Origin of the sequence: Burkholderia orbicola, assembly GCF_900100915.1 — a bacterium.
GTDB lineage: Bacteria > Pseudomonadota > Gammaproteobacteria > Burkholderiales > Burkholderiaceae > Burkholderia > Burkholderia orbicola.
The window spans coordinates 1-57,671 of sequence record NZ_FNKW01000001.1 but is presented as its reverse complement, the minus strand read 5'-3'; the positions used below and the strand labels follow the sequence as shown (position 1 = coordinate 57,671).

General features: G+C 69.6%; 36 protein-coding genes, 1 pseudogene and 2 riboswitches (1 of these 39 running past the window's edge). Of the genes and pseudogenes, 28 read left to right on the top strand and 9 right to left on the bottom strand.

Annotated features, from left to right (window positions below):
- The 8 genes from BLS50_RS00180 to BLS50_RS00145 all read left to right on the top strand — a co-directional run.
- Positions 1-90, top strand: partial view of a MexX/AxyX family multidrug efflux RND transporter periplasmic adaptor subunit gene (locus BLS50_RS00180; protein WP_074799897.1) — the final stretch only. The gene continues 1,095 nt to the left of window position 1, outside the view; 90 of the gene's 1,185 nt are visible here — the last part of the coding sequence; the start codon falls outside the window, past its left edge; it ends in the stop codon at positions 88-90.
- A 15-nt stretch (positions 91-105) separates the two neighbouring features.
- A complete protein-coding gene (locus tag BLS50_RS00175; protein WP_074799895.1) occupies positions 106-3,246 on the top strand; it encodes a multidrug efflux RND transporter permease subunit in 3,141 nt (1,046 codons plus the stop codon).
- Complete coding sequence (locus tag BLS50_RS00170) at positions 3,246-4,712, top strand: efflux transporter outer membrane subunit (protein WP_074802732.1); 1,467 nt, start codon at positions 3,246-3,248, stop codon at positions 4,710-4,712. The genes BLS50_RS00175 and BLS50_RS00170 overlap by 1 nt, the downstream gene beginning before the upstream one ends.
- A gap of 88 nt (positions 4,713-4,800) precedes the next feature.
- On the top strand, positions 4,801-5,052 hold the full coding sequence (locus BLS50_RS00165) for a hypothetical protein (protein WP_249191830.1): 252 nt from the start codon (positions 4,801-4,803) through the stop codon (positions 5,050-5,052).
- A gap of 514 nt (positions 5,053-5,566) precedes the next feature.
- Complete coding sequence (locus BLS50_RS00160; RefSeq protein ID WP_011545365.1) at positions 5,567-6,079, top strand: fimbrial protein; 513 nt, start codon at positions 5,567-5,569, stop codon at positions 6,077-6,079.
- An 89-nt stretch (positions 6,080-6,168) separates the two neighbouring features.
- Positions 6,169-8,655: a fimbria/pilus outer membrane usher protein gene (locus tag BLS50_RS00155; RefSeq protein ID WP_459543568.1), complete on the top strand. Its 2,487-nt coding sequence runs from the start codon at positions 6,169-6,171 to the stop codon at positions 8,653-8,655.
- A gap of 16 nt (positions 8,656-8,671) precedes the next feature.
- Positions 8,672-9,418, top strand: coding sequence for a fimbrial biogenesis chaperone (locus tag BLS50_RS00150; protein WP_074802731.1), 747 nt, complete (start codon positions 8,672-8,674; stop codon positions 9,416-9,418).
- A complete protein-coding gene (locus BLS50_RS00145) occupies positions 9,415-10,440 on the top strand; it encodes a fimbrial protein (protein ID WP_074799893.1) in 1,026 nt (341 codons plus the stop codon). The genes BLS50_RS00150 and BLS50_RS00145 overlap by 4 nt, the downstream gene beginning before the upstream one ends.
- A 224-nt stretch (positions 10,441-10,664) precedes the next feature.
- Here BLS50_RS00145 and BLS50_RS35805 read toward each other — a convergent pair whose 3' ends face one another.
- Positions 10,665-10,802 (bottom strand): HHHH-motif protein, encoded by a 138-nt coding sequence (locus tag BLS50_RS35805; RefSeq protein ID WP_011545368.1) that lies wholly within the window; start codon positions 10,800-10,802, stop codon positions 10,665-10,667.
- Positions 10,803-10,850: 48 nt separating this feature from the next.
- Entirely contained in the window at positions 10,851-11,102 is a 252-nt protein-coding gene (locus BLS50_RS00140; RefSeq protein WP_074799890.1) for a hypothetical protein, read from the bottom strand.
- 293 nt (positions 11,103-11,395) lie between these two features.
- Here BLS50_RS00140 and BLS50_RS00135 point away from each other — a divergent pair, with 293 nt between their 5' ends.
- From BLS50_RS00135 to BLS50_RS00105, 7 genes are all read left to right on the top strand, one after another.
- Entirely contained in the window at positions 11,396-12,064 is a 669-nt protein-coding gene (locus BLS50_RS00135; RefSeq protein WP_006476053.1) for an RNA polymerase factor sigma-70, read from the top strand.
- An 85-nt stretch (positions 12,065-12,149) separates the two neighbouring features.
- Positions 12,150-12,392 carry an MbtH family protein gene (locus BLS50_RS00130; protein ID WP_074799887.1) on the top strand — a complete coding sequence of 81 codons (243 nt, stop codon included), beginning with the start codon at positions 12,150-12,152 and terminating at the stop codon, positions 12,390-12,392.
- Between the two features lie 45 nt (positions 12,393-12,437).
- A complete protein-coding gene (locus tag BLS50_RS00125; RefSeq protein ID WP_054927803.1) occupies positions 12,438-13,445 on the top strand; it encodes a TauD/TfdA family dioxygenase in 1,008 nt (335 codons plus the stop codon).
- Positions 13,445-14,293, top strand: coding sequence for an ABC transporter ATP-binding protein (locus tag BLS50_RS00120; RefSeq protein ID WP_027807407.1), 849 nt, complete (start codon positions 13,445-13,447; stop codon positions 14,291-14,293). Before BLS50_RS00125 ends, BLS50_RS00120 begins: the two co-directional genes overlap by 1 nt.
- Positions 14,290-16,380: a Fe(3+)-hydroxamate ABC transporter permease FhuB gene (fhuB, locus tag BLS50_RS00115; protein WP_074799884.1), complete on the top strand. Its 2,091-nt coding sequence runs from the start codon at positions 14,290-14,292 to the stop codon at positions 16,378-16,380. The genes BLS50_RS00120 and fhuB overlap by 4 nt, the downstream gene beginning before the upstream one ends.
- Positions 16,377-17,177 carry a siderophore-iron reductase FhuF gene (gene fhuF / locus BLS50_RS00110; protein WP_074799882.1) on the top strand — a complete coding sequence of 267 codons (801 nt, stop codon included), beginning with the start codon at positions 16,377-16,379 and terminating at the stop codon, positions 17,175-17,177. Before fhuB ends, fhuF begins: the two co-directional genes overlap by 4 nt.
- Positions 17,174-18,202 carry an ABC transporter substrate-binding protein gene (locus BLS50_RS00105; RefSeq protein ID WP_074799879.1) on the top strand — a complete coding sequence of 343 codons (1,029 nt, stop codon included), beginning with the start codon at positions 17,174-17,176 and terminating at the stop codon, positions 18,200-18,202. The genes fhuF and BLS50_RS00105 overlap by 4 nt, the downstream gene beginning before the upstream one ends.
- Before the next feature lie 183 nt (positions 18,203-18,385).
- On the opposite strand, the gene BLS50_RS00100 is transcribed toward BLS50_RS00105, so the two are convergent.
- A complete protein-coding gene (locus BLS50_RS00100; RefSeq protein WP_074799876.1) occupies positions 18,386-20,131 on the bottom strand; it encodes a cyclic peptide export ABC transporter in 1,746 nt (581 codons plus the stop codon).
- Between the two features lie 267 nt (positions 20,132-20,398).
- Here BLS50_RS00100 and BLS50_RS00095 point away from each other — a divergent pair, with 267 nt between their 5' ends.
- From BLS50_RS00095 to BLS50_RS00065, 7 genes are all read left to right on the top strand, one after another.
- A complete protein-coding gene (locus BLS50_RS00095) occupies positions 20,399-30,058 on the top strand; it encodes a non-ribosomal peptide synthetase (protein ID WP_074802730.1) in 9,660 nt (3,219 codons plus the stop codon).
- A 9-nt stretch (positions 30,059-30,067) separates the two neighbouring features.
- Positions 30,068-35,053 carry a non-ribosomal peptide synthetase gene (locus BLS50_RS00090; protein ID WP_074799874.1) on the top strand — a complete coding sequence of 1,662 codons (4,986 nt, stop codon included), beginning with the start codon at positions 30,068-30,070 and terminating at the stop codon, positions 35,051-35,053.
- Entirely contained in the window at positions 35,043-36,074 is a 1,032-nt protein-coding gene (locus tag BLS50_RS00085; RefSeq protein ID WP_074799871.1) for a GNAT family N-acetyltransferase, read from the top strand. The genes BLS50_RS00090 and BLS50_RS00085 overlap by 11 nt, the downstream gene beginning before the upstream one ends.
- A 32-nt stretch (positions 36,075-36,106) precedes the next feature.
- Positions 36,107-37,483, top strand: coding sequence for a lysine N(6)-hydroxylase/L-ornithine N(5)-oxygenase family protein (locus BLS50_RS00080; RefSeq protein ID WP_074799868.1), 1,377 nt, complete (start codon positions 36,107-36,109; stop codon positions 37,481-37,483).
- 46 nt (positions 37,484-37,529) lie between these two features.
- On the top strand, positions 37,530-39,770 hold the full coding sequence (locus tag BLS50_RS00075; RefSeq protein ID WP_459543569.1) for a TonB-dependent siderophore receptor: 2,241 nt from the start codon (positions 37,530-37,532) through the stop codon (positions 39,768-39,770).
- An 87-nt stretch (positions 39,771-39,857) separates the two neighbouring features.
- Positions 39,858-40,697, top strand: coding sequence for a formyltransferase family protein (locus BLS50_RS00070; RefSeq protein WP_011545380.1), 840 nt, complete (start codon positions 39,858-39,860; stop codon positions 40,695-40,697).
- Complete coding sequence (locus BLS50_RS00065) at positions 40,697-41,713, top strand: GNAT family N-acetyltransferase (protein WP_074799862.1); 1,017 nt, start codon at positions 40,697-40,699, stop codon at positions 41,711-41,713. Before BLS50_RS00070 ends, BLS50_RS00065 begins: the two co-directional genes overlap by 1 nt.
- A 171-nt stretch (positions 41,714-41,884) precedes the next feature.
- Here BLS50_RS00065 and BLS50_RS00060 read toward each other — a convergent pair whose 3' ends face one another.
- Positions 41,885-42,784 carry a LysR family transcriptional regulator gene (locus tag BLS50_RS00060; RefSeq protein WP_051647818.1) on the bottom strand — a complete coding sequence of 300 codons (900 nt, stop codon included), beginning with the start codon at positions 42,782-42,784 and terminating at the stop codon, positions 41,885-41,887.
- A 302-nt stretch (positions 42,785-43,086) separates the two neighbouring features.
- On the opposite strand from BLS50_RS00060, the gene BLS50_RS00055 reads away from it, so the two are divergent.
- The 3 genes from BLS50_RS00055 (at position 43,087) to BLS50_RS00045 (ending at position 45,686) form a co-directional block, all read left to right on the top strand.
- Entirely contained in the window at positions 43,087-43,836 is a 750-nt protein-coding gene (locus BLS50_RS00055) for an SDR family NAD(P)-dependent oxidoreductase (RefSeq protein ID WP_053526131.1), read from the top strand.
- A gap of 274 nt (positions 43,837-44,110) precedes the next feature.
- Positions 44,111-45,274 (top strand): M20 aminoacylase family protein, encoded by a 1,164-nt coding sequence (locus BLS50_RS00050; protein ID WP_027811152.1) that lies wholly within the window; start codon positions 44,111-44,113, stop codon positions 45,272-45,274.
- Between the two features lie 124 nt (positions 45,275-45,398).
- Complete coding sequence (locus BLS50_RS00045; RefSeq protein WP_074799860.1) at positions 45,399-45,686, top strand: type II toxin-antitoxin system ParD family antitoxin; 288 nt, start codon at positions 45,399-45,401, stop codon at positions 45,684-45,686.
- 51 nt (positions 45,687-45,737) lie between these two features.
- On the opposite strand, the gene BLS50_RS00040 is transcribed toward BLS50_RS00045, so the two are convergent.
- The 5 genes and pseudogenes from BLS50_RS00040 to BLS50_RS00020 form a co-directional block, all read right to left on the bottom strand.
- A complete protein-coding gene (locus BLS50_RS00040; RefSeq protein ID WP_074799857.1) occupies positions 45,738-47,048 on the bottom strand; it encodes a cobyrinate a,c-diamide synthase in 1,311 nt (436 codons plus the stop codon).
- Between the two features lie 2 nt (positions 47,049-47,050).
- Positions 47,051-47,653, bottom strand: coding sequence for a cob(I)yrinic acid a,c-diamide adenosyltransferase (gene cobO / locus BLS50_RS00035; RefSeq protein ID WP_074799854.1), 603 nt, complete (start codon positions 47,651-47,653; stop codon positions 47,051-47,053).
- A 34-nt stretch (positions 47,654-47,687) separates the two neighbouring features.
- Positions 47,688-48,065, bottom strand: a complete 378-nt coding sequence (locus BLS50_RS00030) for a cobalamin biosynthesis protein (protein WP_074799852.1) — start codon at positions 48,063-48,065, stop codon at positions 47,688-47,690.
- Positions 48,062-48,871 carry a uroporphyrinogen-III C-methyltransferase gene (cobA, locus tag BLS50_RS00025; RefSeq protein ID WP_176934160.1) on the bottom strand — a complete coding sequence of 270 codons (810 nt, stop codon included), beginning with the start codon at positions 48,869-48,871 and terminating at the stop codon, positions 48,062-48,064. The genes BLS50_RS00030 and cobA overlap by 4 nt, the downstream gene beginning before the upstream one ends.
- A 110-nt stretch (positions 48,872-48,981) precedes the next feature.
- Positions 48,982-49,218: riboswitch (cobalamin riboswitch) on the bottom strand.
- A 68-nt stretch (positions 49,219-49,286) separates the two neighbouring features.
- Positions 49,287-51,424: pseudogene (locus BLS50_RS00020) on the bottom strand (TonB-dependent receptor).
- 149 nt (positions 51,425-51,573) lie between these two features.
- Positions 51,574-51,839, top strand: a riboswitch (cobalamin riboswitch).
- A gap of 327 nt (positions 51,840-52,166) precedes the next feature.
- Between BLS50_RS00020 and cobW the strand changes: the two are divergent.
- The 3 genes from cobW to BLS50_RS00005 form a co-directional block, all read left to right on the top strand.
- Positions 52,167-53,255 (top strand): cobalamin biosynthesis protein CobW, encoded by a 1,089-nt coding sequence (cobW, locus tag BLS50_RS00015; RefSeq protein WP_074799847.1) that lies wholly within the window; start codon positions 52,167-52,169, stop codon positions 53,253-53,255.
- Between the two features lie 6 nt (positions 53,256-53,261).
- Positions 53,262-57,071 carry a cobaltochelatase subunit CobN gene (cobN, locus tag BLS50_RS00010; RefSeq protein ID WP_074799844.1) on the top strand — a complete coding sequence of 1,270 codons (3,810 nt, stop codon included), beginning with the start codon at positions 53,262-53,264 and terminating at the stop codon, positions 57,069-57,071.
- Positions 57,068-57,671 (top strand): ATP-binding protein (locus BLS50_RS00005; protein WP_143028315.1); only part of this gene is annotated, 604 nt, incomplete at its 3' end. The genes cobN and BLS50_RS00005, both read left to right, overlap by 4 nt.

Genomic DNA, 57,671 nt, shown 5'->3' with positions numbered 1-57,671 from the left:
GCCGCGCAGTTCGCGCCCGATACGGCCGTCAAGCCCGTCGAGAAGGCGCCGGTAGCGGCCGCTTCGCAGGCGGCCGCCCGTCAAACCTGACCGGTTCAAACCAACATGGCACGTTTCTTCATCGATCGCCCCGTCTTCGCGTGGGTGATCGCCATCTTCATCGTGCTGGGCGGCCTGTTCGCGATTCGCGCGCTGCCCGTCGCGCAGTACCCGGACATCGCGCCGCCCGTCGTCAGCATCTATGCGACGTATCCGGGCGCGTCCGCGCAGGTCGTCGAGGAATCGGTGACCGCGCTGATCGAGCGCGAGATGAACGGCGCGCCGGGGCTGCTGTATACGTCCGCGACGAGCAGCGCGGGGGCGGCATCGCTGTACCTGACGTTCAAGCAGGGCGTGAACGCCGATCTCGCGGCCGTCGAAGTGCAGAACCGGCTGAAGACGGTCGATGCGCGCCTGCCCGAGCCGGTGCGCCGCGACGGCATCCAGGTCGAGAAGGCCGCCGACAACATCCAGCTCGTCGTGTCGCTGACCTCCGACGACGGCCGGATGACCGACGTGCAGCTCGGCGAATACGCGTCGGCGAACGTGGTGCAGGCGCTGCGCCGCGTCGAGGGTGTCGGCAAGGTGCAGTTCTGGGGCGCCGAATATGCGATGCGGATCTGGCCCGACCCGGTGAAGCTGGCCGGGCATGGCCTCACCGCGTCGGACATCGCATCGGCCGTGCGTGCGCACAACGCGCGCGTGACGATCGGCGACATCGGCCGCAGCGCGGTGCCGGACAGTGCGCCGATCGCGGCGACGGTGTTCGCGGACGCGCCGCTGAAGACGCCGGCCGATTTCGGCGCGATCGCGCTGCGTGCGCAACCCGACGGCTCCGCGCTGTTCCTGCGCGACGTCGCGCGCATCGAGTTCGGCGGCAACGACTACAACTATCCGTCGTACGTGAACGGCAAGGTCGCGACCGGGATGGGCATCAAGCTCGCGCCGGGCTCGAACGCCGTGTCCACCGAGAAGCGCGTGCGCGCGACGATGGACGAGCTGTCCAGGTACTTCCCGCCGGGCGTGAAGTACCAGATCCCGTACGAGACGTCGTCGTTCGTGCGCGTATCGATGAACAAGGTCGTCACGACGCTGATCGAGGCCGGCGTGCTGGTGTTCCTCGTGATGTTCCTGTTCATGCAGAACCTGCGCGCGACGCTGATTCCGACGCTCGTCGTGCCGGTCGCGCTCGCGGGCACGTTCGGCGTGATGTACGCGGCCGGCTTCTCGATCAACGTGTTGACGATGTTCGGGATGGTGCTCGCGATCGGCATCCTCGTCGACGACGCGATCGTCGTCGTCGAGAACGTCGAGCGGCTGATGGTCGAGGAAGGGCTCGCGCCGTACGACGCGACCGTCAAGGCGATGACGCAGATCAGCGGCGCGATCGTCGGGATCACCGTGGTGCTGACGTCGGTGTTCGTGCCGATGGCGTTCTTCGGCGGCGCGGTGGGCAACATCTACCGGCAGTTCGCGCTGTCGCTTGCGGTGTCGATCGGCTTCTCGGCGTTCCTCGCGCTGTCGCTGACGCCCGCGCTGTGCGCGACACTGCTCAAGCCGGTGTCGGGCGACCATCACGAGAAGCGTGGCTTCTTCGGCGGGTTCAACCGCTTCGTCGCGCGGGCGACGCAGCGCTACGCGACGCGGGTCGGCACGATGCTGAAGAAGCCGGTGCGCTGGCTCGTCGTGTACGGCGCGCTGACCGCGGCGGCCGCGCTGATGCTCACGCAGCTGCCGACCGCGTTCCTGCCGGACGAGGACCAGGGCAACTTCATGGTGATGGTGATCCGCCCGCAAGGCACGCCGCTCGCGGAGACGATGCAGAGCGTGCGCGCGGTCGAGTCGGCCATCCGCCGCGACGAGCCGACCGCCTATACGTATGCGCTCGGCGGCTTCAACCTGTACGGCGAAGGGCCGAACGGCGGGATGATCTTCGTCACGCTGAAGAACTGGAAGGAACGCAAGGCCGAGCGCGATCACGTGCAGTCGATCGTCGCGCGCATCAACGAGCGCTTCGCGGGCACGCCGAACACGACGGTGTTCGCGATGAACTCGCCGGCGCTGCCCGATCTCGGTTCGTCGAGCGGCTTCGACTTCCGGCTGCAGAACCGCGGCGGGCTCGACTACGCGACGTTCAGCGCCGCGCGCGAGCAACTGCTCGCGGCGGGCGGCAAGGATCGCGCGCTCACCGACCTGATGTTCGCGGGCACGCAGGACGCGCCGCAACTGAAGCTCGACATCGATCGCGCGAAGGCGTCCGCGCTCGGTGTGTCGATGGACGAGATCAATACGACGCTCGCGGTGATGTTCGGCTCCGACTATATCGGCGACTTCATGCACGGCACGCAGGTGCGGCGCGTGATGGTGCAGGCCGACGGGCGGCACCGGCTCGATCCGGACGACGTGAAGAAGCTGCGCGTGCGCAACGCACGCGGCGAGATGGTGCCGCTCGCGGCGTTCACGACGCTGCACTGGACGCTCGGGCCGCCGCAGCTCACGCGCTACAACGGTTATCCGTCGTTCACGATCAACGGCTCGGCCGCGGCCGGCCACAGCAGCGGCGAGGCGATGAGCGCGATCGAGCGGATCGCCGCGAAGCTGCCGGCCGGCATCGGCTATGCGTGGTCGGGGCAGTCGTTCGAGGAGCGGCTGTCGGGCGCGCAGGCGCCGATGCTGTTCGCGCTGTCGGTGCTCGTCGTGTTCCTCGCACTCGCGGCGCTCTACGAGAGCTGGTCGATTCCGTTCGCGGTGATGCTGGTCGTCCCGCTCGGCGTGATCGGCGCGGTGCTCGGCGTGACGCTGCGGATGATGCCGAACGACATCTATTTCAAGGTGGGGCTGATCGCGACGATCGGGCTGTCCGCGAAGAACGCGATCCTGATCGTCGAGGTCGCGAAGGACCTCGTCGCGCAGCGCATGTCGCTCGTCGACGCCGCGCTCGAGGCCGCGCGCCTGCGGCTGCGGCCGATCGTGATGACGTCGCTCGCGTTCGGCGTCGGCGTGCTGCCGCTCGCGTTCGCGTCGGGCGCCGCGTCCGGCGCGCAGATGGCGATCGGCACCGGCGTGCTCGGCGGCGTGATTACGGCGACCGTGCTCGCGGTGTTTCTCGTCCCGCTGTTTTTCGTGATCGTCGGCCGCCTGTTCGACGTCGGCCCACGCCGGCGCGGCGGGGCGCAGCCGACGACGATGGAGGGTTCGCAACCATGATGTTTGCGCTGAATGCACGCGGCGCGCTGCGGGCACCGCTCGCGCTGGCCGCCGCGCTCGCGCTCGCCGGGTGTTCGCTCGCGCCGCGGTACGAGCGCCCGGCCGCGCCGGTCCCGGCGACCTATACGCCGGTCGACGGCGGCACGACGCCGGCCGCCGAACCGGCCACCGCGCAGGATGCCGCGCTGCTCGACGACTGGCATGCGTATTTCACCGATCCGGCGCTGCAGGCGTGGATCGACGCGGCGCTCGCGAACAACCGCGACCTGCGGATCGCCGCCGGCCGGCTCGAGGAGGCACGTGCGCTGTACGGCGTGCAGCGCGCGGACCGGATGCCGTCGGTCGATGCGAATCTCGGCTATGAACGCGCGCGCCAGTACGACCCGGTCGTGCGCGAAAGCGCGATCAGCGGGCTGTATCGCGCGGGCGTCGGCGTCAGCGCGTACGAGCTCGACCTGTTCGGCCGCGTGCGCAGCCTGTCCGATGCGGCGCTCGCCGACTATTTCGCGACGGCCGACGCGCAACGCACGGTTCGCATCGGCGTGATCGCCGAAGTGGCGGGCGCGTACGTTTCCGAACGATCGTTGCACGAGCAACTGGCGCTCGCCCAGCGCACGCTCGATGCGCGCGAGCGGATGGCCGCGCTCACGCAACGCCGCTATGCCGCCGGCACGAGCGACGCGATCGAGCTGCACTCGGCCGAGATGCTGGTGGCGTCCGCGCGCGCGTCGCAGGCCGGGCTGCAGCGCGAGCATGCGCAGGCCGTCCGCGCGCTGCAACTGCTGGCGGGCGATTTCGCGCGCAACGTGCCGGACGACGCGACCGCGCTCGACTCGCTGTCGATCGCGCCCGTGGCGCCGGGTGCGCCGAGTCAATTGCTCGAACGGCGGCCGGACATCCGGCAGGCCGAGGGGCGGCTGAAGGCCGCGAACGCGAACATCGGCGCGGCGCGCGCGGCGTTTTTCCCGCGCATCGCGCTGACGACCGACTACGGCTCGGTGAGCGACGCGTTCTCGAACCTGTTCGCGGCCGGCACGAGCGTATGGACGTTCGCGCCGCGCATCACGCTGCCGATCTTCGCGGGCGGACGCAATCGCGCGAACCTCGACGTCGCGCATGCGCGCAAGGACATCGCGGTCGCCGAATACGAGAAGGCGGTGCAGACCGCGTTTCGCGAAGTGGCCGATGCATTCGCTGCGCGCGACTGGATCGACCGGCAGCTTGCCGCGCAGCAGGACGTGTATGCGGCGGACGGCGCGCGGCTGAAGCTCGCGGAGCGTCGCTATGCGGGTGGTGTCGCGACCTATCTCGAACTGCTCGACGCGCAGCGCAGCACGTACGAGTCGGGGCAGGAGCTGATCCGGCTCAGGCAGCTCAGGCTGGCGAACGCGATCGCGCTGTATCGCGCGCTCGGCGGCGGCTGGGCGCCGGCCACGGCAACGGCGGAGGCCGCGGCTTCCGCGTGATGGGGGCTTCGTCGCCCGACGCCGTGGCGTGTCGGGTGGCATGACAGCGGTCGCGCGCTTCAACGTGCGGCCGCCGCTTCGATAGGGCATGCTGCCCGCCGTACCGCCGATCGTCATCGGCGCTTTCTTTCGCTGTTCAGCGCATCTGCTCGTCGCGTTCCCATCCAGCAGCACCGCGAAAGAGTGGCTTTCGCCGCACCCGTATCCACATCCGCAAACCGATCGTGCCGCACGTCGGCGCAAACTGTGCCGCACCTCTTCCGCTTTTTCATCTCGCCCGATCCGTCATGTCAGCCACGTTCCAGATGCCGCGTCTGCATATCTGCAATTGACGATCTAATTAATCAATGTATTGGAATTAATGACGGCGGCAAAATGTCGCGGTAAAACGTTTGTATGCTTTTCGCAATCGTTTGCGCGATAAATCCGTATCGAATGAATGGCGTCGTTCATTTCCTGTCAGTTGAAAATGAATCGATATCCACGTTGTAATCGGACAACGATGGCGGCGTTGGACAATGTTTTGTCCTTTGAGCGACGTTCCTTCGTAAGTCAATGCCGACAAGGGGGGGCGGGGTGGTTGCGATTATCGGCAAGAAATTCCCTTAATCTTCAATTGGTTCCAGAAAATAAAAAAGGACTGCGGATAAAAATTCCGCGATTGAAAATTAAAAGGAAGGAATGAGGTTTTAGAGGGCTGAATCGAACATTGTCAGAACCATTTGACAATGATTTACAGAAATCTTTCACGGTTATCTCGATAATGCCGCCTCGTGTCGGACGGGAGCCACCATGCGCTGCCGTTTGTGTCCGCCACGTCGTCCATTCCAATCGCACTCCTTACGGGAAACGTCATGAAAAAATCCATCCTGTCCGCCGTCGCACTCGCGGCCCTGTCCACCTCGGCCTTCGCAGCGGGCACCGGCACGATCAACTTCACGGGCGAGATCGTCGCGGGCGCATGCGGCATCGACTCGAACTCGGTCAACCAGACCGTGCAGCTCGGCAAGGTGCCGACCAACAAGTTCAAGCAAGCCGGCGACAAGTCGGACCCGGTGTCGTTCGACATCAAGCTGACCGACTGCGACACCAGCATCGCGCAGAACGCGTACTTCACGTTCACGGGCACGTCGAGCGCCGGCCAGCCGAAGCTGCTCGCCACGATCGGTTCGGCCACCAACGTCGGCATCCGCCTGCAAGCCGCGTCGGGCGAATACCTCGACAACGGCGCCGAGCAGAAGGCCCCGACGCTGCTGCAGAACGGCACGAACACCGCGCGCTTCGCCGCGATGTACGAAGCGACGGCAGCCGGCGTGACGCCGGGTACCGCCGACGGCGTCGCGAACTTCACGGTCCGCTACCAGTAAGCGTCCGTACCGGAGGAGGGATGCGTGCATCCCTTCCTCCTGCCTCTTTCCTCCCGTTTTCCTTCTCCCTGGACTCCCGGTAGCGCCGCGTGCGAATCAGACATTCCTTCCTTTGCGTCTCCGTGCTGGTCGTCGGCAGCCAGAGCCAGGCGACGGAATTCAATTCGTCGTTCCTCGACATCGACGGAACGAGCAACGTCGATCTGTCGCAGTTCTCGCAGCCGGACTTCACGTTGCCCGGCGAGTACATGCTCGACGTGCAGGTCAACGACCTGTTCTACGGGCTGCAAGCGATCGAATTCATCGCGCTCGATGCATCGGGCGCGGGCAAGCCGTGCCTGCGGCCGGAGCTCGTCGCGCAGTTCGGGCTGAAGCCGTCGCTCGCGAAGGACCTGCCGCGCTTCCAGGGCGGGCGGTGCGTCGATCTCGGCGCGATCGAGGGCGCGACCGTGCGTTACCTGAAAAGCGACGGGCGGCTCAAGATCACGATTCCGCAGGCCGCGCTCGAGTTCACCGATTCGACCTACCTGCCGCCGTCGCGCTGGTCCGAAGGCATTCCGGGCGCGATGCTCGACTATCGCGTGATCGCGAACACGAACCGCAACTTCGGGGCGGGCGGCGGGCAGACGAATTCGATCCAGGCCTACGGGACGATCGGCGCGAACTGGGATGCGTGGCGCTTTCGCGGCGACTACCAGGCGCAATCGAACGTGGGCAATACGGCGTACGCGGATCGCACGTTCCGCTTCAGCCGGCTTTATGCGTTTCGCGCGCTGCCGTCGATCCAGTCGACGGTGACGTTCGGCGACGACTACCTGACCTCCGACATCTTCGACACGTTCGCGCTGACGGGCGCGTCGATCCGCAGCGATGACCGCATGCTGCCGCCGTCGCTGCGCGGCTATGCGCCGCTGATCTCGGGCGTCGCGCGCACCAACGCGACCGTGACCGTGTCGCAGGCCGGCCGCGTGCTGTACGTGACGCGCGTGTCGCCGGGCGCGTTCGCGCTGCAGAACATCAACACGAGCGTGCAGGGCACGCTCGACGTGGCGGTCGAGGAAGAAGACGGCAGCGTGCAGCGCTTCCAGGTGACGACGGCCGCCGTGCCGTTCCTCGCGCGTACCGGCCAGTTGCGCTACAAGGCGGCGGTCGGCAAGCCGCGCCTGTTCGGTGGCGGCGGCATCACGCCGTTCTTCGGCTTCGGCGAAATCGCGTACGGCCTGCCGTTCGACATCACCGCCTATGGCGGCTTCATCGCCGCGTCGGGCTACACGTCGGTCGCGCTCGGCGTCGGCCGCGATTTCGGCGCGTTCGGCGCGGTGTCGGCCGACGTCACGCACGCGCGGGCGAAGCTGTGGTGGAGCGGCGCGACACGCAACGGCAACTCGTACCGCATCAACTATTCGAAGCACTTCGACGGGCTCGACGCCGACGTGCGCTTCTTCGGCTACCGCTTCTCCGAGCGCGAGTACACCAACTTCGCGCAATTCTCCGGCGACCCGACGTCATACGGCCTCGCCAACAGCAAGCAGCGCTATTCGGCGACGATGTCGAAGCGCTTCGGCGACACGTCGACCTATTTCTCGTACGACCAGACGACCTACTGGGCGCGTTCGTCCGAGCAGCGGGTCGGCCTGACACTCACGCGTGCGTTCTCGATCGGCACGCTGCGCAACCTGAACGTGAGCGTGTCGGCATTCCGAACGCAGAGCGCGGGCGCGAGCGGCAACCAGTTCTCGGTCACCGCGACGCTGCCGATCGGCGGCCGTCACACCGTCACGTCGAACCTGACGACGGGCAGCGGCAGCACCAGCGCGAACGCAGGTTACATCTACGACGATTCGGCCGGCCGCACCTACCAGGTCAACGCGGGCGCGACCGACGGCCGCGCGTCGGCGAACGCGAGCTTCCGCCAGCGCACGTCGGCGTACCAGCTCAACGCGCAGGCGTCGACGCTCGCCAATGCGTATGCGGCCGCGTCGCTCGAAGTCGACGGCTCGTTCGTCGCGACGCAGTACGGCGTGTCCGCGCACGCGAACGGCAATGCGGGCGATACGCGGCTGCTGGTGTCGACCGACGGCGTGCCCGACGTGCCGCTGTCCGGCACGCTCACGCATACCGATTCGCGCGGCTACGCGGTGCTCGACGGCATCTCGCCGTACAACGTGTACGACGCGACCGTCAACGTCGAGAAGCTGCCGCTCGAAGTGCAGGTGACGAACCCGATCCAGCGCATGGTGCTGACCGACGGCGCGATCGGTTTCGTGAAGTTCTCCGCCGCGCGCGGCAGCAACCTGTACCTGACGCTGACCGACGCGGCCGGCAAGCCGCTGCCGTTCGGCGCGTCGGTGCAGGACGCGGCGAACGGCAAGGAACTCGGCATCGTCGGCGAGGGCGGTGCGGCGTTCCTGACCCAGGTTCAGCCGAAATCCACGCTGGCGGTGCGGGCGGGCGAACGGACGCTCTGCACGGTCGACGCACTGCCGAACCAGCTTCAACTCGAAGGCACGCCGATCCCGGTGACGTGCCAGCCGCCCGGCGAGTCGCATGCAGCGGCCGCGCGGGGCGAACGATGATTTCACGGACCCAGCGATGAAGCATTCCTTTTGCCTTTCCTTCCCGCGGCGCGCGCTGTGCGCGTTCGCGACCGTCGGCGCGCTGCTTGCCGGCGCCGCCCATGCGGCGATCGTGCCCGATCGCACGCGCGTGATCTTCAACGAAGGCGAACAGGCCGCGATCGTGACGATCACCAACAAGAGCACGACGTATCCGTATCTCGTGCAGTCGTGGCTCGAAGATGCGAACGGCAACAAGATCACGTCGCCGCTGATGGTCGTGCCGCCGCTGCAGCGGGTCGAGGCGAACGAGCGCAACGTGCTGCGGATCGCGAAGCTGCCCGGTACGCAACTGCCAGCCGATCGCGAAACGGTGTTCTACCTGAACATCCGCGAAGTGCCGCCGAAGACCGACACGCCGAACACGCTGCAGATCGCGCTGCACACGCAGATGAAGCTGTTCTACCGGCCGAAGGCCGTGCAGCCCGCGCGCGACGAGGACTGGACGCTGCCGATGACGCTGCGGGTGGATGCGGCCGCGCACAAGCTGGTGTTCGACAATCCGACGCCTTATCACGTGACGGTGGTCGACGTGACGTCGGGCGCGCAGAAGACGCCGGTGCCGATCGAGCCGGTCATGGTGAGCCCGATGAGCACGGCCGACGTGCCGTTCAAGGCCGCGACGCCGTCGACGCTGTTCGTCACGCACATCGACGACTACGGCGGCCAGGTGGCGGTCGAGTATGCGTGCGAGGCCGGTGCGTGCAAGAGCGTGAAGAAATGAGCGGGGCCGCGAGACAACGCAACGTACCGCTCCCGGCGTGGTTGCGCTGGGTCGTCCTGGCGGTGCTGCTCGCGGCGGTTCAGCCCGCATGGGCGCTGCGCTGCCTGACCAATAGCGGCGCGACCTCGTTGACCGAACCGATCGGCGGCGTGGCGTCGTATCCGACCGATGCGCCGGACGGCTACGTGATCTGGGTGTCGCCGGTACGCACGACGTCGGGGTATTGCTACAAGGATCTGGGTGACGCCGGCAGCCTGAAGGTCGTCGACAACATTTACTTCTACGCGAATCCGAATCGCACGGACCCTGCCGCATGGGGGCTCGAGATCGGCATCCGCTACAAGGGCGTCGATTATTTCGACAAGACCAGCAATCGCGGCGGCGGGGTGTTTACCGGGTATTCGGTGCCGCCGTGCAGCAGGTACGACTTCGACCGCGGGCGTTGCCAGCGGACGAGCATCAGCATCGACTATCAGGTCGTCGTGCGCAAAAGAGGCAACTGGGTCCAGCCGCCGAGCGATATCTATACGGTGTTCCAGTTCGACGGCGAGTTCGGGCTGAATGCGTTCGGCACGAGCTTCCAGTACCGCCTGAGCGGCCTGCGCAACCTCAAGCCGACGCCATGCTTCGTCGACGTGCTCGTGACGCCCGAACCGGGCATCGTCAATTTCGGGCAGGTGCAGGCGGTCGGCAACGGCTTCCTGCCGGCGGTGCCGCGCAAGCGTTTTTCGCTGTCGCTGACCAAGAAGTGCAACGTCGCGGTGCGGGTGGACGGGTACTTCGAAACGAGCTACCCGGTTCAGAACGGCTTGCTGGTTCCCGCGAAGGACAGCAATTTCGGTATCGGCATCGAGGACAGCCAGGGCAAGGCGATTCCGTTCAACGAACAGTTCAACCTCGCGCAGTTCCCGTCCAACGTCATGAACCAGAGCGTATTGATGGACGCGGTGCTGAAGTCGTTCGGGCCGCCGAAGATCGGCCGGTTCGACGCGACGGCGACGATCCGGTTGTTCATCTATTGATATCGAGGGCGATGCCCGGGCCACATCCATCCGCGTGGCCCGCCATGCGGGGAACGGATGGCGCGGCGTGTTCGCGAAAGCAGGATTGGCTTCGACTGGCACCGGCCTGACGCTCGCGACGCCGTGCGTGTGAATCCCGATACGGCGGCACCCGCGCAATTCGAGCCGCCAAAACGAAAAAAGCGCCGGCGTGCCGGCGCTTTCCCGCGTCTGCCGCGCGATGCTCAACGCACCCAGTGGCACACCCGGTGATGGTGATGCTCGAAGTGACACACGCGGTGCGGATGCGCTTCGGCGATGGCCGGCACGAGCACGGCAGCGGCCACGGCGGCGGCGGTGAGGGTTTTCAGTAGCGTCTTCATGTCGAGGTCCTGTCGTCGAGTGATGGATGATGTGAGCGCAGCGGGGCATCACCACTGCGGCCGGGGTTCGTCGCGGCGGTCGTCACGGTAGTCGTTCCGATGATCCTCGCGGCGATCGTCACGCGGGCCGGCATGCCGGGCTTCCCAGTCGCGGCGCTCCCAGTAGCGATTTCCGTCCCAGTAACGATCGCCATGCCAGCCGATCGTGACTTCGGCCGGGCCAGGGTAGGCGACGCAGCCGGTGAGCATCACGCTCGACAGCGCGCCCGCCATGACGGCGGATAACACGATGGATTTCATGTTGTTCTCCCTTGGAAACGGCAAGTCGATCGTACGAGCCCCCCAAATTTCACGTGGTAAGAAGTTGCTACCGCCGATGACACGTGCAAGCCCGTCGTCAGAAACGCGAAAGCATGCGTCGGCGAAGTGCAAGCCGTCTGCGCCGCGCAGACGCGTACGCGTCCGCCCCGGCAACGATTCCGGCAATTGTTCAGACAAATCCCGACAACCGAAAGGGGCATCCTGTAATCGGATTGAGAATGATTTGCGTTTACGTTAAATTGCGCTATCTCGGAATTTGACGGAGCAGATCGATGGCCATGGCGGAAGTGCTCGACCGACCGGCGGCGGCAGCGGCAAACCCGTTTCTCGGCAGTTATCCGGACCTGCCGCCGCGCGCCGCGCCGCGTGCGCGCCGGGCGTCCCAGCCCGCTGCGCAGGGCGCGCTGCTCGACGTGCTGATCTCGCATCGCGCGATGCTGGTCAACGTCGCGCGCGGCTTCGTCGGCTGCGCGAGCCGTGCGGAAGACGTCGTGCACGACGTATTCGTGAAGCTCGTCGAATTCCCGAACCAGGACGCGGTGCGCCAGCCGGTCGCGTACGTGACGCGGATGGTGCGCAATGCGTCGATCGACGCGTGCCGCCGGCAAAGCCTCGAAAACGTCTATCACACGGAAGAGGACGACGGCTTCGACGTGCCGTCGCCCGAGCCGACGCCGGAAGCCGCGCTGATGACGCGCGATACGCTGCGGCGCGTGTGGGCCGCGCTCGACGACCTGCCGGCGCGCAGCCGGGCGGCGTTCGAGATGGTGCGGCTGCGCGAGGAAACGCTGCAGACCGCGGCGCGCGCGCTGAACGTCTCGCAGACGCTCGTGCATTTCATGGTGCGCGACGCGGAGCGCCACTGCGCGGAATGCCTCGATGCTTGCCATCGCGGCGTCGCGTGCCCGGTGTTCCTGGGCGGCCGTGCGCGGCGGCGGTAAAAAAACGCGCCGGCCAACCGTCTATCAGACAGGAGCGGCCGAATTCGCCGCTTCGCCTCCTTCAACCGCCCAGCGATTTCCGATCATGACGCAAGCCCCGACGCCTTCCGCCGACACCGACGATCTCGTCTATACGGTCATCATCAACGACGAAGAACAGTATTCGATCTGGCCGACGTTCCGGCCCGTGCCGGCCGGTTGGCGCGAGGTCGGCGTGAGCGGCCCGAAGGCCGACTGTCTCGCGCACATCGAGACCGTCTGGACCGACATGCGCCCCGCGAGCCTGCGCCGCGCGATGGACGGCGAGCGCGCGACGCGCGCGTCGTGACCCGTTGCGCCGCGTGTGCGGCGCACCACCTGAAGAGGACGTTGCATGACCCTGCTTTCGTTGCCGACGCTCGACGACCTGCGTATCGAGCCGGGGCTGCCCACCGTCGTGTCGCCGCGCGGCAGCGACGGGATGTCGATCGACGACGTCGCGCCGCTGGCGCGCGAGATCGCGGCCGACACGCTCGAACGGGCGGGCGGCGTGCTGTTCACGGGCTTTCACGTGCCGTCGATCGACGCGTTCCAGCAATTCGCGGCCTCGTTCGGCGATCCGCTGATCGGCTATGAATACGCGTCGACGCCGCGCAGCCAGGTCGAAGGCGCGGTCTACACGTCGACCGAATACCCGCCGCACCGCGCGATTCCGCTGCACAACGAGCAGTCGTACACGCGCGAATGGCCGCTGCGGATCTGGTTCCACTGCGCGCTGGCCGCGCCGAAGGGCGGGGCGACGCCGATCGCGGACAGCCGTGCCGTGTATCGCGCGCTCGATCCGGCGCTCGTCGCGCGCTTCGAGAAGCGCGAGCTGCTGTACGTGCGCAATTTCGGGCAGGGGCTCGATCTGCCGTGGCAGCAGTCGTTCGGCACCGACGAGCCGGCCGAGGTCGAGCGGATGTGCGCGGCGCGCGGCATCGAATGCGCGTGGCGCACCGACGACGACGGCGAGTTGCTGCTGCGCACGCGCGAACGCTGCCAGGCCGTCGCGCGTCATCCGCGCACCGGCGAGCGCGTGTGGTTCAACCAGGCGAACCTGTTTCACCTGTCGGCGCTCGACGACGACATGCAGGAAGCGCTCGTCGACGCGGTCGGGCTCGAGAACGTGCCGCGCAACGTGTATTACGGCGATGGCGAGCCGCTGGAGGCCGATGCGCTCGCGCAGATCCGCGGCGTGCTCGACCAGCAGCGCATCGTGTTCCCGTGGCGCACCGGCGACGTGCTGATGCTCGACAACATGCTGACCGCGCATGCCCGCGACCCGTTCGAGGGGCCGCGCAAGGTCGTCGTCGCGATGGCGCAGAGTTACACGGTCCCGCGCGACCGAACGGAGGATTGATGACGCGTAGTACCGCCGCGCTTGCCGCGCGCGGGCTGTCGGTGGGATATCGCGACCATGTCGTGATCGACGGGCTGGACCTGTCGATCGCGGCCGGCCGCGTAACCGCGCTGTGCGGACCGAACGGCTGCGGCAAGAGCACGCTGCTGCGCACGCTCGCGGGCCTGCAGCCCGCGCGTGCCGGCCACGTCGAAGTGAACGGCCAGCCGCTCGCGTCGTTTCGCCGTCGCGCGCTCGCGCGCGAGCTGACGATGCTCGCGCAGTTCAACCAGATTCCGTCGGGCCTCACCGTGCGCGAGCTCGTCGCGTACGGGCGCTATGCGTACGGCGGCTTCCTGCGCGGCCTGTCGCGCGCCGATCAGGCGGCGATCGACGAGGCGCTCGACACGAGCGGTCTCGCGGGCGACGCCGAGCGCGACGTCGGTGCGCTGTCGGGCGGCGAACGCCAGCGCGCGTGGATCGCGATGGCGCTCGCGCAGCAGGCGCCGATCGTGCTGCTCGACGAACCGACGACCTATCTCGACATTCATCACCAGCTCGACATCCTCGATGCGCTGCGTGCGCTGAACCGCGCGCGCGGGCTGACGATCGTGTGGGTGCTGCACGACCTGAACCAGGCGGCCGCGTACAGCGACGAGATCGTGCTGATGCGCGCGGGCCGCCTCGTCGCGCAGGGCACGCCCGACGCGATGCTCGACCCGGCGCGGCTGCGCGCGGCATTCGGCGTCGAGATGCTGAAGCTCGCGCATCCGCAGACGGGCGCGCCGATGTGCGTGCCGGCCTACGGGCCGTCGACCGACGGCGCGCCGCAGGCGGCTGGCGTGTTCGACCGGGATCTCGCCGTATGACGACGTTCGCGATGCGCAAGCGCCTCGCGGCGGCGGGCAAGGGCGCGACGACAGGCCGGGCCGGCGCGATCGCGTTCGGCCTCGTCGCGTTGATCGCGCTGCTCGCGGCGCTGCGGATCGCTCCCGATCTGCGCGTGTGGTGGGACGCGGCGCCCGGCAGCGATGCCGCGTCGCTCGCGCACGTGTTCCTGTTCGACCTCAATCTGCCGCGCGTGGCGGCCGCGCTCGTCGCGGGCGGCTGCCTCGGCATCGCCGGCGCGCTGTTCCAGTCGCTCACGCGCAATCCGCTCGCGTCGCCCGACCTGCTCGGCGTGACGGGCGGTGCCCAGCTCGGCCTGCTCGCGGCGATGCTGGTGCCGGCGCTGGCGGGCGTCGCCACGGTGCCGCTGCTGTTCGTGTGCGGGCTCGTCGCGGCCGCGTGCGCGATCGTCGCGGCGGGCGGCTGGCGCGCGACGCCGTTGCGGCTCGTGCTCGCGGGCAGCGTATGCATGCTGCTGTTCGCCGCGCTGTCGACACTGGTGCTCGCGTTCTTCGAGCAGAACATCGCGGGCGCCGCGTTGTGGACCAACGGCAGCCTGTACCAGCCAGGCGCGACGGGCCTCGCGCTCGCCGCGCGCTGGCTCGTCGTGCCGCTGGTCGCGCTGCCGTTCGTGATCCGGCCGCTGAATCCGCTCACGCTCGGCGACGATGCGGCGGCCGCGGCCGGCGTGCGCGTCGATGCAACGCGGCTCGCGGCGACGATCGTCGCGGTCGCGTTCACGAGCGTGGCCGTCAGCATCGCGGGCCCGCTGTCGTACGTCGGCCTCGTCGCGCCGAACCTGCTGCGCCAGCTGCGTGGCGCGCGTGCGGCGCGGCTCGGCGTGCTGGTGCCGCTGTCGGCGCTCGCCGGCGGTGCGCTCGTGCTCGTCACCGACAGCGCGGTGCTCGCGTCGGGCCTCGACGCGACGTTGTCGACCGGCGTCGCGATCGCGCTGGTCGGCACGCCGCTGATGCTCGCGATGATCCGGCGCGGCGCCGCGTGGTCGGGCGTGCTGCATGCGGATGCCGAACGCGCGGCGGGCGGCGGCTCGACGCGGCTCGTTGGCTGGCTCGAACGGCTCGGCTGGCCACTGCGCACCGTGCTGTTCGTCGTGGCGGGCGGGCTGGTGGTTTTCGTCGGCGTGTCCGCCGGCCCCGAGTGGCTGTCGCCCGCGCGCTGGTCGGCCGCGCTGTCCGGTCACGATCCGCTCGCGCGCATGCTGATCGACCTGCGCATGCCGCGCCTGCTGTGCGCGTTGCTCGCCGGCGCGTTGCTGGCCGTCAGCGGCGTCGCGATGCAGAGCGTCGTGCGCAATCCGCTCGCGGGCCCCGAAGTGCTCGGCGTCACGCAGGGTGCGGGGCTCGTCACGCTGTTCGCGTTGTCGACGTGGCCGCTGATGGGTCATGTGACGCTTGCGGCGGCGGCGCTGATCGGCGGCGGGCTGTCGCTCGCGATCACGCTCGCGCTGAATCACCGGCATCGCTACGCGCCGCTCGCGGTCGCGCTGACCGGCATCGTGATCGGCGCGTTGTGGACCACGCTCGCGCAATGGCTGATCACGCAGGAAAGCGTGCAGCCCGCGCGCTTCGTTGTGTGGCTCGTCGGCGGCACGTATGGCCGCAGCTGGGGCGAGGTGTCGATGCTGCTGCCGTGGTGCGTGCTCGCGGTGCCGGTGTTCGCGTGGCTCGCGAAACCGCTCGACATGCTCGCGCTCGGCGACGACCAGGCGGCCGCGCTCGGCCTGCCGGTGGCCGCGCTGCGGCCACTCGCGCTGACGATCGCGACGCTCGCCGCGTGCACGGCCGTCGCGGCGGTCGGGCCGGTCGGCTTCATCGGGCTGATGGCGCCGCACGTCGCGACGATGCTCGGCGCGCGCCGGCATCGCACGCGGCTGTGGCTCGCGGCGGCGTGCGGCGCGCTGATCCTCGGGTTTGCGGATCTCGCGGCGCGCACCGTCGTCGCGCCGCGCGAAGTGCCGGCCGGCGTGCTGACCGCGCTGATCGGCGCGCCGTACCTGCTCGGTCTGCTGATTCTCGAGGGGCGCCGCGCCCGGCGCGCGGGGCGATGACGCCGGCGCTCGACGGCGCGCGCGCCACGCGCTTTTCGGCGTTCGCGCCGGAACCGTTCGCCGAGCACCTCGACGTCGTCTGGCTCGGCATGCCCGACGATGCGCACGCGCCGGGCCGAGTCGTCGTACCCGTCAGCGCGTTGCCCGCACATCGTGACGCCGTGCTCGGCGCGATGGTCGACCATTACGGCGGCGATCCGGCACAGCATGCGCGCGCGCTGATGTCGCAATGGAGCAAATATTATTTCGGCCGCGCGGCGCCGGCCGGGGTCGTCGCCGCGCTGACGCTCGGCCGGCCGCTCGACATGACGCCCGAGCGCACGTTCGTCGCGCTCGACGACGGGATGCCGGCCGCGCTGTATTTCGCGAGCGACGCGCTCGGCGCGCCGTGCGACGATCCTGAGCCGCGCTATGCGGGGCTCATCGCGCATCTCGGCGCGGTGATCGACCTGCTCGCGGCGATGGGCCGCGTCACGCCGCGCGTGCTGTGGAGCAACGCGGGCAACCTGCTCGACTATCTGCTCGATACGTATCGTTCGCTGCCGTGCGCGGCCGATCCCGTCCGCGATGCGGACTGGCTGTTCGGTTCGACCTGCGTGCGCGGCGAATCGAATCCGCTGCGCCAGCCCGTGCGCGATGCCGTGCCGCGCTCGCCGCTGCTGCCGACGCCGTTTCGCGCGCGCCGCGTGTGCTGCCTGCGCTACGAAATTCCTGGAGAAACGCAACTGTGTGGAAGCTGCCCCCTGCTACTGACGATGGACGACGAGGCGCTGGCCGAGCAGGACGCGATCCGGTGACGCACGCCGGCCGCCGGCACGTGCTTGGTGCACTCGCGGCAGCGCTTGGCGCCGCGTGCTGCGGCGCGTTTTCCGCATCGGCTGCCGGTTCCGTGGCCGCGGCCGGGGATGCCCGCGGTGCACAGGGCACCGTGTCGCTGGCCGGCAACCCTGTCGTGTCGCAGGCCAGCGCGAAGATGCCCGTGCGGCCGCAGCGCGTGGTCGCGCTCGACTTCATGTTCGCGGAAAGCGTGATCGCGCTCGACCTCGTGCCGGTCGGGATGGCCGATACGGCGTTCTACCCGGGCTGGCTCGGCTACCGGAGCGAGCAGCTCGCGCACGTGACTGACATCGGCTCGCGGCAGGAGCCGGGGCTCGAGGCGATCGCGGCGGTCAAGCCGGATCTCATCATCGGCGTCGGTTTCCGGCATGCGCCGATCTTCGACGCGCTCGACCGGATCGCGCCGACGATCCTGTTTCAGTTCAGCCCGAACGTGTCGGAAGACGGCGTGCCGGTCACGCAGCTCGACTGGATGCGGCAGATTTTCCGGACGATCGGCGCGGTGACGGGGCGCGACGCGCGCGCGCAGGCGGTCGAAGCACAACTCGACGCCGGCATCGCCCGCAATGCGGCGAGGCTCGCGGCCGCGGGCCGCCACGGCGAGCGCATCGCGCTGCTGCAGGATCTCGGCTTGCCCGATCGTTACTGGGCCTATACGGGCAACAGCACGTCGGCGGGCCTCGCGCGGGCGCTCGGGCTCGAGCCGTGGCCGAAGAAGCCGACGCGGGAAGGCACGCTGTACGTGACGTCGGCCGATCTGCTGCGGCAGCGCGACCTCGCCGTGCTGTTCGTGACCGCGTCGGGGATGGACGTGCCGTTGTCGGCGAAACTCGATTCGCCGGTGTGGCGCTTCGTGCCCGCGCTGAAGGAACACCGGATCGCGCTGATCGAGCGCAACATCTGGGGGTTCGGCGGGCCGATGTCGGCGCTGAAGCTGGCCGACGTGATGACCGACACGATGTTGAAGCTGCCGGCCGTGCGTTGAGCGCGGCGTGCTTCGAGCAGCAGGCGATGCCGCGTTGACGGGCAGGGCGTCGTGATCGGCCCGACGACGCGTGGCTTCCGCCTTTCCTTTTCGCCACACGTCAGCCACATTCCCCGCTGAAACGACAATCGCCGGCACACTGCCCATGCAGCGTGCCGGCGATTTTTTTGAGCAACTGTCGGGTTACGCGCTCAGCGCATCGACGCCATCCTGTGCACGCAGGCGTGCCGGTTGCGTGTCGCTGACGATGCGCCCGTTGTCGAGCTTCAGCAGACGATCGGCGAGATCGAAGTAGCGGTCGTCGTGCGTGATCACGATCACGGCCTTGCCGCGCGCGCGCAGCTCCGGCAGCAGTTGCTCGTAGAACACGGCCTTGAACGACGGGTCCTGGTCGGCCGCCCATTCGTCGAACAGGTAGACCGGGCGATCTTCCAGGTACGCGACGACGAGCGCGAGCCGCTTGCGCTGCCCGGTCGACAGCGCGCGCGTCGAGAACGCGCCGTCGACCACCTTCACCTTGTGATCGAGCGCGAGTTTCGCGACGAGCGCGTTCGCCCGCGCATCGGCCTGCGCACGCGACGGATCGTCGGGGTCGACGATGCCGAGCAGCGCATCGAACAGGTGGAAATCGTTGAACACCGCGCTGAAGCGCTGCCGGTAGGCCGCGCGCTCGCGCCATCCGATCGTGCGGCCGTCGACCTCGATCGTGCCTTGCTCGGGCTCGTACAACCCGGTCAGCACCTTCGCGAGCGTGGTCTTGCCGCTGCCGTTGCCGCCAACGATGAACACGAGCTCGCCCGGCTTGATCGTCAGGTCGATCGGCCCGATGCTGAACATCCGTTCGTCGCGTTCGTGGAAATACGCGTGCGTGACGCCGCGCAGCGTGACGGCGCCGGCCGGCGGCACGTCGGGCGCATCGGCCGCGGGCGGCACCGTGCGCAGCGCGCCGAACTCGGCCATCACGCCTTCGATCCGCCCGAGCGACACGCGCGCCGCGTTGACGGTCGGCAGGTTGTTCAGCAGGCCGTCGAGCGGCACGAGCATGAACAGGAACACGACGACGTAGCCGGCCGCCGTGGCCGGATCGGCATGCACGCCGAGCTGCGGCCAGAACGATGCGACGCCGAGGAACACGTAGAACAGGAAGATGATCCAGCCGACCCCGACCGCGTACGCGCTGAACGCGCGGCGGCGGTGGTCGCGCACTTCGCCGATCGCGGCGCCGAGCTGGCCGTCGACGAACTGGCGGGCGCGCGCATCGTGCAGCTTCAGCTCCTTCGCGCCGGAGAACAGCGAGCCGAGATAGCCGAACAGGCGGTCCTGCGCCTGGCCGGCGGCTTCGAGCGCCGCGATCGCGCGGCGATCGCCGGTGTGATAGCCGAGCGAGCCGGCGATGATCGCGGCCAGCGCCAGCAGGCACACGGGCCACGACAGCCACGCCAGATAGCCGAGGCAGCCGAACACGATCGAGCCGTGCATGACCAGGTTCGGCAGCGCGAAGAACAGCATCGACACGTTGGTCGCGTCGTCGGTCAGCACCGACTGCACGGGCGCCGCGCCGATCCGCTCGATGTCGCGCAGCTCGGCCGCGCCGACGCGCCGCGCCAGATGCACGCGCAAGCGCGCCATCGTGTCCTGCGACAGGCGGGCGAACAGCGTGCCCGACACGATCCGCGTGACGAGCGCGATCACCGCGCACAGGGCGAAGCGCCACGCGAGCGCCGCGTCGGCGGCGCCCGGTTGCGACAGCGCGCGGTTCAGCGTCGCGACGAGCAGCACGCTCGCGACGCCGTTCAGCACGCACGCGGTGAGCGCCAGCGTGAGCGACACGCGGCTTTCGCGCAGCAGCGCAAGGATCAGGCGCGCCGCGGGGCGGCCGGGGGAAGCGTCGAGGGACGGCGGGGAAGAAGGCTCGTGGGCGGCTGTCATCGGCAACGTCGGTAAAGGGAAGGCAGGCAATCAAGCGGAAACGGCAAATCTGACGCGAAAGCGGCGGGGCGTGCCCCATTCCGGCTTTCCTCCCTGATAGACGAACGGGCCGCGCAAATATTTAGTCCCATCGGCAAAAAAAGCGGCCGCACGCACTTTGCGCGCAAAACGGTAAAAAATCGGCCGCGCCGTTCGTCACACCAGTGAAGCCGCCCCAAGCGGCCCCGAGACTTGGCCGAAGCGGCCGGACCGAAGGACTTCATGCACATGACGAGTTTCCCGACTGCGTTGCATCACCGAATCCGCGAACTGGCGCGCGTCGCGCCCGACGCACCCGCCATCGCGGTGCCTTTCCAGAACGACCTGCGGCTGTCGCGCGGTGCGCTCGATGCGCGTGCATCGCAGCTCGCCCGGCAACTGCGCGCGGCCGGCGTCGGCGCCGAAGTGCGGGTCGGCGTGTGCGTCGAGCGTTCGGGCGAACTGTTCGTCGCGCTGCTGGCCGTGCTCAAGGCCGGCGGCGTATTCGTGCCGCTCGATCCGCGCCATCCGGCCGCGCGCCTCGACTGGATCGTGCAGGATGCGCAACTGCGGCACGGCATCGTCGACGCCGCCGGCCGCGCGGCGCTCGGCACGCCATTCGAACACGCGTTCGACGTGACGGCCGAAGCATCGGGCGTTGCGCAGGATCACGGGTTCGATGACGACACCGTGACCGTGCATCCGCGTTCGGCCGCCTACATGATCTATACGTCGGGCTCGACCGGCACGCCGAAGGCGGTGGTCGTCGAGCATGGGCCGCTCGCCGCGCACTGCGACGCGCTTGCCGCCGCGCTGCCGATCGAGGCGGGCGACCGTCTGCTGCATTTCGCGTCGGTCAACTTCGACGCCGCGCACGAATGCTGGCTCGCGCCGCTCGCGGTCGGCGCCGGCATCGTCGTCGCGCCGCCGCAGCCGTTCGCGCCGGTCGACGCTCACACGCTGATGGGGCGCGAAGCGGTCAACGTCGCCGCGTTTCCGCCCGCGTACCTGCGCGAATTCGCGGCCGTCGCCGCGCGCGACGGCGTGCCGCCGGCCCTGCGCGTGCTCGCGTTCGGCGGTGAAGCGCTGCCGCAGCAGGCGTTCGAATTCGTGCGCCGCACGTTCCCGGCGGTGCGCCTGATCAACGGTTACGGGCCGACCGAAGCCGTGATCTCGCCGATGCTGTGGCCGGTCGAGCCGGGCGAGACACCGGCGCTGGCCGCGGACGACGCGTATGCGTCGCTGCCGATCGGCCGCGTGATCGGCCCGCGGGTCGCACGCATCGACGGCGCCGAAGCCGACGGGGTGGGCGAACTGCTGCTCGGCGGTGTGTGCGTCGCACGCGGTTATCACGGCCGCCCGGCGCTCACGGCCGAACGTTTCGTTCCCGATGCGGATGGTGAGCCCGGCGCGCGCGTCTATCGCACCGGCGACCTCGCACGCTTGCGCGATGACGGCGCATACGATTATCTGGGCCGCCTCGACGATCAGGTCCAGGTGCGCGGCGTGCGCGTGGAGCCGGCGGAAATCGCCGCGTGCCTGCGCTCGCATCCGGCCGTGGCCGACGCGGCCGTGATCGCCGACACCGCCAACGGGCCGACGCGGCTGATCGCGTGCGTCGCGCTGCGCGCGGCGGCCGACGATGCCGCGTTGAAGGCGCACGTGGCCGCACAACTGCCGGCCGCGTGGCAGCCGCACCGGTTCGTGCGTTGCGATGCGCTGCCGTACACGCTGAACGGCAAGCTCGACCGTGCCGCGCTGCGCGAGCGGATTGCCGCCGCGCGCGACACGTCGCAAGCCGCCGGCGATGCGCCGCGTACGCCGACCGAACAGCAGATCGCGGGCCTCTGGCAAACGCTGCTGGGCCTCGACGTCATGCCGTCGCGCGACGATCGTTTCTTCGCGCTGGGCGCCGATTCGCTCGCCGCGATGCAGTTGCAGGCCGCGATCCGTGCGGCCGTGCGCGTGAATCTGCGGCTCGATACGCTGTTCGCCGATCCGTCGCTCGCCGAACTGGCCGACACGGTCGATCGCGCGGAACGCGAAACCGGCGAACCGCTGGTCACGATCGCCGCGCGCCGCGCGCCGGCCGATGCTGCCGCATCGGGCGCGCCGTACGTCGATCGCGCGGCATCGCTCGCCCAGCAACGCTTCTGGGTGCTCGCGCAAACGCGCGACGCCAGCGCCGCGTATCACATCGCCGCACACTGGACGATCGACGGCGTGCTCGACCGCGACGCGCTGCAGCGTGCGCTCGATCACGTGATCGGCCGTCACGAAGCATGGCGCACGACCCTCGTCGACAACGACGACGGCGTCGTGATGCAGCGGATTCACGCGCATCTGCCGGTGTCGATCGCCGCGGTCGACCTGCGCGATCAACCGCCGGCCGCCCGCGACGCGCAAGCCGCGCGCCTTGCCGAGCGCGACGCGGCCGAGCCGTTCGACCTCGCACGCGGCCCGCTGCTGCGCGCGACGCTGGTCGTGCTCGCGGACGACCGTTACCGGCTGCTGCTGACCGCGCATCACGCGATCACCGACGGCTGGAGCTCGCGCTGCGCGTTCGACGAACTGTCGGCTGCGTATCGCGCGTATGCCGAAGGCCGCGAGCCGTCGCTGCCCGAATTGCCGATCCAGTACGCCGACTACGCGGACTGGCAGCGCGACGTGCTGGCCGGCGGCGAGGGCGAGCGCCAGCTCGACTACTGGCGCGGCGCGTTGCGCGACGTGCCGGGCCCACTCGCGCTGCCGGTCGATCGCCAGCCGGGCGCCACGCGCACGCTGCACGGCGCCCGCGTATCGGTGCGTCTGCCCGATGCGGTTGCGGCCGACGTGCGACAACTCGCACGCGACGCCCAGGCGACCGTCTTCACGGTGCTGCTGGCCGCGCTCGACGCATGGCTGTCGCGCCTGACCGGCGAAACGGACGTCGTCGTTGCGGTGCCGGTCGCGCATCGCCAGCGTCCTGAAACGCGCGCATTGCTGGGTCTGTTCCTGAATACGGTCGCGCTGCGCGTACGCGTGGCGCCGACGCTGCGGTTCCGCGCGCTCGTCGACGCGGCGCGTACCGCGGCGCTCGACGCGGTCGCGCACCAGGACGTGCCGTTCGAGCGCGTCGTCGACGCGGTGAAGCCGCCGGTCAAGCGCGGCGACGAATGGCTGCGCGTGAAGTTCGCGCAGCAGTTCGACGCACGGCACGACAGCGTGCTGCCGGGCGCGACGGCGGTCGCGACGCCGGGGCCCGATCTCGCCGCGCGCTTCGACTTCGCGCTGGATTTCACCGACGACGCGAACGGGATCGAACTGGTCGCGGCCTATGCGACCGACTGCATCGATGCCGATACCGCGCGTGCGTGGCTCGACAGCTATGCGGCGCTCGTCGCGGCCGCTGCCCATGAACCGCACGCCACGACGGCCGCGCTGCCGTGCGATGCGTCGGCTGCGTCGCGCCAGCCGCGCGACGGCCGTGCGCTGCGTATCGAACATGCGGACATCGTCGCCGCGTTTGCGCGGCAGGCAGCCGCCTATCCGCATCGCGTCGCGCTTTCCGACGCATCGACGTCGCTGACGTTCGCCGAACTCGACGACGCATCGAACCGCATCGCACGGGCGCTCACGCAACGCGGCGTGGCCGCCGAAGCGGCCGTCGTCGTCTGCATCGAGCGCTCGACACGGTTCGTCGTCGGCCTGCTCGGCGCGCTGAAAGCCGGCGCGCTGGCCGTGCTGCTCGACCCCGCACAGCCGGCCGCGCGTCTCGCCGCGGCCGCCGCCGACTGCGGCGCGCGCTGGGCGCTCGTCGCGGAGCCGGCCGCATGGCCGACCGGCCTCGACGCGCAGCCGCTCGACGTCGACGCGCTCGCGCAGGACGCGACGCTCGCCCACGCGGCCGGCGTGCGCGTCGCGCCGCACCCGGAACAGAGTGCATACCTGATCTATACGTCCGGCTCGACCGGCACGCCGAAGGGCGTCGTCGTGTCGCACGGCGCGCTGGCCGACTACGTGCAGGGGATGCTCGACGAACTCGCGTTCGCGCCCGACGCATCGTTCGCGATGGTCTCGACGGTCGCGGCCGATCTGGGCCACACGACGCTGTTCGGTGCGTTGTGCGCGGGCTGCACGCTGCACCTGCTGCCAGCCGCGTGCGCATTCGATCCGGACCTGTTCGCCGACGAAATGCGCCGCCGCGAAGTCGGCGTGCTGAAGATCGTGCCGAGCCATCTGCAAGCGCTGCTCGACGCGCGCGTGCCGGCCGACGTGCTGCCGCGCCACGCGCTCGTGACGGGCGGCGAAACGCTCACGTGGGCGCTCGTCGCGCGCCTGGCCGCGCTCGCGCCGGCGTGCCGCGTGATCAACCATTACGGGCCGACCGAAGCGACCGTCGGCGCGATCGCGTGCGACACGGCGTCGATTGCCGCCGACGCGCGCGATCCCGCGAGCGGCGTGCCGCTCGGCCTGCCGCTGCCGAATGCGCGCGCGCTGGTGCTCGATGCGTTCGGCGCGTGCGTGCCGGCCGGCGCGACGGGCGAGCTGTATCTGGGCGGGCCGGGCGTTGCGCGCGGCTACCTCGGGCGTCCGGCGCAAACCGCCGAGCGCTTCGTGCCCGATCCGTTCACGCCCGGCGCGCGGCTGTATCGCACGGGCGACCGCGTGCGGTTGCGCACGGACGGCCGCCTCGCATTCCTCGGCCGGATCGACGATCAGGTGAAGATTCGCGGCTACCGCGTCGAGCCGGGCGAGGTGAGCGCGGCCGTGCGCGCGGCCGGCCCGATCGCGCAGGCCGAAACGCTCGCGATCGAGCACGACGGCCGCCTGCGGCTCGCGACGTTCGTCGTGATGCGCGACGGTGCGGCATTCGACGAAGCGGCGGTACGCGCCGCGCTCGCCGCGACGTTGCCCGATTACATGGTGCCCGCGCAGTTCGTCGCACTGGCGCGCCTGCCGGTGACCGCGAACGGCAAGATCGATCGCGCGGCTTTGCGCGAACGGGCAGCCGTGCCGGTTGCGGTCGCGTCCAGCGATGCGCCGCAGGGCGCAGTCGAGACGGTGCTCGCCGACGTCTGGCAGGCCGTGCTGAAGGCGCCGAAGGTCGGCCGCGACGACAATTTCTTCGAACTGGGCGGCGATTCGATCCTCGTGCTGCAGGTGATCGCCCGTGCCCGCAAGCGCGGCGTGCGCTTCACGCCGAAGCAATTGTTCGACGGGCCGACCGTCGCCGAACTCGCGCGCATCGCGAAAACGGATGACACGGCTGTTGCCTCGAAACCTGCGGTTGCGCCTGCAACGGTCACGCCGGCCGCCACCCCGATCCTGACGCCCGCACAACAACGCTTCTTCGCGCTCGATATCCCGCACCGCGGCCACTGGAATCAATCGGTGTCGTTCGATGTGCGCGGCGCGTTCGACGCGGACGCATTCGCACGCGCATTCGACGCGTTGCTCACGCATCACGACGCATTCCGCCAGCGCTTCGCACGCGGCGCGGACGGCACGTGGTACGCGAGCGATGCGGCGAAGTCGTACGACGCGCTGCCGTTCGTCGAAGTCGCCGCACGCGACGAAGCCGACGCGCTGGCACGCTTCGACGCGTTGCAACGCCGTCTCGACCTCGGCAACGGGCCGCTCGCCTGCGCGTGCGCGGCACGGCTGCCGGACGGTTCGACGCGGCTCTATCTCGCGATTCACCATGCGATCGTCGACGGCGTGTCGTGGCGCATCCTGCTCGACGACCTCGACACCGCCTACCGCGCCGCATGCGAACGCACGTCGGTCCGCCTGTCGCAGCCGGGCCTGCGCGCGGACGCCTGGGCTGCACGGCTCGCCCGCGCGGCAACGGAACCGGCGTCGCCGTTCGCAGGTGAAGCCACCTACTGGGCCGGCATGGCGCAGGGCGACGACATCGTGCCCGATCACCCTGGCGCAGCGGCGACGAACGCCGATGCAGCCGTCGTCGTGCAGACGATCGACGTGGCATTGACCCGCGCCGCATTGACCGACGCGCACGCGGCCTATCGCACGCAGACGATCGAACTGCTCGGCGCGGCGCTCGTGCTGGCGCTGGCCGGCGCGCGCGGCGCCGCATCGTGCCGGGTCGAACTGGAAGGACACGGCCGCGAAGCGCTGTTCGACGACGCGGAGGCCAGCCGCACGATCGGCTGGCTGACGAGCCATTACCCGGTGACGCTGCCGGTCGCAGCGACGGCCCGCGACACGCTGTGCGCGGTCAAGGACACGCTGCGCGCGGTGCCGCACAAGGGGCTCGGCTTCGGCGTGCTCGCGCACTTCGGCGACGCGGCCACGCGTGCGGCGCTGGCTGCCGTGCCGCGTCCGCGCGTCACGTTCAACTATCTCGGCCAGTTCGATGCGCCGCGCGATGCGACGCTCGTCCCGCGTTTCGGCGGCACCGGTGTCGAGCGCGATCCCCAAGGGCCGCTCGGCAACACGCTCGCGATTCATGGGTACCTCGACACGGACGGCGACGGCGCGCGCACGCTGAAGGTGCACTGGGTCTACGGTGCGCCGCAATTCGAACGCGCGACGATCGACGCGTTCGCCGACCGCTTCGCGGCCGCGCTGCGCGAACTCGTCGATGCATGTGCGTCACGCGTCGCGCATCGCGGCGCCGGCGCGACGCCGGGCGATTTTCCGCTCGCGCAGGCCGCCGGTCTCACGCAGGCCGCGATCGAACGCGCGCCGCTCGACTGGCGCACGATCGACGACGTGTATCCGCTGTCGCCGATGCAGCAGGGCATCCTGTTCCACGCGCTGTTCGCGCCCGGCCACGCGAGCTACGTGAACCAGCTCGTCGCGACCGCCACCGGGCTGGACGCCGACCGGCTCGCGGCCGCGTTCGACGCGTCGGTCGCGCGTCACGACATCCTGCGCACGAGCGTGATGCCGGACGAAGCCGCGCCGCTGCAGTGCGTGCATCGTCACGCACGCATGCCGGTCGAACAGCTCGACTGGCGCACGCGAGGCGACACGCTCGACGCCGACTTCGACGCATGGCTCGCGGCCGACCGCACGCGCGGTTTCGACTGGCGCGAGCCGCCGCTGATGCGGCTCACGCTGATCCGCGTGACGGACGACGCGTGGCGGGTCGTCTGGACGCGTCACCACGTGCTGCTCGACGGCTGGAGCACCGCGCGCCTGCTCGCCGACGTGCTGCGCGACTACCGCGACCCGGACGCCGTGTCGCCGTTCGCGAGCCGTCCGGCGCTGCGCTATCGCGATTTCATCGCGTGGCTCGGCACGCGCGAGCGCGACGCCGACGAGCGCTTCTGGACCGGACGCCTGGCACGGCTCGACGCACCGACGCTGATCGCGGAACGCACGGCCGACCGCGCGGATGCCGAGATGGTCACGTGGCGCGCGACGCTCGATGCCGACACGACGGCGCGCGTCGCGCAGACCGCCCGCGCGCTGAAGCTGACCGTCAACACGCTGGTGCAGGGCGCATGGGCGCTCGCGCTGCAGCGGATGACGCACCAGCCGGCCGTCGCGTTCGGCGCGACCGTCGCCGGCCGCCCCGACGCGCTCGCGGACGTCGACTCGGTGCTCGGTCTGTTCATCAACACGCTGCCGGTCATCACCGCGCCGGCGCCGCAGCAACGCGCGGCCGACTGGCTGCAAACGCTGCAGCGCGAGAACGCGGCGGCCGCCGAACACGCACACACGCCGCTCGCCGACATCCAGCGTTGGGCGCGCGGGTCGGGCGGCGCACTGTTCGACACGCTGGTCGTGTTCGAGAACTATCCGGTGGACGACACCGCACGGGATGCCGATCCGCGCGCGCTGGCGTTGAGCGGCGTACGCAGCATCGAAGCGACCGATTTCGCACTGACGCTCGTGATCGAGAGCGGCGCCGAACTGACGATCGACTACGGCTACGACACCGCACGCGTCGACGCGCGTCAGGTCGAAACCTGGCACCGCGCGTTCGCTTGCGCGCTCGATGCGCTGGCCCGCACGCCGGACGCGCTGCTCGGCACGCTGTCGATCGCCGACGACGCGACCCGCGACGCGCTGGTGCGCGCGCAGGACACCGCACGGACCTGGCCGATGAAACAACGGCAGCCGCTGCATCTGCAATTCGCCGACGCGGCACGGGCGACGCCCGACGCGATCGCGCTCGAATACGCGGACGCGCACGGCCGCGTGCAGCGCGCGACTTACCGCGAACTCGACGCCGCTACGTCGCGCATCGCGGCCGTGCTGCGCCGGCGCGGCGTGCAACCCGACACGCCGGTCGCGCTGTGCGTCGAGCGCTCGTTCGACATGGTGATGGCGCTCGTCGGCGTGCTGAAGGCCGGCGCCGCGTATCTGCCGGTCGATCCCGACTATCCGGCCGAGCGCATTGCATACCTGCTGCGCGACGCGCGGCCGGCCGTCGCGATCACGCAGGCGCATCTGCGCGAGCAGGTCGAGGCCGCGCTGGGCGAGGGCGCCGATACGCAACTGCTGACGGTCGCGGATCTGCTGGCCGACGAAGCGAGCGATATCGACGATGAAACCGCGGCGACCGACGACGCACAGCTCGCGTACCTGATCTACACGTCCGGCTCGACCGGCAAGCCGAAGGGCGCCGGCAACACGCACGGCGCGCTCGCGAACCGGATCGCGTGGATGCAGCATGCGTACCGGCTGACGCGCGACGACGTCGTGCTGCACAAGACGCCGTTCGGCTTCGACGTGTCGGTGTGGGAATTCGTGTGGCCGCTGGCGATCGGCGCGAAGCTTGCGATCGCAGCACCCGGCGACCACCGCGACCCAGCCCGTCTGGCCGCCGCGATCCACGCGCACGGCGTGACGGTGCTGCACTTCGTGCCGTCGATGCTTGCCGCGTTCGCCGCGCATCTCGACGATTTCTCGGCCGCCGCGCAATGCGACAGCGTGCGCCTGATCGTCGCGAGCGGGGAGGCGCTGGCGCCCGAACTCGTCGCGAAGATGGCGCGGTTGCTGCCGAACGCGACGCTCGTGAACCTGTACGGGCCGACCGAAGCCGCGATCGACGTGTCGCACTGGACCTGCGGCCCCGACGACGCGCATGCGGTCGCGGTGCCGATCGGCCATCCGATCGCGAACCTGCAACTGCACGTGCTCGACGCCGCATGGCAGCCGGTGCCGGCCGGCGCGACCGGCGAACTGTATCTCGCGGGCGCAGGCCTCGCGCGCGGCTATCTCGGCCGCCCGGCGCTGACCGCCGAGCGCTTCGTGCCCGATCCGTTCGTGCCGGGCGCCCGCATGTACCGCACCGGCGATCTTGCACGCCGGCGCGCGGACGGCGCGCTCGACTACCTCGGCCGCGTCGACACGCAGGTGAAGCTGCGCGGCCAGCGGATCGAGCCGGGCGAGATCGAGGCGCTGCTGCGCGCGGCGCCGGGCGTCAACGATGCGGTCGTGATCGTGCGCGACGAGCAACTGATCGGCTATGTCGCCCGCGGCGACGCCGGCCCGCTCGACCGTGCAGCACTGCTCGACGCACTGCGCGCGCAACTGCCGGCGTACATGGTGCCGTCGCAGCTGATCGAGCTCGACGCGTTGCCCGTCACGCCGAACGGCAAGTGCGACCGCCATGCGCTGCCCGCGCCGGTGCGTGAAGCAACCGAAGCCGTCGAACTCGCGACCGACACCGAACGCGCGCTCGCCGACATCTGGCAACGCGTGCTGCACGTGGACGCGATCGGCCGCGACGGCGATTTCTTCCTGCTCGGCGGCCACTCGCTGCTCGCGACGCAGGCCCACGCGCAGGCCAACCTGCACTGGGGGCTCGCGCTGCCGCTGCGCACGCTGTTCGACACGCGCACGCTGGCGCGCTGCGCGGAAGCGATCGACGCGGCCTGCGCGGCACGCGGCGCGACCGATGCGGCGAGCGCGATCGACGCGCTGCTCGGCGAACTGGAAACCCAATAAGGACGACGGATGACGAAGGTTCAACCCGACTGGCTGGCGCTCGCGACGCGTTTCGCGCAACTGCCCGACGCGCAGCGCGCGGTCTTCATCGACAAGCTCGGCGCGGCCGGCATCGACTTCCGCGTGCTGCCGATTCCGCCGCGCACGCCGCGCAGCGACCGCGTGCCGGCATCGTTCGCGCAGACGCGGCTGTGGCTGCACGCGCGGCTGATCGATGCGCCGGACGCGTATCACATCACCGAGCGCCTCGCGCTGACGGGCCCGCTCGACGGGCATGCGCTGCGTCTCGCGTGCGATGCGCTGATCGCGCGCCATGAGGCGCTGCGCACGACCTTCGACGAAGCGCAGGACGGCGTCGCGCAGACGATTCACGCGCCGTTGCGCTGCCCGTGGCGCGAAACCGATCTCGAAGCGTTGCCGGACGCGCAGCGCGCAGCGCGCGCGGAAGCCGTCGCGACGGCCGACGAAGCCGAACCGTTCGATCTCGGCACGGCGCCGCTCGTGCGTGCGCATCTGATCCGCCTCGACGCGACGCATCACTGGCTCGCACTCACCGTGCATCACATCGTGTCGGACGGCTGGTCGTCGGGCGTGATGCTGTACGAACTTGCGGCGTTCTATCGCGCGTATGCGTCGGGCGAACCGGTGCCGCTCGCGCCACTGCCGATCCAGTACGCCGACTACGCGCTGTGGCAGCGCCGCTGGCTCGATGCCGGCGAGCGCGACCGTCAGCTCGCGTTCTGGCGCGAGCGGCTCGACCCGCAGCGCGGCGTGCTGACACTGCCGGGCGCGACCGCGCGGCCGGCCCGTCGCAGTGCGCGCGGCGCGCGTCATGTGTTTTCGCTCGACGCGCGTATCGGTGCGCAGTTGCGCGCATTCGCGGCCGCGTCCGGCGCGACGCCGTTCGCCGTGCTGCTCGCCGCGCTCGATGCGCTGCTGGCGCGCGCGACGGGCGACGCACGAATCTGCGTCGGCGTGCCGGCCGCGAACCGCGAGCGCGCGGAAGTCGCCGGCCTGATCGGCTTCTTCGTCAACACGCTCGCGATCGACGTCGACGTGCCCGCGCACGGCGATTTCTCGTCGCTGGTCGCGCGTACGCAGCGCGCACTCGTCGACGCGCAGATGCACCAGGACGTGCCGTTCGAGCAGGTGGTCGATGCGCTCGGCGTGCCGCGCAGCGCGAGCCACCATCCGCTCTTTCAGGTGATGGCCGCGTATGGCGAACGCCGCGCGCTGCCAGCCCTCGGCGCGGCGTCGGCCGCGTTGCTGCCGTCCGGCACGCCGTCCGCGAAATTCGACCTGACGCTGTCCGTCGAAGCGACGCCGGACGGCACGTTCGACGCCGCCTTCATCTACGCGCTCGACCTGTTCGACGCGGATGCGATCGCGCGGCTGGCCGCACGCTTCGTCACGCTGCTGACCGACGCGCTCGCGCGCCCGGATCTGCCGATCGGCGATCTCGACTGGCTGCCTGCCGACGAACGCGCACAGCTTTTCGCATGGAACGCGCCGGCCGGCGCGACCGAGGCCGAGCCGTTCGTACCGGTGCATGCACGCATCGCCGCGCATGCACAGGCGCGGCCCGATGCACGCGGCGTCGCCGATATCGATCGCGCATTGACGCGCGGCGAAGTCGACGCCCGTGCGGCACGTTTGGCGCGCCATCTGGTGGCGGCCGGCGTCCGGCCCGAAATGCGCGTGGGCGTCGCGTTGCAGCGCTCGGTCGACCTGCTCGTCGCGCTGATCGCGGTGCTGAAGTCGGGCGCCGCGTTCGTGCCGCTCGATCCGGCGCACCCGCGCGAACGGCTCGCGCAGATCGTCGGCGATGCGGCCATCGCGCACGTGCTGACCGACGCCGCGAGCGCCGCGTCGCTGCCCGACTTGCCAGAACTGCGCATCTGGCGCGCGGACGCAATCGATGCGCTCGACGAAGCCGCGCACGTCGCGCTGCCGGACGTGCTGCCCGGCCACGCGGCGTATGCGATCTACACGTCGGGTTCGACCGGCAAGCCGAAGGGCGTGATCGTCGACCACGCGTCGTTCGCGCTGCATTGCGCGGCGATCGCCGAGCGCTACGGCGCGGGTGAAAACGACGTGTTCCTGTTGTTCCAGTCGGTGAATTTCGACGGCGCGCACGAAGGCTGGTTTTCGCAATACATGTCGGGCGCCGCCGTGTCGGTGACGGCCGACGTGCTGTGGCCGCCCGCGCAGACTTGCGCGATGATGATCCGCGACGGCGTGACGATGACCTACGTGCCGCCCGGCTGCGCGGCCCAGCTCGCGGAATGGGCGCTCGCGCACGGCGCACCGCCGACGCTGCGTTCGCTGACCGTCGGCGGCGAGGCGACGTCGCGCGAGGCGTTCGCGATGCTGCGCCGCGCGCTGCCGAACGTGCGCGTGGTCAACGGCTACGGCCCGACCGAAACCGTCATCACGCCGACGCTGTGGATGTTCCGGCCCGGCGACGAGCTCGCGAAGCTCGGCGACGCCGCGTATCTGCCGATCGGCACGCTGGTCGGCGCGCGCACCGCGCACGTGCTCGACGCGCGGCTGCATCCGCTGCCGGTCGGCGTGATCGGCGAACTGTACCTGGGCGGCGAGGGCATCGGCGTGGCGCGCGGCTACCTCGACCGTCCGGCGCTGACCGCCGAGCGTTTCGTGCCCGATCCGTACGGCGCGCCGGGCGCGCGACTGTACCGTACCGGCGACCTCGTGCGGCGCCGCGCGGACGGCGTGTTCGATTTCATCGGCCGCGTCGATCACCAGGTGAAGCTGCGCGGCCTGCGCATCGAACTCGGCGAAATCGAAGCGCAACTCGCCGCGCACGATGCGGTGCGCGAAGCCTGCGCGGTCGTGCACGGGCAGGGCGCGCTCGCGCAGCTCGTCGCGTACGTCGAGCTGACCGCCGAAGCGCAGGCCGCGCAGCCGGTCGAAGCCGCGATGCTCGACGCGCACTTGCGCCGCACGCTGCCCGATTACATGGTGCCCGCGCAACTGATCGTGCTCGACGCGCTGCCGCGCAACGCGAACAGTAAGGTCGACCGTGCGCGGCTGCCGGCGCCGGTGCGTGTCGAGCGCGCGTACGAGGCGCCGCACGACGGCGACGAAGCCGCGCTCGCGGCGATCTGGTGCGACGTGCTGAACCTGGAGCGGGTCGGCCGCGGCGATCACTTCTTCGATCTCGGCGGTCATTCGCTCGCCGCCGTGCGTGTCGCGACGCGCGTGGCCGAACGGCTCGGCCGCGACGTGCCGGTGCGCGCGCTGTTCGAGGCGCCCGTGCTCGCACAGTACGCGCGGCAGGTGGCCGATGCGCCGCGCGCCGCGCATACCGGCGCCACGGCGCCGGGCGTCGCGGTGGCCAAACCGGATGCGCACGGCGTGTGGCCGCTGTCGCCCGCGCAGCTCGGCCTGTGGTTCCTGTGGCGCGCGCAGCCGGACAGCGCCGCGTACAACATTCCGGTCGCGCTGCGTGTGCGCGGCCCGCTCGACGTCGATGCGCTGCGCGCCGCATTCGCGGATGCGGCGGCCGTGCATCCGGCGCTGCGGGCGCGGCTCGTCGTCCGCGACGGCGCGCTTCCGGGCCAGCGGATCGACGCAGACGTTGCCGTCGACCTGCCGGTGATCGACCTGTCGGTGCACGCCGATGCGCTGGCCCGCGCGGCCGCGCTGACCGACGAGGATGCGCTCGCGCCGTTCGACCTCGCGGCCGACGCGCCGCTGTGGCGTGCCCGCGTGTTGCGACTCGGGGCGGACGATCACGTGCTGTCGGTGACGATCCATCACATCGTGTCGGATGGCGAATCGATCGAGCTGTGGTTCGACGCGGTGCGGGCCCGCTATGTCGCTCGCGTGCAGCGCGGCGCCGCACCGGTCGACGAAGCCGTCGAACCGGCCGCCCAACCGCTCGTGCTGCCCGCGCCGTGCCATCCGGCGCGCGTCGCGTACTGGCGCGATGCACTCGCCGACCTGCCGTCGCGCGTGTTGCCGCAGCGCACCGATGCGCCGGCCGTGCCGCAATGGCGTGCGGCCCGCATCGCGTTCGAGTTCGATGCGCAGCTGATTCGCGCCGCGCGCGACGCCGCGTCGGCCTCGCACGCGACGCTGCCGATGCTGCTGCACGCGGCGCTCAACACGGCACTGTTCCGCACGACGGGCGTGGCCGACCAGCCGGTCGGCGTGCTCGCGTCGACGCGCGAACTCACGGGCGACGCGGCGCGTACCGCGCTGGGCCTCTTCATCAACTCGGTCGTCGTGCGCACGCGGATCGACCCGGCCGCGCGCCGCGCCGACGTGCTGGCGCAAGTGCGCGACACGGCGCTCGCCGCGTATGCGCATGCCGACGTGCCGTTCGCCGACGTCGTCGCCGCGCTGCGTGCGCCGCGCGCCGCGCAGGCCAATCCGCTGTTCCAGGTGATGTTCAACTACCTGCGCCCGACCGGCGCGGCCGCACGCGATTGGGCCGGCCTGTCGCTGGCCGGATTCGACGACGTGCGTCATCGCGTCGTGTTCACGCTGGAACTGGACGTCGTCGAGCATCCGGACGGCCGCGTGAGCGCCGCGTTCTCGTATGCGGACGAACTGCTCGCGCGCGATTTCGTCGAGGCGCTCGTCGATCTGTATCACGACGAAGTCGCGCGTTTCGCCGGCGCATCGGAAGCGGCGCTCGGTGCACCGGATGCGCACGCAGCCAAGCCCACTTCGTTCGACGCGCGCACCAATGGCGCAACCCGGCCGAACGCAACGCCGTCGCATGCGGCCGCCGTGCTCGCCGCGCTGTGGTCGGACACGTTCGCGACGGCCGCCCCCGAGCCCGATGCGGACCTGTTCGAAGCCGGCGCGACGTCGTTCGACGTCGTGCGCTTCGTCGACGCGGCCGGCCGTGCCGGCCATGCGCTGACGGTGGCCGACGTGTTCGCGGCGCCGACGCTCGCGGCCCTCGGCGCGCGGCTCGATGCGCACGCGGAAACGGGGCAGGAGGCGCGCCATGCTGGCTGAAGTGCGTCCGGACGGATTCACGATGCTCGATACCTACCGCCTCGCGTTCGCGGACGGCCTGTTCGCCGTGCGCGACGGCGTGGAGATCCGCGTCGCGCAGGGCGACGGCATCGGCGCGCAGTTGCTGCGCGCACAGCTCGGCGACGACGGCGCGCTGCGCCTCGTCGCCTACAACCATCGCGCGGCGCCGGCCGACCAGCGGCGCGCGCTGCTGGCCGCACTGGCCGCGGCGTTTTCGGACAGCGCGCGCCACGCGGCGATCCGGCTCGACCCGGCCGCATGGCCGGCCGTCGCGCTCGACGCGCTGCGCGCGAGCGGCGTGCTGGCCGACGGCGGCCGCTGCCTGCGCGACGGCTGGGCGCAACAGGCCGACCTGTGGCGCGTCGGCCCGTCTCTGCCGTGCGCGACGCTGCCGACGATCACCGACGGCCGGCGTCATCCGCGCCGGCCGCCCGCACCGCACGGCGACGTCTATGCGCGCGATCTGCCGGCGCTCGGCGTGCGCTTCACGCTGCGCGGCTGGCAGCCGGCGGAGGACACCGAGCGGCTCGCGCGCTGGTTCGACGAGCCGCGCGTGCGCGACGGCTGGCCGGGCGCGCAGCCCGTGCAACGCGGCACGGAAGGCCCGCAGGAAGCCGATCCGCACGTGACGCCGCTGGTCGGCTGTTTCGACGGCGAGCCGTTCGCGTATTTCGAGGCGTTCTGGCTGAAGGAGGACGCGCTCGGGCCGCACGTCGCGGCGCGCGACTACGACCGCGGGCTGCGGATGCTGGTCGGCGAGCCGCGCTGGCGCGGCGCGCACCGCGTGGCCGGCTGGCTGCCGTCCGTCGTGCATTACCTGTTTCTCGACGACCTGCGTACCGAAGCGGTCGGCTGTGCCGTTCCGGCCGGCCACACGCGGGTTGCCGACCATCTCGCGCGGCATGGCTTCGCGCGGCAGCGCCGTCTCGCGCTCGCCGACGCGCAGCCGCTGTGGATGCGCACGCTGCGCGAGACGTTCTTCTCCGGCCGTCACGTCTGACGGGCCGGATTCACCGACAAGGAAGCTGAGACATGCAGAGAGAAACCGTATTCGACCTGATCGGCGTCGGCTTCGGGCCGTCGAATCTGGCGCTGGCCGTGCGCCTCGCGGAGCGCAGCAGCGCGCACACGCTCGCCCATTGCTTCATCGAGCGTCAGCCGGAATTCGGCTGGCATCGCGGGATGCTGCTCGACGACTGCCGGATGCAGATTTCGTTTCTGAAGGATCTCGTCACGATGCGCGATCCGAAAAGCCGCTACACGTTCATCAACTATCTGTTCGAACGCGGCCGGCTGAACGAATTCGTCAACCTGAAGAACTTCTATCCGACCCGCGTCGAATTCCACGACTACCTGAGCTGGGTGGCCGACGCATTCGACGATCGCGTCCATTACAGCGAGACCGTGCTGGGGATCGAACCGGTGCGCGGCGACGGCGCGAGGATCGACGCGCTGCGCGTGCTGTCGCGCGACGCGGCCGGCCACGAGCGCCAGCGCGTCACGCGCGCGCTGTCGGTCGGCGTCGGCGGCACGCCGGCGATTCCGGAGGCGTTCGCCGCGCTTGGCCGCGACCGCGTGATCCATTCGTCGTCGTACCTGACCGACATCGACCGGCTCGTCGCGTCGCCCGACGGCGAGCGCCGCCGTGTCGCGGTGATCGGCGCGGGGCAGAGCGCGGCCGAAGTGTTCATCGACCTCGCACGCCGTTTCCCGCACGTCGACGCGAACCTCGTGATGCGTGCCGGCGCATTGAAGCCGGCCGACGACAGCCCGTTCGTCAACGAAATCTTCAGCCCCGAATTCACCGACGTCGTCTACGCGCAGCCGCACGACGCGCGCCGCGCGCTGCTCGAACGCTATCGCGACACGAACTATGCGGTGGTCGACCGGCCGCTGATCGAGCAGATCTACGAAATGCTGTACCTGCAGCGCATCGACGGCACGCCGCGTCATGCGCTGCTCGCGAACAGCGCGATCGAGGCCGCGGTGCGCACCGCCGACGGCCGCATCGAACTGACGCTGCGCGACCGGATGAGCGGCGCGACGCGCGTCGAGCGTTTCGATGCACTCGTGCTCGCGACCGGCTACCGCCGCGACACGCATTCGGCGCTGCTCGAAGGGCTCGCGCCGCATCTGGGCGATGCGCTCACGCGCGGCGACGTCACACGCGACTACCTGCTCGCGACGCCCGAGCACTTCGCGCCGCGCATCTATCTGCAAGGCTGCTGCGAAGACAGCCATGGCCTGTCCGACACGCTGCTGTCGGTACTGGCGCGCCGCGCGGACGAAATCTGCGCGTCGCTCGAAGACGGGATCGCGCCCGCGCATGACGAAGGCGCGGCCCGGGCCACGCATGAAAAACGACCGGACAACGGGGTGAGCGCGAGCCGCATGGCTTTCGCTCTTTGACAAAGGCGCGGTCGGAGACCGCATGAAAAAAGTGGAGCAGAAGAAGATGGAGTGGGCAACAGGCACGCGTTTGCGTGCGATCGCAGCCGCGGCAAGCGTGGCGTTCGGTACGGCGGCGGCAGGGCACGCATACGCCCAGACGGCGCCGGCCGTGAACGCGGGCGCCACGGCGTCGGCCAGCAGTGCGCAAAACGGCGCGATGGCGACGACGTCGACCAGCGCGCAAAACGGCACGCTGCCGGCGATCACCGTCAACGCGGCCTCGGCCGGCGACGGCACGGTCGGGCTCGTCGCGAAGCGCAGCACGACCGGCACCAAGACCGACACGCCGCTCAACGAGATCCCGCAGACGATCAACGTCGTCACCGCGCAGCAGATCGAGATGACCGGCGCCACCGACGTGAACGCGGCGCTGCGCTACGTGCCGGGCTTCTCGTCGTACGGGTCGGACAACCGCTCCGACTGGTACGCGGCGCTGCGCGGCTTCACGCCGACCGCCTACGTGAACGGGCTGCAGGTGCCGAACACGATCAACCTCGCGAGCTGGCGCGTCGATCCGTACATGATCGACAGCATCAGCGTGCTGCGCGGGCCGACCTCGGTGCTGTACGGCGCGGGCGATCCGGGCGCGATCATCGACGTGCACACCAAGCTGGCCGACGGCGAGCGCGTGCGCGAAGCGGGCGTGCAGATCGGCAACTACGCGCGCAAGCAGTTCATGATCGACGTCGGCGACAAGCTCGACCCGGACGGCAAGTATGCGTACCGGTTCGTCGGCGTCGCGCGCGACGGCAACGCGCTGACGGGCCCGAACAACGACCAGCGCGTCGCGCTCGCGCCGTCGTTCCGCTGGCGCCCGGACGCGGATACGTCGCTGACGCTGTCCGCGACCTACCTGCAGGACTGGGGCGACATCTCGTCGAACTTCCTGCCCGCGCAAGGCACGGTGCTGCCGAACCCGAACGGCCAGATCAACAAGGACATCTACGAAGGCGACGGCAACTTCAACTACTACCGCAAGAAGCAGTGGTCGGTCGGTTACCAGTTCGAGCGCAACCTGACGCCGGCCTGGACGTTCCGCCAGAACACGCGGCTGATGCACCTGTCGCTCGACAACGGCTCGGTGTTCGGCAACGGCTTCGTCGAGGGCAGCACGACCGACGTGTCGCGCTGGGCCGGCGTGTTCCAGATGAACTACAGCCGCTTCGACATCGACAACAACCTCGAGGGCCGCTTCGCGACGGGGCCGCTGCAGCACACGCTGCTGCTCGGCTTCCAGTACAACCGCCAGACCGCGACCGACAGCGAATGGCTCGCCGCCGCGCCGCCGCTGAACATCTACAACCCAGTCTATCAGCCGGTCACGACGGCGGTGTTCACGCCCGACGCGACGATCCGCACCAACACGTACACGACGATGAACACGTTCGGCCTGTACGCGCAGGATCAGATCAAGTGGAACCGCTGGACGCTGACGCTCGGCGGCCGCGAGGACTGGGTCAACATGCGGATGGACGACCGCGCGGCCGGTACGTCGACGAAGGCGGACGTCACGGCGTTCACCGGCCGCGTCGGCCTCACGTACCAGGGCGACTACGGGCTGTCGCCGTACGTCAGCTACGCGACGTCGTTCAATCCGCTGATCGGCGTGAACCTGGTCGGCGGCGGGCTGCCGCAGCCGACGCGCGGCAAGCAGATCGAAGCCGGCCTGCGCTGGCAGCCGCCCGGCAAGAACCTGATGCTGAACGCGGCGATCTACCAGATCAACCAGACCAACGTGCTCACGTCGGCGCTGCCGAGCCAGGACCCGACCGGCACGAAGTCGGTGCAGACGGGCGAAGTGCGCTCGCGCGGGATCGAGCTGAGCGCGACCGGCAAGGTCACGCGCAACCTGTCGGTGATCGCGTCGTACGTCTATCAGGACGTGAAGAACGTGCAGGCCAACGACGTCTCGCTGAACAACTGGCCGGTCGACATTCCGCGCCCGCGCCAGATGGCGTCGCTGTGGACCGACTGGACCTGGTACACGGGGCCGCTCGCCGGCTTCGGCCTCGGCGGCGGCATTCGCTACCAGAGCGCGTCGGCCGGTGCGGCCGACAACTCGCTGACGGTATCGAGCGTCACGCTGTTCGACGCGGGCCTGCATTACGACACGCGTAACTGGCGCTTCGCCGTGAACGGGACGAACCTGTTCAACCGCCATTACATCAGCGGTTGCCAGTCGAACAACGTCTGCATTTTCGGGACCGACCGCACCGTGATCGCGACCGCGAAATACAACTGGTGACGTCGCGCGCCGCGGCTCGCCGGCCGGCCTTCGTGGCCGGCGCGGGCCGGCCGCGGCGCCTTCGTCCGCTTTTTCCACGACGCCTCCATGCCGAAGAAAAATCTCGTCTACATCCAGTCGCTGCGCAACGGCGCCGCTGATCGTGCCGGCCAGCCGGTCGCTTATCGTGGCGGCACGCGCTACATGAAGGCGCCGCTCGAATTTCTCGTCGAGCGCCTGAACGATTCGCCGCTCGGCGAACGCTATACGCTCCAGGGCGTGATCGTCGACGACGACGAAGGCTCGCCCGCCGACCGCGCGAAAGTCGCCGATTACGGGTTCGCGCGCACGCCGGGCCGCCCGTGGATTCTGCCGGAAGGCCTGACGGTGCAGGGCCGGCCGGTCGACGCGCTGTTCTGTTCGATTCCGTCGACGTACCGGCGGCTGCCGCGCGACGCGCGTGAGCGCGTGGCCGGCAAACAGGCATTCGAGCGCCGCCTGCTCGAGCGCCTGCTCGAACTCGACGCCGACGTCGTCGTGCTCGACGGGCTGCTCGTGATCCTCGACGAACTCGTGCGGCCGGGCGCGCGTTTTCATCGGCGCATCGCGAACATCCATCCGGGTATCACGGCCGACGATTCGCCGTATCAGCGGCGCGGCGCGTGGGCGACCCTCGACGCGCTGCACGGCGCGCGCGGCGAGCGGGTCGACTGGGCCACTGGCGCGACGTCGTCGATCGAACCCGTGACGATGACGGGCGCGTCGTTCCACTACGTCGACAACGGTATCGATTCCGGCGAGGTGATCTGCGACGTGCTCGACACGCCGATCGCGCCGGACGACACGATTCTCGAACTGCGCTGGAACAATTTCCAGCGCAGCCTGTTTCCGGCGCTCGAGCGTGGGCTGCACGTCCTCGCCGACCGCCACGACGCGGGAGCATTGTGATGCAAGACACGCTGACGAAACCGGCCGGCGCCGCCGACGCTGTCGAAGGTGAAGTGGCCGCGGCGCTCGATGGCGCCGCGCACGGGCAGGCGGCGGCCGTCGTCGAGCATGCGCTCGATGCCTGGCGGCCCGACGACGCACCGGACGCGCTGCTCGCGACGTTCGTCGCGCTGTTCAACACCGACACGCGGCACGACGCGGCGACGATCTCGGTGCCGCGCGGCGGCGCCGATGCGGCGGCCGTGGCGTCGTACGTCGCGCGTGCGGTGCGTGAAGGCGTGATCGACGGCGCGCAGGTCGCGGGCGACACGCTGCGGTTCACGGTGTCACGCACGACGTTCTGGCAGAACCCGCGGCCGTGGCTGAAGGCGAGCGCATCGGGCGGGATGCCGCTGCGCTACGCGATCACGAACGGCCATCGGCATCCGGTGCGGCCGCCGTCGCCGGCCGGCGAGATCTATGCGCGCCCTATGCCGCAGGTCGGGATGACGTTCAGCCTGCGCACCGTCGACATCGACGCACACGCGGATCTCTTCAGCGGCTGGATGAACCTCGACCGTGTCGCGCATTTCTGGGACCAGCGCGGCACGCGCGACGAGCACGCGGCGTATCTGGCCGAACGGCTGGCCGATCCGCACATGCACCCGATGATCGGCTATTTCGACGACACGCCGTTCGGCTATTTCGAGTTCTACTGGGCGAAGGAGGATCGTCTCGCGCCGTTCTACGACGCGCACGACTACGATCGCGGGCTGCACCTGCTGATCGGCGACTCGCGGTTCCAGAGCGCCGGCAAGCTGCATGCGTGGTGGAGCGGGGTGCTGCACTACATGTTCGTCGACGAACCGCGCACGCAGCGGCTCGTCGGCGAGCCGCGCGTCGATCACGTGCGGCATATCGCATACATGCACCGGCTCGGGTTCTACACGCTGAAGGAATTCGATTTCCCGCACAAGCGCGCGGCGCTCACGGTGATCGAGCGCGATACGTTTTTCGATACGTTCAGGCTGCCGTGACGGAGTGGAGTGCGAAGCGTCGGTGTGTGCTGACGACGTTTCGCACGGCTTGACGAAGTGCGGACACCGGCCGTTCGGTCGCCGCCCGCGTCGACAGCGACGGGCCGACGTCGATGCATGTCACAGCGAACCCCGGGCCACGCGGCGTGAGCGTCGACACGCCCCGACCGGCTAGGGCAGCGTGCGGGCGAACAGCTCGACGGTCCAGTCGACGAAACAGCGTACCTTCGACGACACCGGGCCGCCTTGCGGGTACACGACGGACACCGGTACGCGATGCGTCGCGACGTCGTCGAGCACGCGGATCAATTCGCCCGACGCCAGATACGGGTTCGCGACGAAGCGCGGCACGACGACGAGCCCGAGGCCGTGGAGGCCGCATTGCAGCATCGCATCGGCGTCGTTCACGGACAGACTGTCCGCGATCTGCACCTGGTGCCGCGTGCCGTCGATATCGAAGATCCAATCGGCCTGTCGGCCGGTGAGCGTCGAGAAATAGCGCACGGCCTCGTGCTGCGCGAGATCCGCGAGCGAGCGCGGCGCCGGGCGGCGGGCGAAATAGCCGGGCGAACCGCAGATAGCAAATTCCAGCAGGCCGAGCCGGCGGGCGATCAGCGTCGAATCGTCGAGCCGGCCCACGCGAATCGCGACATCGACGGCCTCCTGGACGAAATCGACCGGACGATCGCCCGTGCCGAGCACGATTCGAATGTCGGGATACGCGGTCCTGAATTCATGCAGATGCGGGATCACGAGCCGGTACGCGATCGACGGTGGAGCGTCGACGCGCAGTCGGCCGCGCGGGCCGCGTGCCCGATCGTGCAACGCCGCTTCGGCTTCGTCGAGCTCCGCCAGTACGCGCGTGCAGACCGCGTAATACGCGGCGCCGTCCTGCGTGAGACTCGAACGCCGCGTCGTGCGATTCAGCAGACGCACACCGAGCCCCTGTTCCAGATCCTTGACCGCGAGCGTCACGGTCGCGGCGGGAATGCCGAGACTTTCAGACGCGCCGGTGAAACTGCCGGCATCGACGACCTGTACGAAGATGCGCATCGCGCGCAGACGATCCATCGCGTTTCCTTCGAGCGGGGTGCGCAGGGCTGCGCGTTTTTTACTATTCGCGATTCTTGCATGAAGCATGCATGTGTGCAGCGCGGGATGGCGCTTACCTGCGCGGCTTCAAGTGCACATGGTGCCGGATCCGCGCGCCCGAACGTCGAATGCATTCCGCGTGACGCCATCCGATTATTGGTGAAACCTGCAGAAACATTTCAAGCTTGCCCGGTTTTTACCCGATCGCCGGACCTGTATCGTCATTTCCAATCGCTAACGTAAAGCGATGCACATGATCAATCGAATCAACAGGTGAAAACATGGGAAAGCTTGAAGGAAAGATCGCAGTCGTGACCGGCGCCAACAGCGGGATCGGTTTCGCGATCGCGAAGCGCTTTGCGCAAGAGGGTGCCCGACTCTTCATCACCGGCCGCCGCCAGCCGGAACTCGACAGTGCAGCCCGGGCGATCGGTGGAGATACCGTCGCGGTGCCGGGAGACGTGTCGAAGCTCGACGATCTCGACCGGCTGTACCGCGTCGTGCGGGAGCGGGCGGGGGCGATCGACATCGTCGCGGCGAATGCGGGCGTTGGTGAATTCGTGCCGCTCGAGCACGTCACCGAGGCGCACTACGAGCGGCTGTTCTCGACCAACGTGAAGGGCGCGATCTTTACCGTGCAAAAAGCGCTGCCGCTGCTGCGCGACGGTGGCTCGATCGTGATGACCGGCTCGAACGCGGCCGACAAGGGCACGCCCGCGTTCAGCGTGTATGCGGCGACCAAGGGCGCGATCCGCAGCCTCGCACGCGGCTGGGCGCAGGAACTGGCGCCGCGCCGGATCCGCACGAACGTGTTGATGGTCGGCCCGATCGTGACACCCGGCTGGAACGGCTTCGCCGAAACCGACGAACAGCTCGATGCGATCCAGAAGCACGCAGCGACGCTCTCGCCGCTGGCACGGATGGGGCAACCGGACGAAGTGGCCAATGCCGCGCTCTTTCTCGCATCGGACGAGAGCAGTTACGTGACCGGCACCGGGCTGTACGTGGACGGCGGTACCGCGCAGATCTGAGCGGTGCGACGGCCGGCATCCGGCGTTCGTCACCGGATGCCGGATGTGTCGTTGCGGGGCGGTTCAAGTGGTCGCCCCGCCGAGTCGCGCCGTCGCCCGATCCGGATCCTCCGCTGCAGTCAGTCGTCCGGATGCACGGCTTTCACTTGCCGCAAGCCGTATCTCGATATGACAACCATGAGTTGCCACAACGACGACTTTCCGTCTGCCCGGTTGCCTTCGAATCGACTATCGTTGCCTGCATGTTCCCCATCGCACATCAGGAGACGACACCGTGACGCACAGCGTGATTCCCGCCGGCCTCGCCGACGAAATGATCGAGATCCGGCACCGCATCCATGCCCACCCCGAACTGGGTTTCGAGGAATTCGCGACGAGCGACCTCGTCGCCGAGCAGTTGCAGTCGTGGGGCTACGCCGTGCATCGCGGGCTCGGCGGCACCGGCGTCGTCGCCCAGCTGAAAGTGGGCGACGGCAAGCGGCGCCTCGGTCTGCGCGCCGACATGGACGCGCTGCCGATCCACGAAGCGACGGGGCTGCCGTACCAGAGCACGATCGCGGGCAAGATGCACGCGTGCGGCCACGACGGCCACACGGCGATGCTGCTCGCGGCCGCGAAGCACCTCGCGCGCGAACGCCGCTTCTCGGGCACGCTGAACCTGATTTTCCAGCCGGCCGAGGAAGGGCTCGGCGGCGCGAAGAAGATGCTCGACGAAGGGCTGTTCGAGCAATTTCCGTGTGACGCGATCTTCGCGATGCACAACATGCCGGGCTTCCCGACCGGCAAATTCGGTTTCCTGCCGGGCTCGTTCATGGCGTCGTCGGATACCGTCGTCATCGACGTGCAGGGTCGCGGCGGTCACGGCGCGGTGCCGCACCGGGCGATCGATCCGGTCGTCGTATGCGCGCAGATCGTGCTGGCGCTGCAGACCATCGTGTCGCGCAACGTGTCGCCGCTCGACATGGCGATCATCACGGTCGGTGCGATCCATGCGGGCGAAGCGCCGAACGTGATTCCCGATCGCGCGCAGATGCGCCTGTCGGTGCGCGCGCTGAAGCCCGACGTGCGCGACCTGCTCGAAACGCGCATCAAGGAGGTCGTGCATGCGCAGGCGGCCGTGTTCGGCGCGACCGCGACGATCGACTACCAGCGCCGCTATCCGGTGCTCGTGAACGATGCGGAGATGACGGCGTTCGCGCGCGGCGTGGCCCGTGAATGGGTCGGCGAAGCCAATCTGATCGACGGCATGGTGCCGCTCACCGGCAGCGAGGATTTCGCGTTCCTGCTCGAGAAGCGGCCGGGGTGCTACTTGATCATCGGCAACGGCGACGGGGAGGGCGGCTGCATGGTGCACAACCCCGGCTACGACTTCAACGACGCGGCGTTGCCGACCGGTGCGTCGTATTGGGTGAAGTTAACTGAGGCGTTTCTGGTGTGACGGAGGATGCGGCGTGAGGTTGGAGCCGGGAATTCACAATCCGCTCCCAACCATGACAGACGGCATATACCTTGCCTTGGTATTTGGTATATGCCCATCGTGTTCAAACCAAACGAAGTGAACCATGTCGAGAAAGGCGCCTGTTTCCCAAGACGATCACGTTGCCGAGTACGTCGACGCCGACGGGCTGTCGGAGCGATGCTCCGACAGCGACACCATGCGAGCGAGATTGCGGCTGCTCGAATCACGCAACGCGCAGGTGCGCGCGTTGCAGGACGCGCTGGACGCCGGGGAGGCCTCAGGTCATCCCAATACGTTCGACGGAGAAACCTTCCTGGCTCGCATGCGGGCGCAACGCGTTGCGGCTAAGGCCGGTCACGTCTGGTCACGCGATTCCTGCCCCGAATCCTGAAGATCGTTGGCGTCGTACCGTCGAAGGTCGGCCGCTCGGCAAGCTGGCCGCTCATGTCTCGAACACTTCCCCACTGAACAACGCCACGACCGCATCCGGATTCGACGGCCAGTACATGTGCATGTACGTCGCGACGATCGCGCCGCTGCGATAGACGGCTTCGCCGCTGCCGGCCTCGCCATCGGGCCGCGCGGCGGTCGCGACCGGCACCAGCGGCGTCTCCAGTCGCGAATAATGAAACGTATGTCCGCGCATCGGCCCGGTGCGCGTATCGAGCTGCTGCATGCCGAGCGCCGCGAACCGGCGCTGCATCGTCGCATGGCCCGGCAGCACGCCGAGCATCGGCGTCGTCGAGCCCTCCACGTCGGTCAGCGATTCGCACAGATACACCATCCCCCCGCATTCCGCGACGATCGGCCGGCCGGCTGCCGCATGCGCGCGAATCGTCCGTGCGGTCGCGACATTCGCGGCCAGCGTCGCAGCATGCAGTTCCGGATAGCCGCCCGGCAAAAACAGCGCGTCGCACTCGTCAGGCACGGACTCGTCGGCAAGCGGCGAAAAGAACCGCAACTGCGCACCGAGCGCGCCCAGCAACGCGAGATTCGCCGGATAGATGAACGAAAACGCTGCATCGCGCGCCACTGCGATCCGCTTGCCGGCCAACGCGCGCGACAGCGGCGCCGCAACGTCCGGTTCCGCGAACGCGACGGCAGGCGGCAATTCGGCGAGCGCGGTTTGCGCGAGCACATCGGCCGCACGATCGAGCCGCGCGTCGAGATCGTCGATGTCGGCCGGCTGATGCAGGCCGAGATGTCGTTCTGGCAGCGCGATGCCCGCATCGGCCGGCACGTGGCCGAGCCAGCGCAGCTCGTCGGGCAACGCCTGTTGCAGCAATTCCGCGTGCCGTGCCGAGCCGACGCGGTTGGCCAGCACGCCGTGAAACGGCAACCCCGGCCGAAACCGCGCGAGCCCGAACGCGATCGCCGCGAACGTCTGCGCCATCGACTTCGCCGAAATTACCGCGACGACCGGCACGCCGAACGCGGCCGCGAGATCGGCGCTGCTCGGTGTGCCGTCGAACAGGCCCATCACGCCTTCGATCAGGATCAGGTCCGCGTCGCGCGCGGCGTCGGCGAGCAGCGCGCGGCAACCGGCTTCCCCGACCATCCCGAGGTCCAACGCGTGCACCGGCGCGCCGCTCGCGCGTTCGAGCAGCATCGGATCGAGAAAATCGGGCCCGGTCTTGAACACGCGCACGCGGCGGCCGAGCCGCCGGTGCAGCCGCGCGAGGCCGGCCGTGACCGACGTCTTGCCCTGGCCGGACGCGGGCGCGCTGACGAACAGCGCGGGGCAGGCCGGCATGCTCAGAACTCCACGCCGCGCTGCGCCTTCACGCCTTGCTCCTTGTACGGATGCTTGACGAGCCGCATTTCGGTGACGAGATCGGCCGCATCGATCAGCGCATCGGGCGCATGCCGCCCGGTGACGACGACGTGCACCGACTCCGGACGCGCGACGAGCGTCGCGAGCACTTCGTCGAGCGGCAGGTATTCATACTTCAGCACGGTGTTCAGCTCGTCGAGGATCACCATCCGGTAGTCGCCGCTTTCGATCATCCGGCGCGCCTCGTCCCAGCCCTTGCGCGCGGTCGCGATGTCGGCGTCGCGGTTCTGCGTGTTCCACGTATAGCCGTCGCCCATCGTCACGAAATCGCACTCCGCGACCGCGCCGAGGAAGTCGCGCTCGGACGTATGCAGCGCCCCCTTGATGAACTGCACGACACCGAGCCGCATGCCGTGGCCGAGCACGCGCACGGCCATCCCGAATGCGGCCGTGCTCTTGCCCTTGCCGTTGCCGGTATGGACGATCAGCAGGCCTTTCTCCTGGATGGCGGCGGCCTGCTTCTTCTCGTGGCCGGCGCGGCGGCGTTCGGCCATCCGCTGATGGGATTCGGAATCGGTCTTCATCGGGAATCGTCCTGTCGAAAGCGAAACATTGGGTTCAGAGCGGGCCGGCGAGCGCGACCGTCACGCCGCCCAGGATGGATTTGGCGCCGAGCAGCCGACCGTGCGGCGCGGCGAGTTGCGCGCACGGCTCGGCCACGCCCGCGACGCCGAAACGGGCCAGCGCGGCGTCGGACGGGCCGCTCGCGGCCAGTTCCGGACGGCTCGCGAGTTGCGCCGCCTCGAACGCGACGAGCGGCCAGCCACGGCGCGCACATAGCGTGCGCAGCGCACGGGCGCATGCCTTGTCGGCGAGCGTCGCGACGAGCGCCGGTTCGGCGGCCGGGTAGTGCGCGAGCGCGGCGCGGATCGCGGCATCGAGTTGCGCGGCCGTGACGCCTGCGCGGAAGCCGACGCCGAGCGCGACGCGCATCATGCGTGGCCACCGAGCGCCGCGCGCACCGCCGGATCGTCGGCGAGCGCCGCGACGCGGCCGATCACGACGATCGCCGGCGAACCGATATGGGCCTCGCCGACGCGCGCGACGAGCGTATCGAGCGTCGCGAGTACGTGGCGCTGTTCGGCTCGGGTGGCGTTCTCGATCGCCGCGCACGGCGTGTCGTCGGGCAGGCCGCCATCGCGCAGCGCCGCGGCAATTGCGTCGAGCCGACGGATGCCCATGTAGATCACGATCGTCATGCGGGTGGCCGCGAGCGCTCGCCAGTCCGGCTCGTCGGCCCCCGCGCCGTGGCCCGTGACGAAGATCACGCCCTGCGCGTCGCCGCGGTGCGTGACCGGGATGCCGAGCGCGGCCGGCGCGGCGATGCCCGCGGTGATGCCGTTGACGACTTCCACCGGAAAGCCCGCCGCGCCGAGCGCGACCAGTTCCTCGCCGCCGCGGCCGAACACGAACGGATCGCCGCCCTTGAGCCGCGCGACGCTGCGGCCCGCGCGCAGGTGTACGAGCATCGCGGCGACGATCGCCTCCTGCGGCGTCGACGCATGGCCGCCACGCTTGCCAACGTGCTCGATCAGCGCATCGGCGCGCGCATGGCGCAGCACGTCGGGGTTCACGAGATCGTCGACGAGCAGCACGTCGGCCGTGCCGATCGCGCGCACGGCCCTGAGGGTCAACAGGTCGGCGTCACCGGGGCCGGCGCCGACGAGCCATGCGCGGCTCATCGCGCGCGGCACGGCGCGCACCGTGTCGAAACAGTGGAACAGGGAAGGCGGGCGGCACATCGGCGGCCGGCGGACAGGCAGTGCATGGCGGATCGGGCGAAACCCGCGCGAGCGCGGGTGGAATGCGCACCCCATCCGTCCCCCGCGGATCGGGCGTTCGGCGAGCAGCGCGCTCGCCCCTTGCGTCGGCCGGTATCCGGGCTGGCCGCTTGCCAGGCCGCAGCCTTCCCGCCCGGTCGAAGGGCAGTGGCATCGCGGGCGGCCTGGGCGCAGCGCGTAGAAGTGCGTTGCGCGGGCGGCGTACCGTTGCGGGGACAGCACAGGCCGGGCGGCGATCCGCCTCCTGTTTCCCGTTTAACTGCATGCGCGGAATGCGCCTGCGAGCACCGAACGCGGCGCATACGATAGCACAGGCGTGCAACCCGCAAGCCGCCCGGCGGGCCGGCTGCGCGGGGTGTCGGCGCTACCTGCGAGGTCAGAACTTGTATGCCGCCGTCAGCGTGAACGTGCGTGGCGTACCGGGCATGATCTGCGCGAGGCCCGTCGCATTCGCGTAGTAATCGCGATCGGTGAGGTTGACGGCCGCCAGCGTCACCTCGAAGTCGCGCGTGCGATAGCCGGCCTTGCCGTCCCAGCGAACGTATGCGGGCAGTTCGAGCAGGTTGTCGCGATCGGCGTAACGCGCGCCTTCGTACACCACCCCGAGTTCGGCGAAAAACCCGCGCAACGGCGCATGGCTGACGAACAGGCTGCCGTTCGACGCCGACACGCCCGCCGACCGCTTGCCCGCGTACTTCGGCTCGGCGTCGACCACCCGCGCCTGTTGCCAACCGATGCCGCCGCGGACGAACCAGTCGCCCGCGAGCCGGCCGGCGACGCCCAGTTCCACGCCGCGATTGCGCTCGAGGCCGGTGAGGTCGAAAAAGCCCGGCCGAACCGGATCGGCGATGCGGCGGTTGTACAGGTCGAGCTGAAACAGCGCGAGCGTCGTGCTCAGCGCGCCGTCGCGCCAGTCGCTTTTCACGCCAATCTCGTATTGGCGCGTGTATTGCGGGCCGAGATCGTTGGCGTTGCCGCGCGCGTCGGGCGTGATGCCGATCAGGTCGCCGCCGACCGGCGCGAAGTTCTTGCTGTACGACGCATACAGGCTGTGCGCGCCGACCGGCGACCACACGACGCCGAGCCGCGGGCTCCATGCCGCCGTCGTGCGCCGCGCATGCAGGCCGTTCAGCGCGTTGGTCGAATCGACGTCGAAACGTTCCCCGCGCAGGCCGCCGAGGAGCTTCCACGCTCGCCCGAGGTCGACGCGATCCTGCGCGAAGATCGCGTAGTCGCTGACGCGGTGGCGGTTCATCGCGTACGGGCGCGGCGTCGAGCCGACCAGGGCGAAGCGATCCGGCCCGGTCACCGGAATCGGCGCCGCGTCGGCCTGCCAGAGCGTCGGCGCGCGTTTCTGCCAGCCGTATTCGATGCCGAACAGCAGGTGATGCAGCGCCGGACCGGTCGCGACCTTGCCGCCCAGTTCGACACCGGTCTGCACGTTGAGATGCGTCATGTCCTGCAGGTAGCGCGCCCGCTGCACGCGCCGGTAGTCGCGCGGCTTCGCGACGTAGCTTTGCGTGACGTAGGTATTGTCGAAGGTGCTGCGCAAATTCAGCACGCCGAGCGTATGGCGCAATTCCCAGTCGCCGTCGAGCGCGTGCGTGAAGACCGAGCGCCAGTTCATGTTCTCGTCGCGGATCGTGTCGCGGCCCGCCGCGCCGAAGAAGGTCGCGCGTGGCGCGGACGGCAGCGAGAACGCGAACGGCTTGCCGGCCGCGTCGACCGCGGAGACCGGCGCCGGCATGCCGCGATCGGGCACGCGCCGGTACGCGTCGTATTCGAACTGCAGCAGCCAGCTTCGCCGCGCGTCCCGCCATTTGATTGACGGCGCGACGTACTGGCGCGTGCCGTCGACGTGGTCGCGGAAGCTGCCTGCGTGTTCGCGTCCCGCATTGAGCCGCACGCTCCATGGCTCGACAGCATCCGGTTGAGATCGACCGACGCGCCGAGCCGTCCATAGCTGCCGGTCGCTGCCGACACATGTCCGAAGTTTTCCGGCAACGGCTGCTTGGTGATCCGGTTGATGACGCCGCCGCCGCTGCCGCGCCCGTACAGCGCCGCTGCCGGTCCCTTCAGCACTTCGACGCGTTCGATGTTGCCGAGACTGCGCACGTATTGCGCATCGTCGCGCATGCCGTCGAGCAGCAGGTCGCCCGCGGCGGAAAAGCCGCGAATGCGGAACGCATCGAAGCGCGTGTCCGACGTATTCGACACACCGGGCACGCCGGCCAGCGCGTCGGCCAGCGTGCGACCGCCATAGGACAGCGTTTCCTCTACCGGGACGCTGTCGATGGTTTGCGGTACGTCGCGCGGATCGCTCGCGGTGCGCGTCGCCGTACTCACGCTTTCGGCGCGCGGATCGTTCGGATGACGGCGGCCGCGTACTTCGACCGCAGGCAGTTCGTCGTCGAACTCGGCTGCAGGCGCAGGGGAGGAAGCAACGCCGGCGATCGAGCACAGCGACAGGGCCAGCACAGGAAAACGCAGCCCGGATATCTGTCGTTTCGACATGGAAATTTGAGGATGACTGAGTGATTGCCTCACATGGCCGTTGCGCGGTGGTTTGTGTTGTTGGGTGAAGTTTATCTTGTGTAGTTGAAAACGACAATCATTCGCGTTCATCGCCGGCCGCTCGCCTTGACGCTCCCGGCCCTGCCGCCTACACTCGCACGCGTTTTGGTGCTCGCGCGCGCCGCTCCGGCGTGCGCAGTTAAACGGGAAACAGGGAGCCCGCCTGCGCCGCAGTCGAGCCAACCTGTGCTGCCCCCGCAACGGTAAGCGAACGCGTCGCGCGCAAGCGCCACGCAGCGCCGCTTCGCCGCATGCCACGCACATGCGGACGACCGCCACTGGATGCCGCGCGTATCCGGGAAGGCGAAGCGGCGTGTTCGTCAGCCCGGATACCGGCCTAAACGTTGGGGTTCAGCGCCGCGGGGAGGCGGCGCATCGTCCACGGCCGCAGCCGGCCCGACGCCCGGTGTTTCCCGCTGTCTCCTCCGATCTGCCTCCGCGCGAACGCGCCCGGGCCGGCACGGCGAACGGCGCGGCACGGGCGGGGCACGCGGCAGCCGTGTTGGCATTCACGATGTCGACCGTTCGCAAGGAAGCACCATGTCCGATTCGTTGTTCCGCCCGCCGTGCGGCAGTCCGCGCGGATCAGACGGCGAGCTTCTCGCGCACCGCCCGCTGAATTGCCGCGCCGCCACCGACGCGACGATCCCGTCCTGATTCCCTCTTCGACACCGGACCTACCATGACCCTACGCAAGCTTCCCGTCACGATCGTCACGGGCTTTCTCGGCAGCGGCAAGACGACGCTGATGCGCCACATCCTGCAGCACGCCGAAGGCCGCCGCATCGCGGTGATCGTCAACGAATTCGGCGAACTCGGCATCGACGGCGAAATCCTCAAGGGGTGCGGCATCGGCTGCGACGATGCCGACGGCGCGCAGGGCGAAGCATCGGGCCAGTTGTACGAACTCGCGAACGGCTGCCTGTGCTGCACCGTGCAGGAAGAGTTCTATCCGGTGATGGAGGCGCTCGTCGAGCGCCGCGCGGACATCGACCACGTGCTGATCGAGACGTCGGGCCTCGCGCTGCCCAAGCCGCTCGTGCAGGCATTCAACTGGCCGACGATCCGCAGCAGCTTCACGGTCGACGCGGTCGTGACCGTCGTCGATGGGCCGGCCGCCGCGAGCGGCCAGTTCGCGGAAAACCCGCAGGCCGTCGACGCGCAGCGCCGCGCCGATCCGAACCTCGATCACGAATCGCCGCTGCACGAACTGTTCGCCGATCAACTGTCGTCCGCCGATCTCGTGATCGTGAACAAGGCCGACCTCGTCGGCGACGCCGAGTTCGCGCGGATCGAAACCGCGATCCGCGAAGAAATCCCGCCGCAGGTGAAGATCGTGCGCGCGACGCGCGGCGAGCTCGATCTCGCGATGCTGCTCGGGCTCGAATCGGCGTCGGAGGAAACGATCCACCTGCGTCACGACCATCACGGCTCGGCCGACGACGGCGATCACGATCACCATCACGACGATTTCGACTCGGTGGTGGTATCGGGCGACGCGGGCACGCGCGAAGCGACGATCGCCGCGCTGCAGCGCGTGGTCGAAACGCACACGATCTACCGCGCGAAAGGCTTCGCAGCGCTGCCCGGTGCGCCGATGCGGCTCGTGATCCAGGGTGTCGGCCGCCGCTTCGACAGCTATTTCGACCGCCGCTGGCAGGACGGCGAAACCCGCGCGAGCCGCTTCGTGCTGATCGGCGAGGATCTCGACGCGGCCGCGCTGCAACGCGCGTTCGACGCCGCGTGCGCGGCCGAGCCGCAACAGGCGTAACGCACGATGCATCTGCTGCGCACCACGCCGGGCGGCTTCGTCGACGATACGCAGGGCGTCGTCCGGATCGACCAGCAGCCGGCCGACATCGTGATCCTGAGTTCGGCCGACACGACGCTGTCGCTGCTCGCGAGCGTCGTGCCGCACTTGCCCGCCGGGTTCCCGAGCGTGCGGCTCGCGAACGTCACGTTCCTGCGGCAGCCGGCGTCGGTCGATTTCTACGTCGACGACGTACTGCACCACGCGAAAACGGTCGTGATCGATCATCTCGGCGGCGAAGCATACTGGCCGTACGGGATCGAGCAGGCCGTGTCGCTCGCGTCGAAGCGCGGGCAGCAGCTCGCGATGTTCTCGGGCGACCTGCAGGAGGACCCGAATCTCGTCGCGAAAAGCACCGTCAAGGCCGAGCTGTGCCGGCTGTGGTGGCGCTATCTGCGCGAAGGCGGCGTGCACAACGCCGACGCGCTGCTGCGCAGCATCGCGTTTCACACGTTCGGCTTCGGCGACGAACCCGAACCGCCGCGCCCGCTGCCGGCCGCCGCGCTGTATCACCCGGCGCGCGACCGCGCGAGCGTCGACGACTGGCGGCCGCGCTGGACGCCCGGCGCACCGGTCGTCGCGATCCTGTTCTATCGCGCGCACTGGCAGGCCGCGAACACGGCCGTGTTCGACGCGCTGGCCGACGCGCTGATCGACGCAGGGCTGAACCCGCTGCCGATCGCGGTGACGTCGCTGAAGGACGCGGTGAGCCGCGAGGTCATCACGCAGCTCTGCGATACGCACGGCGTCGCGCTCGTGCTGAATACCACCGCGTTCGCGGCCGGCGCGATCGACAGCCCCGAGCACGACGTGCTCGCGGGCGACGCGCCGGTGCTGCAGGTGATCCTGTCCGGCGGCAATCGCGACGCGTGGGTGGCCGACAACCAGGGCCTGCACGCACGCGACATCGCGATGCATATCGCGCTGCCCGAAGTCGACGGGCGCATCGTCACGCGCGCGGTGAGCTTCAAGGGGCTCGCGTATCGCTGCCCGCATACCGAGGTCGACGTCGTGCGCTATCAGCCGGATGCCGAGCGGATCGCGTTCGTCGCGGCGCTCGCGCGCGGCTGGTGCCGGCTGCGTACGCTCGATAACGCCGACAAGCGCATCGCGCTGATTCTCGCCAACTATCCGCAAAGCGAAGGGCGGATCGGCAACGGCGTCGGGCTCGATACGCCGGCCTCCGCGCTGCGCGTGCTCGCGGCGCTGCGCGACGCGGGCTATACGGTGGCCGACCTGCCGCCCGACGGCGACGCGTTGATCGCGCAACTCACCGAAGGCGTGACCAACGATCCCGCCGTGCGCACGCTGCGTCCGGCGTTTCAGAGTTACGCGCTGGCCGACTACGTCGCGCGTTTCGCGCGGCTGCCGGCCCCCGTGCGCGACGCGCTGAACGAACGGTGGGGGCCACCCGAAGCGGACCCGACGCTGCGGCAACGGCGTTTCACGATCGCCGGCTGGCGCGCGGGCAACGTGTTCGTCGGTATCCAGCCGTCGCGCTCGCGCGGCGAGAACGACTACGCGAGCTACCACGATGCGGATCTCGTGCCGCCGCACGCGTATCTCGCGTTCTATTTCTGGCTGCGCGATGCGTATCAGGTCGACGCGGTCATCCATCTCGGCAAGCACGGCAATCTCGAATGGCTGCCGGGCAAGAGCGTCGCGCTGTCCGACGCGTGCTGGCCCGACCTGACGCTCGGGCCGCTGCCGCACCTGTATCCGTTCATCGTCAACGATCCGGGCGAGGGCAGCCAGGCGAAGCGCCGCGCGCAGGCCGTGATCGTCGATCACCTGATGCCGCCGCTCACGCGCGCGGAAAACTACGGCCCGCTGCAGGATCTCGAACGGCAGGTCGACGAATACTACGAGGCGCTGATGGTCGACGCGCGGCGCGCGAAGCTGTTGCGCAAGACGATCCTCGCGACGATCGCCGAGCATCGGCTGCACGACGAGCTGAGCGTGTCGCCGCCGCGCGATGCGGGCGACGAGGATGCGCTGCTCACGCGCGTCGACGCGTGGCTGTGCGAATTGAAGGAAGCACAGATTCGCGACGGGCTGCACGTGTTCGGCGCGTCGCCGGTCGAGCGCCAGCGGCGCGACACGCTGCTCGCGTTGGCTCGTTTTCCGGTCGGCGACGGCAAGGGCGAACGGGCCGGGCTGATCGGCGCGCTCGCACGCGATCTCGCGCTCGGCGAGGGTTTCGATCCGCTCGCGGCCGACTGGGCCGCGCCGTGGGCCGGGCCGCGGCCGGCCGTGCTGCAAACGCTAGATGCGTCGCCGTGGCGTCATGCCGGCGATACGCGCGAGCGGCTCGAACGGCTTGCGCAGCACTGGCTGGACGCCGTGTGCGGCGCCGCTTCAGACGAACCCGCCATCGACATGCCGCCGCCCGGCGAATGGCCGCATACGCTCGCGGTGATCGAACGTGTGCGTTCGACGCTGTTGCCGGCCCTCGACGCGTGCGGCGGCGAGGAAATGCGTCAGCTGCTGCGCGGGCTCGACGGCCGCTTCGTGCCGCCGGGGCCGAGCGGTTCGCCGTCGCGCGGCCGTCCCGACGTGCTGCCCACGGGCCGCAACTTCTACTCGGTCGATACGCGCGCGGTGCCGACGCAGGCCGCGTGGTCGCTCGGCCTGAAATCCGCGCAGCAATTGATCGAACGCCATCTGCAGGATCACGGCGACTATCCGCGCGCGATCGGGCTGTCGGTGTGGGGGACGGCGACGATGCGCACCGGCGGCGACGACATCGCGCAGGCGTTCGCGCTGATCGGCGTGCGGCCGAAATGGGCGCACGGCAGCCATCGCGTGACCGACTTCGAGATCCTGCCGATCGAGATCTTCGACCGGCCGCGCATCGACGTGACGCTGCGCGTGTCGGGCTTCTTCCGCGACGCGTTCCCGAACCTGATGCACCTGTTCGACGCGGCCGTGCAGGCCGTCGCCGCGCTCGACGAGCCCGAAGCGCTGAACCCGATTCGCGCACGCATCGAGCGCGAACGGGAGAAGTGGATCGCGCAGGGCGTGGCGCCCGACGAAGCACGGCGGCGCGCCGGCTGGCGCGTGTTCGGCGCGCGGCCGGGCAGCTACGGCGCCGGCCTGCAGGACCTGATCGACCAGCGCCGCTGGCAGACCGACGCCGATCTCGCGGATGCCTACCGTCAATGGGGCGGCCATGCGTACGCGCAGAACAGCGCGGGCGACGCCGCGGCCGACGTGTTCGGCGAGCGGCTGGCGACGATCGACGTCGTCGTGCAGAACCAGGACAGCCGCGAGCACGACATCCTCGATTCGAACGACTACTACCAGTTCCAGGGCGGGATGACGGCGGCCGTGCGGCACCTGTCCGGGCAACAGCCGAGCATCTACCACGGCGACCATGCGAACCCGGTCGCGCCGAAGATGCGCACGCTGCGCGAGGAGATCGCCCGCGTGATCCGCTCGCGCGTCGTCAATCCGAAATGGCTCGACGGCGTGAAGCGTCACGGCTACAAGGGAGCGGCCGAGCTGGCCGCGACCGTCGACTACCTGTACGGCTATGACGCGACCGCGCGCGTGCTGTCCGATCACCAGTACGCGCTCGTCGCCGACGCGTACCTGTTCGACGACGCCACCCGCGCGTTCCTCGAACGGCACAACCCGAAGGCGCTGCACGGCATCTGCGAACGCTTCGTCGAAGCGATGCAGCGCGGGCTGTGGCAGCAGCCCGGCCCCTATCGCGAGCAGATCGAAGCGGTCTGGCTCGCCAGCGAACAACGCCAGGAAGGAGGACGGCCATGACCGATCCGACCACGCACCGCGCCCGCGCGGTTTTTCCGTTTGCGGCGCTCGTCGCGCAGGACGCGTTGCAGCAGGCGCTGCTGCTTGCCGCGATCGACCCGTCGCTCGGCGGCGTGCTCGTCAGCGGCCCGCGCGGCACCGCGAAATCGACGGCCGCGCGCGGCCTCGCGGAGCTGCTGCCGGAAGGGCAGTTCGTCACGCTGCCGCTGTCGGCGAGCGACGAGCAGGTGACGGGCACGCTCGATCTCGCGCATGCGCTGGCCGAAAGCGGCGTGCGCTTTCGGCCGGGCCTGCTGGCGCGCGCGCATCTCGGCGTGCTGTACGTCGACGAAGTGAACCTGCTCGCCGACGGGCTCGTCGATACGCTGCTCGACGTCGCCGCGAGCGGCGTGAACATCGTCGAGCGCGATGGCGTGTCGCACGCGCACGACGCGCGCTTCGTGCTGGTCGGCACGATGAACCCCGAGGAGGGCGAGTTGCGGCCGCAACTGCTCGATCGCTTCGGGCTGATGGTCGAGCTGGAGAACTGCTTCGACGCCGCCCAGCGCGAGCGGATCGTGAAGGCGCGACTCGCGTTCGATCTCGATCCGGATGCGTTTC

Excerpts from the sequence above, each read along its gene's own strand:
- BLS50_RS00175 (WP_074799895.1), top strand. The coding sequence starts at position 106 with ATGGCACGTTTCTTCATCGATCGCCCCGTCTTCGCGTGGGTGATCGCC.
- BLS50_RS00170 (WP_074802732.1), top strand. The coding sequence starts at position 3,246 with ATGTTTGCGCTGAATGCACGCGGCGCGCTGCGGGCACCGCTCGCGCTG.
- BLS50_RS00165 (WP_249191830.1), top strand. The coding sequence starts at position 4,801 with ATGCTGCCCGCCGTACCGCCGATCGTCATCGGCGCTTTCTTTCGCTGT.
- BLS50_RS00160 (WP_011545365.1), top strand. The coding sequence starts at position 5,567 with ATGAAAAAATCCATCCTGTCCGCCGTCGCACTCGCGGCCCTGTCCACC.
- BLS50_RS00150 (WP_074802731.1), top strand. The coding sequence starts at position 8,672 with ATGAAGCATTCCTTTTGCCTTTCCTTCCCGCGGCGCGCGCTGTGCGCG.
- BLS50_RS00145 (WP_074799893.1), top strand. The coding sequence starts at position 9,415 with ATGAGCGGGGCCGCGAGACAACGCAACGTACCGCTCCCGGCGTGGTTG.
- BLS50_RS35805 (WP_011545368.1), bottom strand. The coding sequence starts at position 10,802 with ATGAAGACGCTACTGAAAACCCTCACCGCCGCCGCCGTGGCCGCTGCC.
- BLS50_RS00140 (WP_074799890.1), bottom strand. The coding sequence starts at position 11,102 with ATGAAATCCATCGTGTTATCCGCCGTCATGGCGGGCGCGCTGTCGAGC.
- BLS50_RS00135 (WP_006476053.1), top strand. The coding sequence starts at position 11,396 with ATGGCCATGGCGGAAGTGCTCGACCGACCGGCGGCGGCAGCGGCAAAC.
- BLS50_RS00130 (WP_074799887.1), top strand. The coding sequence starts at position 12,150 with ATGACGCAAGCCCCGACGCCTTCCGCCGACACCGACGATCTCGTCTAT.
- BLS50_RS00125 (WP_054927803.1), top strand. The coding sequence starts at position 12,438 with ATGACCCTGCTTTCGTTGCCGACGCTCGACGACCTGCGTATCGAGCCG.
- BLS50_RS00120 (WP_027807407.1), top strand. The coding sequence starts at position 13,445 with ATGACGCGTAGTACCGCCGCGCTTGCCGCGCGCGGGCTGTCGGTGGGA.
- fhuB (WP_074799884.1), top strand. The coding sequence starts at position 14,290 with ATGACGACGTTCGCGATGCGCAAGCGCCTCGCGGCGGCGGGCAAGGGC.
- fhuF (WP_074799882.1), top strand. The coding sequence starts at position 16,377 with ATGACGCCGGCGCTCGACGGCGCGCGCGCCACGCGCTTTTCGGCGTTC.
- BLS50_RS00100 (WP_074799876.1), bottom strand. The coding sequence starts at position 20,131 with ATGACAGCCGCCCACGAGCCTTCTTCCCCGCCGTCCCTCGACGCTTCC.
- BLS50_RS00095 (WP_074802730.1), top strand. The coding sequence starts at position 20,399 with ATGACGAGTTTCCCGACTGCGTTGCATCACCGAATCCGCGAACTGGCG.
- BLS50_RS00090 (WP_074799874.1), top strand. The coding sequence starts at position 30,068 with ATGACGAAGGTTCAACCCGACTGGCTGGCGCTCGCGACGCGTTTCGCG.
- BLS50_RS00085 (WP_074799871.1), top strand. The coding sequence starts at position 35,043 with ATGCTGGCTGAAGTGCGTCCGGACGGATTCACGATGCTCGATACCTAC.
- BLS50_RS00080 (WP_074799868.1), top strand. The coding sequence starts at position 36,107 with ATGCAGAGAGAAACCGTATTCGACCTGATCGGCGTCGGCTTCGGGCCG.
- BLS50_RS00075 (WP_459543569.1), top strand. The coding sequence starts at position 37,530 with ATGGAGTGGGCAACAGGCACGCGTTTGCGTGCGATCGCAGCCGCGGCA.
- BLS50_RS00070 (WP_011545380.1), top strand. The coding sequence starts at position 39,858 with ATGCCGAAGAAAAATCTCGTCTACATCCAGTCGCTGCGCAACGGCGCC.
- BLS50_RS00065 (WP_074799862.1), top strand. The coding sequence starts at position 40,697 with ATGCAAGACACGCTGACGAAACCGGCCGGCGCCGCCGACGCTGTCGAA.
- BLS50_RS00060 (WP_051647818.1), bottom strand. The coding sequence starts at position 42,784 with ATGGATCGTCTGCGCGCGATGCGCATCTTCGTACAGGTCGTCGATGCC.
- BLS50_RS00055 (WP_053526131.1), top strand. The coding sequence starts at position 43,087 with ATGGGAAAGCTTGAAGGAAAGATCGCAGTCGTGACCGGCGCCAACAGC.
- BLS50_RS00045 (WP_074799860.1), top strand. The coding sequence starts at position 45,399 with ATGTCGAGAAAGGCGCCTGTTTCCCAAGACGATCACGTTGCCGAGTAC.
- BLS50_RS00040 (WP_074799857.1), bottom strand. The coding sequence starts at position 47,048 with ATGCCGGCCTGCCCCGCGCTGTTCGTCAGCGCGCCCGCGTCCGGCCAG.
- cobO (WP_074799854.1), bottom strand. The coding sequence starts at position 47,653 with ATGAAGACCGATTCCGAATCCCATCAGCGGATGGCCGAACGCCGCCGC.
- BLS50_RS00030 (WP_074799852.1), bottom strand. The coding sequence starts at position 48,065 with ATGATGCGCGTCGCGCTCGGCGTCGGCTTCCGCGCAGGCGTCACGGCC.
- cobA (WP_176934160.1), bottom strand. The coding sequence starts at position 48,871 with ATGTGCCGCCCGCCTTCCCTGTTCCACTGTTTCGACACGGTGCGCGCC.
- cobW (WP_074799847.1), top strand. The coding sequence starts at position 52,167 with ATGACCCTACGCAAGCTTCCCGTCACGATCGTCACGGGCTTTCTCGGC.
- cobN (WP_074799844.1), top strand. The coding sequence starts at position 53,262 with ATGCATCTGCTGCGCACCACGCCGGGCGGCTTCGTCGACGATACGCAG.